The 55,838-nt window shown below is 71.7% G+C and carries 51 protein-coding genes (2 of these 51 only partly in view); 19 read left to right on the top strand and 32 right to left on the bottom strand.

The window, feature by feature from the left end:
* The 3 genes from ABZ815_RS27060 to ABZ815_RS27050 all read right to left on the bottom strand — a co-directional run.
* Window positions 1-1,900 carry the 5' portion of a phosphoenolpyruvate carboxylase gene (locus ABZ815_RS27060; protein WP_357702725.1) on the bottom strand. It extends 677 nt beyond the left edge of the window, so 1,900 of the gene's 2,577 nt are visible here — the first part of the coding sequence; the start codon lies at window positions 1,898-1,900; its stop codon lies beyond the left edge, outside the window.
* Between the two features lie 113 nt (window positions 1,901-2,013).
* Window positions 2,014-3,645: a hypothetical protein gene (locus ABZ815_RS27055; protein ID WP_357702582.1), complete on the bottom strand. Its 1,632-nt coding sequence runs from the start codon at window positions 3,643-3,645 to the stop codon at window positions 2,014-2,016.
* Window positions 3,642-4,448 (bottom strand): ABC transporter ATP-binding protein, encoded by an 807-nt coding sequence (locus ABZ815_RS27050; protein ID WP_357702580.1) that lies wholly within the window; start codon window positions 4,446-4,448, stop codon window positions 3,642-3,644. Before ABZ815_RS27050 ends, ABZ815_RS27055 begins: the two co-directional genes overlap by 4 nt.
* 36 nt (window positions 4,449-4,484) lie before the next feature.
* Here ABZ815_RS27050 and ABZ815_RS27045 point away from each other — a divergent pair, with 36 nt between their 5' ends.
* The 3 genes from ABZ815_RS27045 to ABZ815_RS27035 all read left to right on the top strand — a co-directional run bounded on the left by ABZ815_RS27045 (window position 4,485) and on the right by ABZ815_RS27035 (window position 7,320).
* Window positions 4,485-6,074 carry an acyl-CoA carboxylase subunit beta gene (locus ABZ815_RS27045; protein WP_357702578.1) on the top strand — a complete coding sequence of 530 codons (1,590 nt, stop codon included), beginning with the start codon at window positions 4,485-4,487 and terminating at the stop codon, window positions 6,072-6,074.
* Window positions 6,071-6,271, top strand: coding sequence for an acyl-CoA carboxylase subunit epsilon (locus ABZ815_RS27040; RefSeq protein ID WP_357702576.1), 201 nt, complete (start codon window positions 6,071-6,073; stop codon window positions 6,269-6,271). Before ABZ815_RS27045 ends, ABZ815_RS27040 begins: the two co-directional genes overlap by 4 nt.
* 107 nt (window positions 6,272-6,378) lie before the next feature.
* The gene (locus ABZ815_RS27035; protein ID WP_352321648.1) at window positions 6,379-7,320 is read left to right on the top strand and encodes an NYN domain-containing protein; all 942 of its coding nucleotides are present in this window, start codon (window positions 6,379-6,381) and stop codon (window positions 7,318-7,320) included.
* Here ABZ815_RS27035 and ABZ815_RS27030 read toward each other — a convergent pair.
* Window positions 7,278-8,276, bottom strand: a complete 999-nt coding sequence (locus tag ABZ815_RS27030) for a DUF5937 family protein (protein WP_357702574.1) — start codon at window positions 8,274-8,276, stop codon at window positions 7,278-7,280. The genes ABZ815_RS27035 and ABZ815_RS27030 overlap by 43 nt on opposite strands.
* Window positions 8,277-8,351: 75 nt before the next feature.
* On the opposite strand from ABZ815_RS27030, the gene ABZ815_RS27025 reads away from it, so the two are divergent.
* From ABZ815_RS27025 to ABZ815_RS27005, 5 genes are all read left to right on the top strand, one after another.
* Window positions 8,352-9,593 (top strand): MFS transporter, encoded by a 1,242-nt coding sequence (locus ABZ815_RS27025; protein WP_357702572.1) that lies wholly within the window; start codon window positions 8,352-8,354, stop codon window positions 9,591-9,593.
* A gap of 77 nt (window positions 9,594-9,670) precedes the next feature.
* Entirely contained in the window at window positions 9,671-11,074 is a 1,404-nt protein-coding gene (locus ABZ815_RS27020; RefSeq protein WP_357702571.1) for a DNA-3-methyladenine glycosylase 2 family protein, read from the top strand.
* Window positions 11,071-11,577 carry a methylated-DNA--[protein]-cysteine S-methyltransferase gene (locus ABZ815_RS27015; RefSeq protein WP_357702569.1) on the top strand — a complete coding sequence of 169 codons (507 nt, stop codon included), beginning with the start codon at window positions 11,071-11,073 and terminating at the stop codon, window positions 11,575-11,577. Before ABZ815_RS27020 ends, ABZ815_RS27015 begins: the two co-directional genes overlap by 4 nt.
* A gap of 124 nt (window positions 11,578-11,701) precedes the next feature.
* The gene (locus tag ABZ815_RS27010; protein WP_357702567.1) at window positions 11,702-12,001 is read left to right on the top strand and encodes a hypothetical protein; all 300 of its coding nucleotides are present in this window, start codon (window positions 11,702-11,704) and stop codon (window positions 11,999-12,001) included.
* 133 nt (window positions 12,002-12,134) lie between these two features.
* Window positions 12,135-12,566 carry a MarR family transcriptional regulator gene (locus ABZ815_RS27005; protein WP_357702565.1) on the top strand — a complete coding sequence of 144 codons (432 nt, stop codon included), beginning with the start codon at window positions 12,135-12,137 and terminating at the stop codon, window positions 12,564-12,566.
* Here the strand turns inward: ABZ815_RS27005 and ABZ815_RS27000 are convergent.
* The 12 genes from ABZ815_RS27000 to ABZ815_RS26945 all read right to left on the bottom strand — a co-directional run bounded on the left by ABZ815_RS27000 (window position 12,563) and on the right by ABZ815_RS26945 (window position 22,792).
* Entirely contained in the window at window positions 12,563-13,504 is a 942-nt protein-coding gene (locus tag ABZ815_RS27000) for a hypothetical protein (RefSeq protein ID WP_357702563.1), read from the bottom strand. The genes ABZ815_RS27005 and ABZ815_RS27000 overlap by 4 nt on opposite strands.
* Entirely contained in the window at window positions 13,501-14,121 is a 621-nt protein-coding gene (locus ABZ815_RS26995; protein ID WP_357702561.1) for a hypothetical protein, read from the bottom strand. The genes ABZ815_RS27000 and ABZ815_RS26995 overlap by 4 nt, the downstream gene beginning before the upstream one ends.
* Window positions 14,118-16,838, bottom strand: coding sequence for a BTAD domain-containing putative transcriptional regulator (locus tag ABZ815_RS26990; protein WP_357702559.1), 2,721 nt, complete (start codon window positions 16,836-16,838; stop codon window positions 14,118-14,120). Before ABZ815_RS26990 ends, ABZ815_RS26995 begins: the two co-directional genes overlap by 4 nt.
* Window positions 16,839-16,908: 70 nt before the next feature.
* Window positions 16,909-17,295, bottom strand: a complete 387-nt coding sequence (locus tag ABZ815_RS26985; RefSeq protein ID WP_357702557.1) for a pilus assembly protein TadG-related protein — start codon at window positions 17,293-17,295, stop codon at window positions 16,909-16,911.
* Window positions 17,296-17,315: 20 nt separating this feature from the next.
* Entirely contained in the window at window positions 17,316-17,711 is a 396-nt protein-coding gene (locus ABZ815_RS26980) for a TadE family protein (RefSeq protein WP_357702555.1), read from the bottom strand.
* Window positions 17,708-18,130, bottom strand: a complete 423-nt coding sequence (locus tag ABZ815_RS26975; RefSeq protein ID WP_357702553.1) for a TadE/TadG family type IV pilus assembly protein — start codon at window positions 18,128-18,130, stop codon at window positions 17,708-17,710. The genes ABZ815_RS26980 and ABZ815_RS26975 overlap by 4 nt, the downstream gene beginning before the upstream one ends.
* Window positions 18,114-18,344 carry a hypothetical protein gene (locus ABZ815_RS26970; protein WP_357702551.1) on the bottom strand — a complete coding sequence of 77 codons (231 nt, stop codon included), beginning with the start codon at window positions 18,342-18,344 and terminating at the stop codon, window positions 18,114-18,116. Before ABZ815_RS26970 ends, ABZ815_RS26975 begins: the two co-directional genes overlap by 17 nt.
* The gene (locus tag ABZ815_RS26965; protein WP_357702549.1) at window positions 18,344-19,264 is read right to left on the bottom strand and encodes a type II secretion system protein; all 921 of its coding nucleotides are present in this window, start codon (window positions 19,262-19,264) and stop codon (window positions 18,344-18,346) included. The genes ABZ815_RS26970 and ABZ815_RS26965 overlap by 1 nt, the downstream gene beginning before the upstream one ends.
* Entirely contained in the window at window positions 19,257-20,105 is an 849-nt protein-coding gene (locus tag ABZ815_RS26960) for a type II secretion system F family protein (protein ID WP_357702547.1), read from the bottom strand. The genes ABZ815_RS26965 and ABZ815_RS26960 overlap by 8 nt, the downstream gene beginning before the upstream one ends.
* Before the next feature lie 2 nt (window positions 20,106-20,107).
* Window positions 20,108-21,403 (bottom strand): ATPase, T2SS/T4P/T4SS family, encoded by a 1,296-nt coding sequence (locus ABZ815_RS26955; protein WP_357702545.1) that lies wholly within the window; start codon window positions 21,401-21,403, stop codon window positions 20,108-20,110.
* The gene (locus ABZ815_RS26950; protein WP_357702543.1) at window positions 21,400-22,116 is read right to left on the bottom strand and encodes a hypothetical protein; all 717 of its coding nucleotides are present in this window, start codon (window positions 22,114-22,116) and stop codon (window positions 21,400-21,402) included. Before ABZ815_RS26950 ends, ABZ815_RS26955 begins: the two co-directional genes overlap by 4 nt.
* A 1-nt stretch (window position 22,117) precedes the next feature.
* On the bottom strand, window positions 22,118-22,792 hold the full coding sequence (locus ABZ815_RS26945) for a hypothetical protein (RefSeq protein WP_357702541.1): 675 nt from the start codon (window positions 22,790-22,792) through the stop codon (window positions 22,118-22,120).
* A 349-nt stretch (window positions 22,793-23,141) separates the two neighbouring features.
* On the opposite strand from ABZ815_RS26945, the gene ABZ815_RS26940 reads away from it, so the two are divergent.
* Window positions 23,142-27,821 (top strand): FtsK/SpoIIIE domain-containing protein, encoded by a 4,680-nt coding sequence (locus ABZ815_RS26940; protein WP_357702539.1) that lies wholly within the window; start codon window positions 23,142-23,144, stop codon window positions 27,819-27,821.
* Between the two features lie 30 nt (window positions 27,822-27,851).
* Here ABZ815_RS26940 and ABZ815_RS26935 read toward each other — a convergent pair whose 3' ends face one another.
* Window positions 27,852-28,415: a helix-turn-helix domain-containing protein gene (locus ABZ815_RS26935; RefSeq protein ID WP_357702537.1), complete on the bottom strand. Its 564-nt coding sequence runs from the start codon at window positions 28,413-28,415 to the stop codon at window positions 27,852-27,854.
* A gap of 79 nt (window positions 28,416-28,494) precedes the next feature.
* On the opposite strand from ABZ815_RS26935, the gene ABZ815_RS26930 reads away from it, so the two are divergent.
* Both ABZ815_RS26930 and eccB read left to right on the top strand, forming a co-directional pair.
* On the top strand, window positions 28,495-30,117 hold the full coding sequence (locus ABZ815_RS26930; protein WP_357702535.1) for a prolyl oligopeptidase family serine peptidase: 1,623 nt from the start codon (window positions 28,495-28,497) through the stop codon (window positions 30,115-30,117).
* A gap of 55 nt (window positions 30,118-30,172) precedes the next feature.
* Window positions 30,173-31,576: a type VII secretion protein EccB gene (eccB, locus tag ABZ815_RS26925; RefSeq protein WP_357702533.1), complete on the top strand. Its 1,404-nt coding sequence runs from the start codon at window positions 30,173-30,175 to the stop codon at window positions 31,574-31,576.
* A 106-nt stretch (window positions 31,577-31,682) separates the two neighbouring features.
* On the opposite strand, the gene ABZ815_RS26920 is transcribed toward eccB, so the two are convergent.
* Together ABZ815_RS26920 and ABZ815_RS26915 are read right to left on the bottom strand one after the other, a co-directional pair.
* Complete coding sequence (locus ABZ815_RS26920) at window positions 31,683-32,420, bottom strand: hypothetical protein (RefSeq protein WP_357702531.1); 738 nt, start codon at window positions 32,418-32,420, stop codon at window positions 31,683-31,685.
* Window positions 32,421-32,433: 13 nt separating this feature from the next.
* Window positions 32,434-33,519 carry a hypothetical protein gene (locus ABZ815_RS26915; protein ID WP_357702529.1) on the bottom strand — a complete coding sequence of 362 codons (1,086 nt, stop codon included), beginning with the start codon at window positions 33,517-33,519 and terminating at the stop codon, window positions 32,434-32,436.
* A 130-nt stretch (window positions 33,520-33,649) separates the two neighbouring features.
* On the opposite strand from ABZ815_RS26915, the gene ABZ815_RS26910 reads away from it, so the two are divergent.
* Entirely contained in the window at window positions 33,650-34,573 is a 924-nt protein-coding gene (locus ABZ815_RS26910; protein WP_357702527.1) for a M23 family metallopeptidase, read from the top strand.
* A 215-nt stretch (window positions 34,574-34,788) separates the two neighbouring features.
* Here ABZ815_RS26910 and ABZ815_RS26905 read toward each other — a convergent pair whose 3' ends face one another.
* From ABZ815_RS26905 to ABZ815_RS26865, 9 genes are all read right to left on the bottom strand, one after another.
* Entirely contained in the window at window positions 34,789-36,069 is a 1,281-nt protein-coding gene (locus ABZ815_RS26905; protein WP_357702525.1) for a hypothetical protein, read from the bottom strand.
* Window positions 36,070-36,076: 7 nt separating this feature from the next.
* Complete coding sequence (locus tag ABZ815_RS26900) at window positions 36,077-36,535, bottom strand: hypothetical protein (protein ID WP_357702523.1); 459 nt, start codon at window positions 36,533-36,535, stop codon at window positions 36,077-36,079.
* Between the two features lie 10 nt (window positions 36,536-36,545).
* Window positions 36,546-37,991 (bottom strand): hypothetical protein, encoded by a 1,446-nt coding sequence (locus ABZ815_RS26895; RefSeq protein ID WP_357702521.1) that lies wholly within the window; start codon window positions 37,989-37,991, stop codon window positions 36,546-36,548.
* 9 nt (window positions 37,992-38,000) lie between these two features.
* Window positions 38,001-38,405 carry a hypothetical protein gene (locus ABZ815_RS26890; RefSeq protein ID WP_357702519.1) on the bottom strand — a complete coding sequence of 135 codons (405 nt, stop codon included), beginning with the start codon at window positions 38,403-38,405 and terminating at the stop codon, window positions 38,001-38,003.
* A gap of 52 nt (window positions 38,406-38,457) precedes the next feature.
* Complete coding sequence (locus tag ABZ815_RS26885) at window positions 38,458-38,772, bottom strand: WXG100 family type VII secretion target (protein ID WP_357702517.1); 315 nt, start codon at window positions 38,770-38,772, stop codon at window positions 38,458-38,460.
* A 13-nt stretch (window positions 38,773-38,785) separates the two neighbouring features.
* Window positions 38,786-39,112 carry a WXG100 family type VII secretion target gene (locus tag ABZ815_RS26880; protein WP_357702515.1) on the bottom strand — a complete coding sequence of 109 codons (327 nt, stop codon included), beginning with the start codon at window positions 39,110-39,112 and terminating at the stop codon, window positions 38,786-38,788.
* Between the two features lie 126 nt (window positions 39,113-39,238).
* Window positions 39,239-39,682, bottom strand: coding sequence for a YbaB/EbfC family DNA-binding protein (locus ABZ815_RS26875; protein WP_357702513.1), 444 nt, complete (start codon window positions 39,680-39,682; stop codon window positions 39,239-39,241).
* A 46-nt stretch (window positions 39,683-39,728) separates the two neighbouring features.
* On the bottom strand, window positions 39,729-40,643 hold the full coding sequence (locus tag ABZ815_RS26870; protein WP_357702511.1) for a hypothetical protein: 915 nt from the start codon (window positions 40,641-40,643) through the stop codon (window positions 39,729-39,731).
* Window positions 40,640-40,954 (bottom strand): hypothetical protein, encoded by a 315-nt coding sequence (locus tag ABZ815_RS26865; protein WP_357702509.1) that lies wholly within the window; start codon window positions 40,952-40,954, stop codon window positions 40,640-40,642. Before ABZ815_RS26865 ends, ABZ815_RS26870 begins: the two co-directional genes overlap by 4 nt.
* A 125-nt stretch (window positions 40,955-41,079) precedes the next feature.
* On the opposite strand from ABZ815_RS26865, the gene ABZ815_RS26860 reads away from it, so the two are divergent.
* Entirely contained in the window at window positions 41,080-41,508 is a 429-nt protein-coding gene (locus ABZ815_RS26860) for a YbaB/EbfC family nucleoid-associated protein (RefSeq protein WP_357702507.1), read from the top strand.
* Window positions 41,509-41,536: 28 nt separating this feature from the next.
* Here ABZ815_RS26860 and eccD read toward each other — a convergent pair whose 3' ends face one another.
* Window positions 41,537-42,973 carry a type VII secretion integral membrane protein EccD gene (eccD, locus tag ABZ815_RS26855; RefSeq protein ID WP_357702506.1) on the bottom strand — a complete coding sequence of 479 codons (1,437 nt, stop codon included), beginning with the start codon at window positions 42,971-42,973 and terminating at the stop codon, window positions 41,537-41,539.
* A 102-nt stretch (window positions 42,974-43,075) separates the two neighbouring features.
* Here eccD and eccCa point away from each other — a divergent pair, with 102 nt between their 5' ends.
* Genes eccCa through ABZ815_RS26840 form a run of 3 tightly spaced genes read left to right on the top strand, consistent with a single transcriptional unit; the run spans window position 43,076 to window position 48,428 of the window.
* On the top strand, window positions 43,076-47,065 hold the full coding sequence (eccCa, locus tag ABZ815_RS26850) for a type VII secretion protein EccCa (RefSeq protein WP_357702504.1): 3,990 nt from the start codon (window positions 43,076-43,078) through the stop codon (window positions 47,063-47,065).
* Window positions 47,065-47,349 (top strand): hypothetical protein, encoded by a 285-nt coding sequence (locus tag ABZ815_RS26845; protein WP_357702502.1) that lies wholly within the window; start codon window positions 47,065-47,067, stop codon window positions 47,347-47,349. The genes eccCa and ABZ815_RS26845 overlap by 1 nt, the downstream gene beginning before the upstream one ends.
* Window positions 47,346-48,428, top strand: coding sequence for a transglycosylase SLT domain-containing protein (locus tag ABZ815_RS26840; protein ID WP_357702500.1), 1,083 nt, complete (start codon window positions 47,346-47,348; stop codon window positions 48,426-48,428). The genes ABZ815_RS26845 and ABZ815_RS26840 overlap by 4 nt, the downstream gene beginning before the upstream one ends.
* Before the next feature lie 3 nt (window positions 48,429-48,431).
* Here the strand turns inward: ABZ815_RS26840 and ABZ815_RS26835 are convergent, their stop codons facing one another.
* The 3 genes from ABZ815_RS26835 to ABZ815_RS26825 form a co-directional block, all read right to left on the bottom strand.
* A complete protein-coding gene (locus ABZ815_RS26835) occupies window positions 48,432-50,735 on the bottom strand; it encodes a protein kinase (RefSeq protein ID WP_357702498.1) in 2,304 nt (767 codons plus the stop codon).
* Between the two features lie 91 nt (window positions 50,736-50,826).
* Window positions 50,827-51,975, bottom strand: coding sequence for a S8 family serine peptidase (locus ABZ815_RS26830; protein WP_357702496.1), 1,149 nt, complete (start codon window positions 51,973-51,975; stop codon window positions 50,827-50,829).
* A 90-nt stretch (window positions 51,976-52,065) separates the two neighbouring features.
* Complete coding sequence (locus ABZ815_RS26825) at window positions 52,066-52,338, bottom strand: WXG100 family type VII secretion target (protein ID WP_357702494.1); 273 nt, start codon at window positions 52,336-52,338, stop codon at window positions 52,066-52,068.
* Window positions 52,339-52,462: 124 nt separating this feature from the next.
* Between ABZ815_RS26825 and ABZ815_RS26820 the strand changes: the two genes are divergently transcribed.
* From ABZ815_RS26820 to ABZ815_RS26810, 3 genes are all read left to right on the top strand, one after another.
* Window positions 52,463-53,182 carry an SDR family oxidoreductase gene (locus ABZ815_RS26820; protein ID WP_357702492.1) on the top strand — a complete coding sequence of 240 codons (720 nt, stop codon included), beginning with the start codon at window positions 52,463-52,465 and terminating at the stop codon, window positions 53,180-53,182.
* A 27-nt stretch (window positions 53,183-53,209) separates the two neighbouring features.
* The gene (locus ABZ815_RS26815) at window positions 53,210-54,961 is read left to right on the top strand and encodes a biotin carboxylase N-terminal domain-containing protein (RefSeq protein WP_357702490.1); all 1,752 of its coding nucleotides are present in this window, start codon (window positions 53,210-53,212) and stop codon (window positions 54,959-54,961) included.
* Window positions 54,962-55,066: 105 nt separating this feature from the next.
* Window positions 55,067-55,838: the 5' portion of a hypothetical protein gene (locus ABZ815_RS26810; protein ID WP_357702488.1), read on the top strand. Its footprint extends 632 nt past the window's final position; only the first 772 of its 1,404 coding nucleotides appear in the window; its start codon is at window positions 55,067-55,069; its stop codon lies beyond the right edge, outside the window.

Genomic DNA, 55,838 nt, shown 5'->3' with positions numbered 1-55,838 from the left:
ACCGCTCGGCGGCGGCCGCCGTACGCGCGCCGACCGTGGGCGAGGAGGCCAGCAGCACGGCGTTGGTGACCTGCTCAAGATGGCGGCGGGCGATGGCGATGTGCCCGTAACGAGCGAAGATGACCTCGCCCTGCTCGGTGACCTTGAAGCGGCCCGCGACCGAGCCCGGCGCCTGCGCCAGCACCGCCCGGTTGGCCGGGCCGCCGCCGCGGCCGAGCGCGCCGCCGCGGCCGTGGAACATGCGCAGCTGCACGTCGTGCTCGTGCGCCCACACGGTCAGCTCCTCCTGCGCCTCGTACAGGCGCAGGGTGGCGGCCGCCGGGCCCAGCTCCTTGGCCGAGTCGGAGTAGCCGAGCATGATCTCCATACGGCGGCCGGTCGTGGCCAGGCGGTCCTGGATCTGCGGGATCTCCAGCATGCCGCTCAGCACGCCCGGCGAGTTCGCCAGGTCCTGGCCGGACTCGAACAGCGGCACCACGTCGAGCACCGGCGCCCGGTCGCCCAGGGCGTGCCCGGCCAGCTCGTAGACGGCCGCGATGTCGTCGGCCGAGCGGGTGAAGGAGACCACGTAGCGGGAGCAGGCCGTGACGCCGAACCGCTCCTGGATCCAGGCGATCACCCGGATCGTGGCCAGCACCTCCTCGGTGCGCTCCGACAGCTCGCCGCCCGCCCTGATCTCCTCCAGGGCCGCCGCGTGCACCTGCGAGTGCTGGCGCACCTCCAGCTCGGCCAGGTGGAAGCCGAACGTCTCGACCTGCCAGACCAGGTGCTGCAACTCCCCGTACGCCTGCCTCGGCGTGCTGAGCGCCAGCGACTCCTGCGCCAGCCGCAGGTCGGTCAGCAGCTCGGCGGGCGAGCGGTAGGCGAGGTCGAGGTCACGGTGGCGGGTGGCGGCGATGCGGGCGGCCACGAACAGCAGCCACTGGCGGTGCGGCTCGCGCGGCGACCGGGTGGCCAGCTCGGAGACCAGCTCGGGATGCGCGTCGACGGCCGCGGCCAGCGCGCCCTTCAGCTCGGCCGAGCAGGGCGAGAACTGGACGGAGGCGGTCAGCGTACGGGCGATGCGGGTGCAGGCCGTCTCCAGGGCGGTCAGCACGTGCTCGGACTGGATCTGGATGGTGTCGCGGGTGACCTTGGCGGTGACGTTGGGATTGCCGTCGCGGTCGCCGCCGATCCAGCTTCCGTACCGGATGAAGGGCCTGGCCAGCGGCGGACGGGTGCCGGTGCCCGCGTCGAGCGCCGCGTCGAGCGAGCGGTAGACCTGGGGCACCATCCGGAACAGCGTCTCGTCGAAGGCGGCCATGGCCGTGCGGACCTCGTCGCGCGGGTCGAGCTTGGTGGAGCGGAGCTGGGCCGTACGCCACAGCAGGTCGATCTCCTCCAGCAGGCGGCGCCTGCTCTCGGCGCGCTCCGAAGCGCCGCGTCCGGGTGTGTTGTACTCGGTGAGCTGGCCGCTGACCCGCTGGATGGCGGTGACGACCGCGCGCCTGCGCGCCTCGGTGGGGTGGGCGGTCAGCACCGGGTGCAGCTCCAGGCCATGAAGCAGCTCGCGCACGCGCTCGTTGCCGAGCTCGTGGACGGCCTGCGCCAGCGACTCCCGCTGCACCCTCCCCTCGGCGTCGCGTTCGCGCAGCGTACGGATGCGGTAGTGCTCCTCGGCCAGGTTCGCCAGGTGGAAGTAGCAGGTGAACGCGCGGGCGACGGCCACCGCCCGCTCGATCTCCCATCCGGCGACCATGTCGGTGATCTCGTCAGCGGATATCTCGCCTCTGCGCGCCGCGATGACGGCTTTGCGCAACCGTTCGACGTCTGCCAGCAGGTCTTCGCCACCCTGTTCGGCGATCACCTCACCGAGCAGCTTGCCGAGCATGCGCACGTCATGGCGCAGCTCGTCAGGCATCTCGGTCACGGCGGCACTACGACGCTCGAGCCCCTGGTCAATCATGCTTCGAAGGGTAGCGAGTCGCTTTCGGCGACCGCATGGCGGTCTCGCCCATTGGACTAGACCACTCACTAGCTGGGCTTGGACACCGCCGCCAGCAACTCGGGGAGCCGGGGGAATCCGATCTTGCCGGCGAGCCGCCGGCCCAGCACCTCGATCAGCAGGCCGTAGAAGGGCGCGAGCGCCGACACCCACAACAACCCGAACAGCAGCGGCACCACGATCGGCAGCGACATCAGCACGATCCCGAGCATCGCCCCGATCGACGACGCGAACGCCTGACCGCCCTGGCCGGGCGCGGCGCCGCTGAAGGCGTTCATCCGCTCGGGCAGCGTGTACGGGATCGTCACGCTGGTCACCGAGCCGACCCCGAGCCCGACGCCGAGCGCGCCCAGCCCCGTCAGGAACGCCGGCACGACGGCCTGCGGACTGCCGGTGAACAGCGCCGCGGCGACCGCCACGAGCAGCAGCAGCGGCGCGGCGACCAGGCAGTTGGCCAGATGGCGGCCCGCCAGGTCGCGGCGCAGGTCCTCCTCGGAGCCGAAGGCCACGGCGTTCATCCACAGGGAACGCCCGTCGATGCCGAACGCGTTGCCCGACTGCAGCGAGATCATCAGCGCGCCCATGCCGGTGATCAGCACCGGCAGCACCGGCCCCGCCTGCCCTTGCGTGCCGTTGTTCAGCGAGAACGCCAGGATGACGGTCACCACGACCGAGGAGAACCAGCCCACGCGGAACCTGGGCTCCCGCCTGATGTACTTCAGCTCCTTGGTCACCACGGCCGCCAGCGGCCCGTCGGGCAGGAACCGGTCGGCGAGCCCCCGCCGCCGGCGTACGGAGGCCGCCTGCGTGGAGGCGTCCGGCGACACCAGTGCCCGGCCCAGCGCCTTGATCCACAACCAGGCCAGCACGACCACGAGCACCGCGACGGCGGCCAGCTCCGCCACGCCGACCAGGCCGCCGTCGGCCATGGCGTGCGCGGCCATGCCCGGCGGCGTCCACCGCAGGACGCCGGCCAGCCGGTGGAGCATCGCGGCGGGGTCGCCGATGCCGCGGTTCATCAACAGGTTGGGCAGCTGCGCCAGCAGCACCACGAACAGGGCGGCCACGGCCAGCACGTCACGACCGCGCCGGCTGCGCAGGGCGCCGGACAGCGAGGTGGTGATCAGCCGCGACGTCACCACGCAGAGCGCGAACTGCAGCAGCACCGCGGGCACGCCCAGCAGCACACCCCCGACGCCCGTGGGCAGCGCGACCAGCGCGCCGGCTGTGATGACCAGCATGGCCAGCGGCCACGCGCCCGTCGCGGACGCGGTGAACAGCCCGACGGCCAGCTCGCGCGTACGCAGCGGGAACAGCGACAACCGCGCCGGGTCGAGCGTGTCGTCCAGCCCGAACGCCAGCAGCGGCACGATCATCCAGCTCACCAGGAAGACCGCGAACGCGACGATCACCAGCTCGGCGGCGACGTCGGAGGGCGCCAGCCTGAGCAGGCTCATCAGCAGGAACCCGACCACGGCCAGGCCGGCCGCGGCGAGCAGGGTGAAGACGAAGCCGAGCTTGCGCTGGACGTCGCCGCGCAGGTTGCCGGCGAGCAGGCGCAGCTTGAGCCGGGCGAAGAGCGCGGCCGTGGCCATCGGCGAGCCGGTGACGGCGGCGGGCTGCCCGCCGGAGGTCGCCGCGGACGGCCCGGGGGCGCTCACGGGGTGTCCTGTGGGGCGGGCGCGGCCGGGCGCTGCTCGCCGGGCTTGGCGCCGAGCCAGCTCAGGCCCGCCTCGCCGTGGGCGCGGGAGCCGCCGACCAGCCGCATGAACGCCTCGTTGAGGCTGGAGCCGCCGCGCACCTGGTCGAGCGGCCCCTGCGCGACGATGTGGCCGCCGCTCATCACCGACACCCAGTCGCACAGCCGCTCGACCAGGTCCATGACGTGGCTGGAGAAGATGACGGTCGAGCCGGAGGCCGTGAAGCGCCGCAGCACCTCGGTGAGGGTGTTGGAGCTGACCGGGTCGACCCCCTCGAACGGCTCGTCGAGGAACAGCACGGACGGGTTGTGCAGCAGCGCTGCGGCCAGCCCGATCTTCTTGCGCATGCCGGTGGAGTAGTCGACGACGAGCTTGTCGGCGGCCCCGGTCAGGTCCATCACGTCGAGCAGCTCGCCCGCGCGCTGCTCGACGTCGGCCTTGGGGATGCCGCGCAGCCGGCCGTTGTAGAGCAGCAGCTCGCGGCCCGACAGCCGCTCGAACAGCCGCAGCCCCTCGGGCAGCACGCCGATGCGCGCCTTGACGGCGACGGGGTCGCGCCAGACGTCGAGCCCGTCGATCGCCGCCTGGCCGCCGTCGGGCCGTAGCAGCCCGGTGATCATGCTCAGCGTGGTCGTCTTGCCTGCCCCGTTGGGACCGACCAGGCCCGCGAAGCTGCCCGCCGGCACCACGAGGTCGACCCCGGCCACCGCGACCTGGGCGCCGTAGCGCTTGTAGAGGCCGTGGGAGCGAACCGCATCCGTCATGGATCCACTCTAGGAGGACGGGCTAGCCTAACGCGCATGAGCGCTGCCGCCGATCCCATGCCGGAGATGCCGGACATCCACACCACCGCAGGCAAGATCGCCGACCTGGAGCGAAGGCTCGACGAGGCCGTGCACGCCGGCTCGTCGTCGGCGGTGGACAAACAGCACGCCAAGGGCAAGATGACCGCGCGCGAGCGGGTGCTCGCGCTGCTCGACGAGGGCTCGTTCGTGGAGTTCGACGAGTTCGCCCGCCACCGGTCCACGATGTTCGGGCTGGAGAAGCGGCGGCCGTACGGCGACGGCGTCATCACCGGCCACGGCACGATCGACGGCCGGCAGGTCTGCGTGTTCTCCCAGGACGTCACGGTCTTCGGCGGCTCGCTCGGCGAGGTGTACGGCGAGAAGATCGTCAAGGTCCTCGACCTGGCGCTGAAGACCGGCTGCCCGATCATCGGCATCAACGAGGGCGGCGGCGCGCGCATCCAGGAGGGCGTGGTCGCGCTCGGCCTCTACGCGGAGATCTTCAAGCGGAACGTGCACGCCTCCGGCGTGATCCCGCAGATCTCGCTCATCATGGGCGCCGCCGCGGGCGGCCACGTCTACTCGCCCGCCCTGACCGACTTCGTCGTGATGGTGGACCAGACGTCCCACATGTTCATCACGGGTCCCGACGTGATCAAGACGGTGACCGGCGAGGAGGTCACGTTCGAGGAGCTGGGCGGGGCCCGCGCGCACAACACCAAGTCGGGCGTGGCCCACTACCAGGCCGCCGACGAGGACGACGCCCTCGACTACGTCAAGGCGCTGCTGTCCTACCTGCCCTCCAACAACCTGGACGAGGCCCCCGCCTTCGCCGCCGCCGACGACCTGGAGCCCGAGCCCGAGCTCGACCTGATCATCCCCGACTCCCCCAACCAGCCGTACGACATGCACCAGGTGATCGAACACGTGCTCGACGACGGGGAGTTCCTGGAGGTCCACGCGCTGTTCGCGCCGAACATCGTGGTCGGTTACGGCCGCGTGGACGGCCAGCCGGTGGGCGTCGTCGCCAACCAACCCATGCATTTCGCCGGATGTTTGGATATCGACGCCTCCGAGAAGGCCGCCAGATTTATTCGAACTTGTGATGCCTTTAATATTCCGATCCTGACTTTTGTTGATGTACCGGGATTCCTTCCCGGGACCGATCAGGAATGGAACGGAATCATCCGCCGCGGCGCCAAGCTCCTGTACGCCTACGCCGAGGCCACGGTCCCGCTGGTCACGGTCATCACCCGCAAGGCGTACGGCGGCGCCTACGACGTCATGGGCTCCAAGCACCTCGGCGCGGACGTCAACCTCGCCTGGCCCACGGCGCAGATCGCGGTCATGGGCGCGCAGGGCGCGGTCAACATCCTCTACCGGCGCGAACTGGCCGCCTCCGACGCCCCCGACGCCGAGCGCGCCCGGCTCGTCACCGAGTACGAGGACACATTGGCCAATCCGTACATCGCGGCCGAACGCGGCTATGTGGACTCGGTGATTCGGCCGTCCGAAACTCGACCCCAAGTTGTCCGGGCACTTCGCGCCCTGCGTAACAAGAGGGCCTCGCTGCCGCCGAAGAAGCATGGGAACATTCCTCTATGAGCGACCACCTGCGTATAGTCCGAGGCGAGGCCACGCCTGAGGAGATCGCGGCCGTGGTGGCCGTGCTCGCCACGCGCAGGAGCGCGTACGCGGAACCTGAGAGACCTCGTAGACAAACATGGCGAAACCCCGCCAGAGGTATGCGTAACCCTGGCCTGCCGGGGAAGGCGGCTTGGCGGATGAGCGCACTACCCTAGATAGATCCCGGGAATCGGGTGTCAAGTTCCCCGGGAGTTGGGACTATCTAGAGAAAGTAGGCGTATATAGTCAGCCGATCAACTAACACCGCGGCCTGGAGGACGACATGGCCATCCCAGACCTCATGCCGCATCCTGTGGCAGCCAAGTACGCCGTCCTAGTGGATGTCGGTTATCTGTACGCTGCGGCAGGTGAGGTGCTGCTCGGCGCGAAGGAACGCAAGGAATATCGGGTGGCCGCCGATGAGCTCATCCAGAGTCTACAGAAACATGCAGAGGAACGTATTTCCGGCGAACTTCTGCGGATCTATTGGTATGACGCAGCCCGCGACCGTGTGCCGACCGTCGATCAGCGGGTCATCGCCCAGCTCCCGTGGGTCAAGGTCCGCCTTGGCAACCTCAACGCCCGCGGCCAGCAGAAGGGCGTCGACGCGCAGATCAGGAGCGACCTGGAGGCACTCGCCCGGCATCACGCGGTGACCGACACGATCCTGCTGGCCGGCGATGAGGACATGGTCCCGGCGGTCGAGGCGGCGCAGGCGTACGGCGTGCGCATCCACCTGTGGGGCGTCGAGCCCCCTTACGGCACCAACCAGGCCGAGCGTCTGGTGTGGGAGTCCGACACGGTGGAAGTGATCTCCGCCGATTTCCTGAGACCCTTTTTCAGTCGCGCTCCGCAGCCGGTTGCGGTCACCCCGCCCGCCGCGGCTCCCTCGCCCGCCCAGGTGTTCGCCGGGCGCGCGCCGGTCAAGCCGCACGCCAAGCCCGGCCAGGTCGCCAAGCTGGGGCCCAGCCGTCCGCGCGTGGAGGACGTCGGCGAGCACGTCGCCCAGAAGTGGATACTCACCCGCGGCCGCGACAACATCCGCGACCTGCTGCCCGGCCCGATCCTGCCGACCGTGATCGACACCGAGCTGCTGATCGAGGCGGAGAAGGAGCTCGGCCACTCGCTGCGGCCCTACCCGGAGGCCCGGGTCTGGCTGCGCGACGGGTTCTGGGCGCGCGTCTACCGGGAGTTCGACCTGGGGGTGGGGGTCTCCTCCAAGTAGAGCAGCGTCTCGGCGACGGCCGTGCGGGCGTAGAGCACGTACCGGCCGGTGCGGTGCGCGGTGCACAGGCCGGCCTTGCGCAGCGCCGTCAGGTGCTGGTTGACGCCGGGCTCGGAGAGCCCGGCGCGCTGGGCCAGGTCGCGCGTGGAGGCCGGCTGGTCGAGCTCGGCCAGCAGCCGGGCGCGCGTCCTGCCGAGCACGGCGGCGAGCGCCTCGGGCGGGTCCACCTCGCGGCGCTCCCAGAGCGTCGCGATGCCGCGCGGCGCGTAGCGCACGGTCGGCTGGTACGGCGGCGTCGTGACCGACAGGACCCGCGGCCAGGCGAACACGCACGGCACCAGCAGCAGCCCGAGCCCCCTCAGTGACCGCCGGCCGGTGACGTACAGGTGTTCCAGCCGCAGGGTGCCGCCGTCCCAGGTGACGGCGTCGTCGAGGTCGGCCAGCATGCGCTGGGCGCCGCCCTCGGCCAGCAGCCGGGCGCGGTACAGGATCTCGCCCTCCAGCAGCGATCGGATCCGCGGCCAGTACGGCGCCATCGCCGCCTCCCAGTAGTCGGCCACCTCCACGGCCAGGCGTTCGAGGCCCTGTTCCGGGTCGTCGTAGAGGGCCTGCACCCGTTTCGTCCAGGGGCCGCCGATCTTGTCCAGGTCCGTGCGGACCCGTGCGACCGCGCCCCGCATCGTGGCGAGTTCCAGCTCCAGGTCCGGCATGGACGTCGAGGGCGGCGTGCAGGTGAAGCCCGCGATCGAGACCGTGGGAATCGGGACCAGGTCGGACAGCAGCCCCCAGTCCACATCCTGGAGGCGGCGGCGCACTTGGTCGGCCCAAGGGCGCAGGAGCGGGTGCGCCGCGGGGTTCTTCACCACGCGCACGCTGGTCACGACCTCGCCGAGCGGCGAGACGGCGAAGCGCGTGTTGGCGATGTCGTGGGCGGTGAACGTCAGGTCCAGGGTCATTGGATTTGCTTGTCACTTAATCGATAGCGGCCTTGAGCGACATTTCAGCATTCTGCCGACATGTCAGCAACCTTGGTGGAAGCTCCACTTCTGCGGCTTCACGCGTTCCGCAACCTGTACGTCGCCGGCACGGTCAGCCAGCTCGGCACCCAGATCGGCTACGTCGCACTCCCGCTGCTCGCCGTGACCGCCCTCGGGGCGGGCGCGGGCGAGGTCGGGCTGCTCTCGGCCCTCGCCACGCTCACGGCCCTCGTGCTCGGGCTGCCCGCCGGGGCATGGGTGGACCGCGTCCGGCGGCGCCGCCTGATGATCGCGATGGACGCCGCGCGGGCCGCGGCGCTGCTGTCGGTGCCGGTGGCGTGGGGGGCCGGCGTGCTGTCCATGGCGCAGCTCTACGTGGTGACGACGCTCGTCGGGGCGGGGACGCTGCTGTTCGACGTGGCGTCCATGAGCATCGTGCCGGGGCTGATCGGACGCGAGCGGCTGACGTCGGCCAACTCGCTGCTCGTGGGCACGGCGGCGGGCATGGACGTCGCCGGGCGCAGCGTCGCCGGGGTGCTCGTCCAGGTCGCCGGCGCGCCGGTGGCCGTGCTGCTGGACGCGCTGAGCTACCTGTGGTCGGCGGCCTGGCTGCGCGGCGTCCCCGAACCGGCCCTCGCCCAGGACGGCCCGGCGGGCGACGCGGAGTCCCTGCGGGCCCGGATCGCGGAGGGCGTACGGTTCATCCTCGGCAACCGGGTGCTGGTCGCGGCGCTGGTCCAGGGCGCGATGGCGAACCTGGCGTTCCCGCTCTGCTCGGTCCTGCTGCCGGTGCTCATCGTGGGGCAGCTCGGCTATCCGGAGTGGGTGCTTGGAGCGTATCTGGCGGTGAGCGGGCTCGGCGTGCTCGCCGGGTCGTCGTCGGCCCATCTGCTCGGCCGGCGCTTCGGCACCGGCCGCGCGGTGTGGCTGGTCAGCCTGGTCACCGCCCCGCCCGCGCTGGTGATCCCGTTCCTGGGGCCCGGGGCGTGGCTGTGGGCCGCGGCTGCGGCGTGGTTCGTGGTGACGTTCCGTACCGGGGTGAACAACGTGCTGCTGGTGAGCCTGCGGCAGCGGGTCACGCCGGACCACCTGCTCGGGCGGATGACGGCCACGATGCGGCTGCTGCTGACGGGGGCGGTCGGCCTCGGCGGGCTGCTGGCCGGGTTGATCGGCGAGCTGTGGGGGGTGCGCGCGTCGCTCTGGACGGGCGCGGTGATCATGGCCGTGAGCTGGCTGCCGATCCACTTCTCAGCCCTTCGCCGGTCGGGTCCGAATACCGCTGGTCAGGCGCTCTGAGCTGGTGACCTGCGTTTTCATGGTCAGGTCCGATTTCCGCCGGTCGGCACCCGCGGCGCGCGCATAGTCTCGGAGGCATGTCACCCCTAGAGCTCGACTTCGACTCCTGTTACCGGGCGGTCTCCGCCAGGGACTCCCGGTTCGACGGGCGCTTCTACACCGCGGTGACGACGACACGCATCTACTGCCGGCCGATCTGCCCGGCGCGTACCCCCTCCTCCAGGAACGTGCGCTTCTACCGGCACGCGGCCTCGGCGGAGGCGGCCGGGTTCCGGCCGTGCAAGCGCTGCCGGCCCGAGCTGTCGCCCGGCGACCCCGGCTGGGACCTGCGCGGCGACCTCGTCGGCCGGGCCCTGCGGCTGATCGACGACGGCGCCGCCGACGAGCGGGGCGTGGCGGGGCTGGCCCGGCGGCTGCACATCACCGAACGCCACCTGCACCGGCTGTTCGTGGCCGAGCTGGGCGTCGGGCCGCTGGCCGTGGCCCGGACGAAGCGGCTCCTGCTGGCCAAGCAGCTTCTGACGGAGACCGGGCTGCCGGTCACCGAGGTGGCGTTCGCGGCCGGGTTCGGAAGCGTGCGGCAGTTCAACGCCACGATGCGGGAGACGTACGGCTTCACGCCCAGCGAGCTGCGCACCACCGCCGGACGTCCGGCCGCGCCGCCCCAGCCCGAGGTCGCCGGGCCGGTGACGCTGAGGTTGCGGCTGCACCGGCGCGAGCCGTACGACGTGGCGGGCGTGTTCGGGTTCCTGACCTCGCGGGCCATCCCCGGCCTTGAGGTCGCGGGCCCGGCGTCGTACTCCAGGGTCGTGCCGGGCGGGACGATCAGCCTCACCCCCCGTCCCGACCACATCGCCCTCGACGTGGCCGTGGCCGACACCCGGCAGCTCGCCCGCGTCGTCGCCCGCTGCCGCCGCCTCCTCGACCTGGACGCCGACCCCGACGCCATCGCCGAGGCGCTCGGCCAGACCTCGCTGGCCCCGCTCGTCCGGGCGCGGCCGGGGCTGCGGGTGCCGGGCACGTTCGACGGGTTCGAGCTGGCCGTACGCGCGGTGGTCGGCCAGCAGATCTCGGTGGCCGGAGCGCGTACGCTGCTCGGCCGCATCGTCGCCAGGACCGGCGGCCCCCTCTTCCCCACCGCGGCCGAACTGCGCGAAGCCGACCTGACGGGCCTCGGCCTGACCAACCGCAGGATCGCGACCCTTTCCGACCTGGCGGGCCGGGTAGCCGACGGCGACATCGACCTCGACGGCGGCCAGGACCCGGCCGAGGCCGTGGCCGAGTTGCTGAAGGTTCCCGGCATCGGCCCGTGGACCGCCAGCTACATCGCCCTGCGCGCCCTGCGCGACCCCGACGCCTGGCCCACGGGCGACCTCGTGCTGAACAAGCGCATGGCCGCCCTGGGCATCCCGCACGACCACATCGAACGGTGGCGGCCCTGGCGGGCCTACGCCGCCCTGCACCTCTGGAGCTCCTCATGATCACCGCTCAGGTCCTGCCGACGCCGATCGGCTCGCTGTCGCTGCTCACCCGCGAGGGCGTCCTCGTCGCGGGCGGCTTCACGGCCGACCCGGCGGAGATGTTCGTCCGCCTCACCCCCGCCCTGCAGGCGGAGGGCCTGGACGTGGTGGACGACCTCGGCGCCCCCGCCGAAGCCGTCCGGGCCTACTTCGACGGCGACCTCGACGCCCTGGACGCCGTCCCGGTCTCCCAGCCCGGCTCCCCCACCCGCAAGCGCCTGCACGAGGCGTTGCGCGAGGTCCGCGCGGGGACGACGGTCTCGTACGCCGAACTGGCCCAGGCCGCCGGCCTTCCGCGCACCGCCGCCCGCGCCGCCGGCTCCGCCTGCGCCCAGAACCTGATCGCCCCGTTCGTCCCCTGCCACCGCGTCCTGCCCAGCACGGGCGGCTACGGCGGGTACTACTACGGCGTCCCGGTGAAGGAGTGGCTCCTCGCCCACGAAAGCGGACAAAAGCCTAACTGAACGTAATCGCTCGACAGCGTTCGGTAATGTGTTCGCATGTCGCCGACCCTGGAACATGAGTTCCTCCTCGAACTCGTCCGGCAACGCCCCGAGTTCCGAGCCGACGCGGGAGTTCACTATGGCTATGGGAACACGCGAGCCTAAGAGCAAGTGGGTCCGCCAGTGGGTCGCCGAGAGCCGGGCCGAGGGCATGGCTGAGGGCATAGCCGAAGGCGAGGCCCGAGGTGAGGCCATGGGCCAGGCAAGAGGAGAAGCCAAGGGGGAGGCCAAGGCGATCCTGCGCATTCTGGCGGCTCGCGGCATCGCGGTGCGGGAGGAGGAGGCCGAGCGGGTCTTCAGGTGCACCGACCTCGACGTTCTCGAATCCTGGATCGACAGGGCTCTCACCGTCGAGGCCGCCGAGGAACTGTTCGACCCGAGCTGATCGCGTCGCTCGGTGGCCCCGACGCCGTAGGGCTGGAGGCATAGAATACTTCTCATACGACGTTAGTAGGCGTAGGCATTATTTGTGCACGCCGACTATCTGTCGGACGCTCGTATGAGGAGGAGGGTGTCACATGCCTCTAGCCGACGACGCCGTGGAGGCGCGCGCCCAGGGGTGGCGTACCCTCGCCGCGCTGCACGCGAAGATCGAGGACAGGCTGGAGAAGGCGCTGGAGAAGGAGCACGGCCTGAGCGTGAGCGAGTACACCGTGCTCGACGTGCTCGCCCGCCAGGACGGCTGGCACATGCGCATGCAGCAGCTCGCCCGTGCCGTCGTCCTCAGCCAGAGCGCCACGACGCGGCTGGTCACCCGCCTGGAGAAGCGCGGCCTGCTCAAGCGCTACCTGTGCGAGGACGACCGGCGCGGCATCTACTCCGAGGTCACCCCCGACGGCCGCGACCTGCTGACCCGGGCCGGCCCGACGCACGACACGGTGCTGAAGGAGGTGCTGGCCGAGGCGGCCGAGCAGCCCGAGCTGGCCCCGTTGGCCGCGGTGATCGCCTAGGGCTTCACGTTGCTCTGGATCTCGCCGACCGGCACGTCCCGGGTCGCGCCCACCTCGACGGGCGCGAACTGGAACGGCACGGCGTCACCGGTCGTCTCCACCGGCCACGACGTGGTCACGGTGAGCCGGTACGCCTCGCGCGGCTGGTCGATCGAGGCCCGCAGGTAACGTACGCCGCAGGTGAAGGAGGCCCCCTTGGCGTACGCGCGTCCGGCGGCCCCGCAGCCCTCCTCGTGCACCTCGGCCCGGTCCTTCGTGGTGCCCGGGTCGATCTTGATGCTCTTCAGCGTGGCCACGACGGTGACGCTCATGACGCCCGGGATCTCCGCGGTCACCGACCTGCGCCGCTCGCCGAGGCCCTCCACCCAGACCCAGGTGGGCAGGTTGACGAAGCTCTTGGCGTCGGGGCTCAGCTTGATCGTGGGCTCGGGCACGGTCAGGGACGCCCTGGCGATCTCGGCCAGCTCCCGGATCGTGATCCCGGCGGGCGGCGTCGTGCCCGGCGGCACGAACACGAACGGGTCGAGCGCCGCGAAGCAGACCTGGCCCTTCGGGTCGGAGGCGTCGTAGGCCGGGCCCCACCAGCGACCGTCCTTGCCGACCTTGTCCTTGAACTGTTTGAGGAACTCCTGGAACTTCTCCTCGGACGCGTCCTTGGTGTACCGGAACCAGTAGTCGCGCACGGACTCCTGCGACTTCAGCATCTCGGCCCCGGTCATGCCGGGCTCGTACCAGCAGGGGCGTTTGAGGACGTATCCGTCGGTGTTGCCGCCCTTGGCGCCGTTGCCGGAGACGACGATCCGGGAGTTGCGCAGCTCGATCCCTCTGGTCCTGCCGTGCTCGATGGGGCTGCCGGCCGTGTCACCCGGGTCGCCCGGGGCGTCGAGGTGCCCCAGCAGCATCAGGGCCGCGGTGGCCAGCGAGATCACGCGGTTCATCGCGCGCATCCTTCCTGGTCGTAGAAGAGTTCCCGGATCCGCCACACGCCGTCGTCGCCGCGGTGCGCGAGGGCCCTCTGCAGGTAGGGGGCGCGCATGATGGAGGGCTGGGGTGAGACGGCCTCGCCGCTGCTCGCGCTGACCACGCGTACCTTCGACTCATCCACGCAGGTGTCGACCTGCGCGCCCTTGTCCAGGACCTTCGTGACGCGCAGGTCGTACAGCCGGGCGACGCCCTTCACTCTTCTGTCCTCCTCGGTGTACCGGCGTACTCCGTCATACGCCTGGCGCACCGCCTGGAGTTCGAGATCCAGATCCTTCAGGTATCGATCGCTTCCCGAGACCATCACCTTGCGGGAGGCGAGGTACCAGTCGGTGATGACGGTCATGAGCGGATCGCGCCGGTCCGGCCAGTCGATGTCCACCCGCAACTTCCCGCCGCCGACCTCGATCGTCTCGACCCCGGGCGCGCCCGCGGAGGGTCGCGCCGAGCCCTCCGTCGCGGTCGCGGGCGCCGGGGCGCTCCCCGACGGGCCCGGCTGCGGCGTGTACGGCCGCGCCGCCTGCCCGCAGCCCGCCACGACCAGGACGAGCGCGATCACCGACATACGTCTCATGCGGACGACTCCCTCACCACGTGGATGCGCCACGAGGGCAGCAGTTCCTCGATCAACGCCTCGGTCTCCGGGGCCATCCCGCCGCCGTACGGGTGGGAGGCGGCCCGGCGGGTCAGGACCTCGACCACGGCCCGCATGCGGACGGCGTCGCCGGTGGCGTGCGTGGCCCGCAGCAGGTCGCGCCAGAGCCCCTCGTCGTCGGTCGCCAGCAGCAACGCCGCGCGTACGGCCGCCACCGCCGCGTCCGGCTCGTCCTGGGCCAGCCGCAGCTCGCACAGCCGGTGGGCCGCGTCGGCCACGCCGGCCGCCACGTCGTACTCCAGGTCGTCGGCCGCCAGCCAGGCGTACCGGCCGGACGGGCGATTGGCCAGGAGCGGGCCGCGTACCAGGCCGAGCGCCTTCTCCAGCAGGACGGTCCGGGCCGTCGCGTCGTGCTGGGAACGGCGGACCAGCTCGCGGAACAGGGCCCAGTCCGTACGGACTTCCGGGCCGAGCCTGAGCCGTCCGGCCTCGTCGACGTGCAGGTGCTCGGGGCCGAGCCAGTCGGCGACGCGGGCGATCGTGGCGTCCCTGACCATGGTCTGCACGCCGCGCGGCCACAGCACGCCGCCGAGGACGACGGGATGCACGCCGCCGGGATGCGTGGCCAGGTAGACCAGCAGCTCGGTGGCCAGCGCCATGCGGCCCTCTTCGAGCGGCGCGAGCCCCACGATCTGGACGGGCCCGAGCATCTTGATCTCGACGGCGGGCGGGTGCAGGCCCTCCAGCGGCTCCGCCTCGGGATACGCCTCGCCGTCGAGCCGTCCGGCGGTGTGGAAGAGGTCGACCAGCGCCTTGTAGTGGCGGCGCGGCAGGAGCTGGGCCTCGACCTCGAAGCCCAGCTCGGCGATGCGCGCCTTGCCGTCGTCGCCGATCTCCAGCGTCCAGGTGGCGTGCGGGACGTCGCCGGCCAGGACGTACCCGGCGGTGTCCCGGCGGGCCAGCAGCGCCAGGCGGCGGGCCTCCTCGTGGGTGGGGGCCACGGCCGACAGCAGGTAGTGGGCGTCGCGCGGGCTGCCGGAGACGCGTCCGGTGAGCACCTCCCTGCGCGGCGCGGCGGTCGCCTCCAGCTCGGGCAGCACCTCGGCCAGGCTGCCGACGGCCCTGATCCGGTCGGGGGCGATCGCGGTCAGCTCCTCGCCGAACCCGACGAGCGTGATGCGCATACGGTCGGACCAGCGGTTGGTGGCCAGCTCGACGGCGAGCGCGGCCAGCGCCGCGGTGGTCTGCGGGCCGCGTACGTTGATCAGGCCCTGCGCGGCCTCCAGGTCGATCAGCACCCGGCCGCCCGTGTCCGTGCCGATCGAGACCAGTCCCGGGTACGGCGCGCCGCCCGCCTGCTCCTCCAGCAGGCGGCCTTCGTGGGCGGGCAGGCGCCACACCTGGCCGCCGTCCTGGGCCGTCCACGGCTCGGGCGGGTCGTCGTCCGGCGGGTGGATCCACAGGTCGAGCGTGCGCGGGGACAGGTGGGCGCCGTAGACGGTGGGCGGGGTGCGGTGCTGGGCGGCCAGCTCGGCACCGAGCAGCCGCAGCCCGATGTCGAGGATGCGCGCGCCGGGCGCGTCGCCGCCCAGCCTGAGCGCGACCTCGGCCTGGGCGGCGTCGTCGCGCGGCCGGACGATCCTGCGCCCGAACACCCTGCGCCACAACTGCTCCCGCCGCCTCCTGGCCAGCAGGGCCAGCAGCCCGGCGGCGGCCAGCGACGCCCCGGCCAGGTAGTCGATCAGGTCGAGGCTCTGGGCCTCCCTGATGGTGATCTCGGGCTGGTCCTGCCGGACGTCGGGCTTGCGGTGCCTGGCCTGGTCCTTCTCGGTCTTGTCGGCCTTGTCGGCGGTCTTCTTCCCGACGTCGTGCCGGGCGTCGGGCTGGGCGCGCGTGTGGGCCACGCCGGGGTGCTCGCGCAGCGTCTGCTCGCGGGACTGGCCGGCGGGGACGATGTGGGCGTTCCTGGCGTCGTCCGGCATGTCGAGCACCCAGCCGGGCCGGATCAGGTCGGCCATGCGCAGGCGGGTGCCGTCCGGTTGCTCCTTGGCCTGGTTGAGTCGGTAAATTTCGGGATATCGGCGGCCGTCTCCCAGGCACTTCTCCGCGATCTCCCACAGGCTCTCGTGGTGACGCCCGTGCGGGGGCTGCACCACGTACACCTTCTTGGTCTTGTGGGTGTCCAGCGTCCGCTCGACGATCGGCGCGGAGTAGGCGACCGCGGTCACCGGCGGCGCGGCGGGCGGGGCGGCCATCCGCGCGATGGGCGCGATCATCGCCCCGGCGGTGAACAGCAGCAGCACCGCGCCGACGAGCTTGTTGGCCAGCGCCTGCGTGCCGCCCGACAGCGGTACGCGGGCGGGCATCCCGACTCTCCGGACACCGGCGTACACCTCGACCAGCACGCACACGAAAAGCTGGAACCAGGCCAGCCAGACCAGCAGCACCAGCACGGCCTGGATCGTGCTCGGCCCGACCTCGGCGGTGAAGAAGCGCAGGTCGAGCATCTCGGCCGTGACCGGCGGCCCGGCGAACATGAGCAGCGCGTACGGCACCCCGCCCACCAGCGCCACCAGCGCCACCAGCGCCGCGAGCCCGGCGACCACGTCGCCGAACGTCCGCCTGGCCGGGACGCGCGCAGGCGGCCGCCTGGGCTGGTGCCGCCCCGGGGGACGCGTCGGCTCTCGCGTCGGCATCGCCGCTCCCTTCTTCCGTCCAGCGTCCTGCCTCGTGCGTTGCCCCGGCCACCGAGTGGCGGGAATCGGTCTACCTGGCTTCAGGGGCGGCCGTGGCCTCGCCGTTCATCTCCGACCCCGGGAACCCGAGGGCTCCGAGGAAGAACGCCTCCCACCGCACCGAGACGCTGACCGTCACCCGCTCCTGCTCGACCGAGCAGGAGCCGCGCGCCACGCCGTCGCCGCCCTGGGCCGCGACGATCTCGTCGGCCCGGGCGCAGACCTGGCCCTCGCCCAGCAGGGTGACCTGCCCATCGGTGCGCAGCCGGTCGACGTCGATCTGGTCCGCGCCCGCCCGCGCGGCCTGCTCGGCGACGTCGGCGGCGCGCAGCCGGGCGTTGATCGCCGCGCCGCCGTCGACCAGCAGCCCGGCCAGGAGGAACACCACGACGGAGAAGAGCACGGTGAACACCGACATGGACCCCCGCTCCCCCTCCTTCACGGCTCCCGCCTGACGAGCTGCTCAAGGGGCACCACGGCGGTGCCCGTCAACCGCTTGGTGCCGCCGAACCCCAGGAACCCGAGGTCGAGTTCGCAGGCCACTTGCGCCTGCACCTGACCGCCCGCCTCCCAGGTGGACCCGTCCAGGTTCACGGTGGTGCCGCCGCACCTGCCCTCCAGGGCGCTCTTCGCGGTGCTCTCCGCCGCGGCGCCCGCGTCGTCGAAGCCGCGCTGCACGGACGCGGCGCGCGCGGCGTCCCTGGCCGCCCCGTTGACCCGCCCCTGCGTCTCCACCAGCACCCCCGCCTCGACCAGGAACATGAGGAACAGCAGGAAGACGGGGGCGAGCATCACCGTCTCCACGGCCATCGAACCGCGCTCGCCCGGCTTCATCGGCAGTCATCACCGCCGTTGTCGGGGCGGAAGCACTCGATCGGCCCGCCCGCGGTCGCCGTGATCGTGAACTTGAGCGGCGGCAGCAGCGGCACGACCTGCACGGCGCTGCCCGTCACCGTGACGAAGCGCTGGTCGGGGTCCTGCTCGGAGGTGGTGGCCGCGGCGTTCTCCAGCAGACGCGGGCCGACGGCCTTGACGATGTCGGTGGCCTTCGCCGTGGCCGCGCCCTGCCAGTCGCCCGAGTCGAACGGCGCCGACCGGGCCACCCGCGCGCCTTCCCTGGCCGCCGCCTCGGCGATCTCACGACCGTGGAACCAGAGCGCGACCTGCACGACGAGGAGCGCGACCGCGAGGACGACCGGCATCAGCAGCGCCAGCTCGATCACGGTCGCGCCCCGCTCACGAGTTTCCGCCACCACCGCCGCCGCCGCCGAACGTGCCCTCGATCTCGCTGGACTTCTGCTCGACCAGGGTCTTGATCAGCGTGGCCAGCCCGAGCGCGACGCCCGCGATGATGGCCGTGATGATCACCCACTCGACGGCGGAGGCGCCCCTGCTGGGCGCGGTGCGGGCACGCTGGATCCGCACCCCGAGGTAGGCGGTGAGATAGACGATCCAGGGATGGTTCATCAGGCCCCCAACATCTTCATTGCGGCGGGAAAACTGAGGAAGATCACGAAACCGGCGCACAGGAGGAGCTGGGCCACGAGCATCGACTGCGAACGTTCGCCCGCCCGTCCCTCGATCTCGGCCAGTTCGCGCCGGCGCAGGGTGGCGGCCCTGGCGGTGAGCGAGGCGCGTACCTTGGCGCCGTCGTCGGCCACCAGGCCGAGCGCGGCCGACAGGTCGCGCAGCTCGTCGACGTTGATCTCCTCGCCGAGCTGGCCGAGCGCCTGCCACGGGGTGATGCCGACGATCCGGGCGCCGCCCAGCGCGTCGCGGATGCGGCCCATCGCCCAGTTGGGCTGCTCGCCGCTGACCGAGACGGCCATCATCAGCGCCTCGGGCACGCCGCGCCCGCCCGCCAGGTTCATCGAGACCAGATCGAGGAAGGCGCCCACGACGTGCCGGAAGTCGCGTCGCATGGCCGCGGCCTCCTTGCGGATCTGCAGGTCGGGCAGGAAGAAGAAGAGCAGCGCCACGAGCACGGCCGACCAGAACGGGACCGTGAACGACACGCCCCACCCCATGAGCGCCAGCCAGCCGAGCAGGATCGGGAAGGCCAGCAGGCCGCTCGCGGCGAGCAGCACCTTGGTGGCCAGGAACGCCTCGAACGAGCGTCCGAGCAGGGCCAGGTCGGACTTGACCGAGCGGGCCTCCCAGCCGCGGGCGCCGTAGAGGCGGGCCAGGCGGGCGCCGAGACCGCGGCGGAAGGCGCTGACCTCCTCCTCGGGCAGCAGGAGCTGGATGCGCGGGGCGTCGGCGTCCTCGCGCACGGCGTCGAGCGCCAGCAGCCGCGCCACCAGCCCTGGACGGGCCGGGAACAGCGCGCGCAGCAGTACGAACAGGCCGAGGCCGAGCACCGCTCCGGCCAGCACGCCCTCAACCATGGCCGCCTCCTCCCATGAGCAGCCGGGTCGGCTTGTCGAACCTGGCCAGCCGCCGCATCCACGCGAAGCCGGCGCCGAACAGGCCGCCGACGACCACGAGCACGGCCTGGCCGAGGGTGGAGCCGTACTCGCTGACGTAGGCGGGGTTGAACAGGATGAGCAGCCCGGCGAAGACCAGCGCGGTGATCACCACAATCTGCACGCTGCGCCTGGTCGAGCGGCGTTCGGCCTCGACGCGGCGGCGCATGTCGAGCTCTTCGCGGGCCGAGACGGCGAGCGCGCCGAGCACGTCGCGCAGACCGGGGCCGCGCAGCCGGGAGTTGAGGATGAGCGCGGCGATCACCAGGTCGGCCGAGGGGTCGTCGAGCTCGTCGGCGAAGCGGGACAGCGCCTCCGGCAGCGCCATCCTGGTGTGCAGGCGGTCGACCATGGCCCGCAGGTGGGGCCGGAGCGAGGGCGCGGCGGCCCTGATGGAGGACGGGATCGCCTGCTCCAGCCCGGCCGCCCCGGCGATGGTGTCACGCAGCGACTCGGTCCAGGCGGCCAGCCCCTCCAGGCGGCGCATGGCGGCGCGTTCCTCGGCCGCGCCGCCGGACAGCCCGCGCCAGGCGAACACGAGCAGCACCGCGCCCACCGCCAGGACCGGCCAGCCTGTGATCACCAGGACCAGGCCGGCGGCCACCACGGCGACGGCGGTGCGGGTGGTGAGCATCTTGACGAGCGGACGTTTCGGCTGGGACGGGCGGCGGCGCAGGCCGTACAGGGCCAGGAAGAACAGGAAGAGGCCGCCGCCGGCGGCCGCTCCGGCCAGCATCGCGAACGGGTCGAGGTCGAAGGCCATCCTCACCAGCCTCCCGGGTTGTAGCCGTGGGCGATGAGCTCCTCCAGGCACGAGACCGGCGCGTGCGGCACGGCCGTGCCGTCGGGGCCCGGCGCGAACACCTCGCTCGACAGCACGCGGCCGTCGCAGCCGTTGACCTCGCGGATGCTGGAGACGTAGCGGCGCAGGGTGCCGCCGACGTGGTAGTCGTTGCGCTTCTCGATGAAGACGACGAAGTCGATCGCGCCCGCGATGAGCATGTGGGTGGCGTCGATGGGGAGGCGCTCGCCGGCCTGGAGGGCGTAGGTGGCGATGCGGTTGAAGACCTCCATGCTGGAGTTGGCGTGGATCGTCGACAGTGAGCCGTCGTTGCCCTGGGTCATCGCGTTGAGCATGGTGACGATCTCGTCGCCCAGCACCTCGCCGACGATGACGCGGCTGGGGTTCATCCGCAGCGAGCGCCTGACCAGCTCGGCCATGGAGATCTCGCCCTGGCCCTCGGAGTTGGGCAGGCGCTGCTCGAAGGCGACCACGTTGGGGTGGAGCTCGGAGAACTGGTCGAGGCCAAGCTCCAGGGCGCGTTCGACGGTGATCAGGCGCTCGGTGGCCGGGATCTCGTTGGCCAGCGCCCGCAGCAGGGTGGTCTTGCCGGCGTTGGTGGACCCGGCGATCATGAGGTTCTTGCGGGCGGCGACGGCCGCCGTCAGGAACCTCCCGACCTCCGGGCTGATCGTGCCGTTGCCGGTCAGGTCGGACAGGAAGACCTTGCCGAGGCGGGACCGGCGGATCGACACGGCCGGGCGCACGGTGACGTCCATCACCGCGCTCAGCCGGGAGCCGTCGGGCAGCCGCAGGTCGAGCTGGGGATTGGCGGTGTCGAACGGTCTGCTGGACAGCCCCGAGTACGCCGCCAGGATCTGGATCAGCTCGACCAGCTCGTCGTCGGACTCGGCGACCGGGTCGTGCATGATCTCCTGGCCGTCGGCGTAGCTGACGAACACGCGGTCGCAGCCGTTGATGTCGATGTTCTCGACCTCGGGGTCGTCGAGCAGCGGCTGGAGGCGGCCGACGCCGAACAGCGCGGCGTGGATGCCGGCCGCCAGGCCCTCCTCCTCCTCGATGGTGGGCGGCGTGCGGCCGAGGCCGATCTCGTTGCGCGCGTGCTCCTCCAGCACCTGCGAGATCAGCGCCCTGGCGAACTGCCGCTCGTCCTCGCCGGACATCGGCGGGACGCCGCTCGCCTGGTCGATCCGGCGCTGGTGGGCCAGCCGGTCGCCGACCTCCTGGCGGAAGCGTTTGACGAGCGTGTGGTCGATCATCGGTGGCTCACCAGCCTCGCGGCCAGGTCGCGGGCCGTACGGATCAGCAGGGACCGGTCGAGCCGGCCGCCCCACTGGCCGCGCAGCAGCTCCGCGCCCTTGGAATCGTGGGCCAGCCCGTGGACGAACTGGACGATGGGGCCGACGATCCGGCGCACGTCCTCGATGGAGGCCCGGTAGTTGCGCGGGTCGGCGATCACGACGACGCCGTGCGCCTTGGTGATCTGGAGGCGTTCGCGCAGGTGGGCGACGTGGTCGAGGGTGGCTCTGGTGAGCAGGAGCACCTGCTCGGCCTCGGCCAGGAGGTCGGCGATCTGGGGGTGGGAGCCCAGCCGGCCGCAGTCGGCGATCACGTCGGCGTCGGGGATGGCGGCCAGCGACCTGCCCAGCGGGCCCCAGAGCCAGGTGAGCCCGGCCGCCTGCTCGCCGTGCGTCAGCCCGGCCAGCACGTCGAGCCCGCCGATGATCTTCTGCGTGTGCTGGTGGATCTGGGCGGGTTCGAGGCCCCTGCGGGCGGTCGCGCCGAGTGTGAGCAGGCCCTTGCCCGGGTTGAGCACGCCGCCGTCGGCGGCCGGCAGCCGGTAGGCGAGGTCGCCTCCGGCCGGGTCGCACTCGGCCAGCAGCACGGGCCGCGGCCACACCGCCGCGAGGGCCGTGGCCGCGGTGGTCACGCCGGGCGCGCCCTTGTCGGCGGCCAGAACGATCAGCGCCACGTCAGCGCGCTCCCGGAAGCTCGGCCACCGCGATCTCTCCGCTGGAGGCGTAGGCGAGTATTTGTGGCGAGTCGGACGAATCAACGATCACGGTGATCTGCCCGGAATTACCGCCGGTTCTGCTCTTGTCGCCCGTGCTGAACACGAGCGCGCTCTCGGCGAGCACGCGGCTTTGCCCCTGAGCCGTACGGTTCGGCACGTACACCACCTGGACGCGGTCGCCCTGTTCAATTCCGGCGGGCATTTGGCCGGGTTTGAGGGACAGGCCGACGGTGGCCTTCCCCGGGCCGAGCTCGTCGCTGGCCTTGCTGCCCATCCGGTTGGTCAGCAGGGTGCCCGGCAGGATCGTGACCGCCGCGAAGCTCTTGGTCACCTCGCCCCGACGGGACCAGGGGACGTAGTCGACGCCCGTGTCCGAGGCGATCTTCACCTCTTCGAGCATGCCGTCCACGAACTTCTGGCCTGCGCCGACCTGCTGGGTGATCCTGATGGCGGAGACGCGGTCGCCACTGCGCAGGACGAGCAGCGTGGTGGCCAGCGCGCCGCCGAGAATGAGCAGGACGGCCAGCGCGGCGAGGGCCGGCTTGCGTTCGCGTGGGGGCACGGGGAGCTTGCGCGAGGCCGGGCCGGACAACCCCGCCGCGTTGTCGGCGACAGGTTTTTCACTGGTCCTCATGGGTGGGGGGCTCCCATTGTGAAATGCGGAATTCACGCCCATTATGTGGGGCGCCCGGGTGAGGCGTGGGCGGAATGCGAGGACCCATGCTTGTTTCGCAGGTGGCGTGATGTCAACCCGGAACAATCGATGCCTATTATCTCTACCAAGTTGACGAATACCGATTTATCGGCATGGTAGTCACAATTTTGTCTTCGGTCACGCTGGTCCCAGGTTTATCAGAATTGCTCCTGTGTGGGCGGGCGAGTTATCCACAGGAACGCGTTCTCATGCCGTTGGCGTCAACCAGGACGCCTACTCTCGCTTCTGGCGCTACCTTGGCGCCCGAGGTCGAGCGAGGAGACGGCACATGCGGATCATGCTCACCGTGCTCGGCGAGCAGGGCGACCGTGACGTGGTGATCGACGGCGACGACGGCGCCACGGTGGCCGGGGTGACCGAGGCGCTGAGCGGGCGCACGTCCATGGCGAAGGTCGTCCACCTGCCGAGGACACGCGCGCCCTACGGCCTGTCGCCCGAGGCCGAGGCCGAGGCCGAGGTGCGGGGCCGGGTCGAGACGCGCATCCCCCGTCCGCGCGTCCCCGACCGGCTCGACGCCCCCGCCGGCGTGCCCGGTGACTCCGGCGCCCTGCTCTGGCGCGACGGGCGTCCCCTTGATCCGCGTGCCGTGGCGGCGGCCGTCCTGCGCGACGGTGACAAGGTCACGCTCGACCCGCGCCTGGCCCGCGCCACCGTCGTCGAGGAGCCCGGCGGAGTGGCCGAGGTCCGCGTGATCGGCGGCCCGGCGGCGGGCACTGTCCACCGCCTGGGGCTGGGCGTGCACGTCATCGGGTCCGACCCGACGTGCGCGATGGCGGTCGCCGACCCCCTCCTGGCCGCCGAGGCCGTCGCCGTGCGCGTGACGCCCGACGCGATCACCGTCGAGCGGGCGTCCAGACAGGGCCCCGGGCAGACCTCCAGGCTCAAGCTCAAGGGGCGGTGGGCCGAGGAGGTCGCCGAGCTGACCGCGCGGGTCGCCGAGCGGGAGGCGGCCGAGCTCGCCGCCGAACAGGGCGAGACTCCCGAGCTCGACGGCAGGGCGCTCGCCGAGCCCGCCGAGTGGCCCGACCAGGCGGTCCTGACCTGCGGATCGTCGGTGTTCGTGCTGACCTCGATCGAGCCGAAGGACGCCCACCTCGCCCCCAGGAGCGAGGGCGGCCTCGCCTACAACCGGCCGCCCAGGCTGCGCCGTCCGGAGCCCGCGCGCAAGTTCGTCAAGCCCAAGGAGCCGACCAGGGCCGAGGGCATGCGGCTGCAGTTGCTGGCCGCCCTCCTGCCCGCCGTGCTCGGCGTGACGCTGGCCTTCGCCCTGCGCGCCCCCTACTACCTGCTCGTCGCCCTGATGACGCCGATCATCATGATCGGCCAGTGGGTCAGCGACCGCCGCCACGGCAGGAAGAAGCACAAGCAGGCGCTCAAGGAGTTCGGCGAACGGGTCCGGGCCTACGACGAGGAGGTCGAGCAGGCCAGGGTCGCCGACGAGGCCGCGCGCCGGTCCGACGCGCCCGACCCGGCCCAGGTCCTGCTCACCGCCACCGGGCCGCGCAGGCGGCTGTGGGAGCGCAGGATCCACGACGCCGACTCGTTGCGGCTGCGCGTCGGCCTCGCCGACCTGCCCGCCAACCTCGACCTGTCGGAGGAGCAGGGCGGCCCCATCGACCCGCCGCTCTGCCGGGCCGTGCCGGTCGCGCTGGCCATGCGCCGGCTCGGCGTCGCGGGCGTCACCGGCCCCCGTGAGGCCGCGACCAGCCTGGCCGGCTGGCTGATCGCCCAGGCCGCCACCCTGCACAGCCCGCGCGACCTGGCCATCGTGGTCGTGTCCGCGCGCGCCGACGGCGAACGCCGCTGGGGCTGGACACGCTGGCTGCCGCACTGCGCCCCGCGTTCCGGCGACGACTGCGTGGCCCTGGTCGGCACCGACCCGGAGTCGGCCGCCCGCCGCGTCGCCGAGCTGGCCGCGCTCATCGACGAACGCCAGAACACCGCCATCCCCGAGTTCGGCAAGATCCCCACAGGCTGGGACGATCTGGGCGGTCCCGAGAAGCCCAGCTTCTCCTCCTACGACGTGCGTCCCCATGACGTGCTGGTGATCCTCGACGGCGCCCAGATCCTGCGCGGCCTGCCCAACATGCCCCAGGTCCTGCGGCAGGGCCCCCGTACCGGGGTGTTCACCCTGGCCATCGACGACGACCAGCGGCTGCTGCCCGAGGAGTGCCAGACGGTGGCGGCGTGCGGCTCCGACGGCCTCGTCCGCCTGCTCGGCGGGGGTCTCGACGTGATCGGGCCGGTGCTGGGCGACCTGGTCTCGTCCGCCTGGTGCGACCGGCTGGCCAGGGCCCTGTCCCCGATCCGTGACGTGAGCAGGGACGATCCGGCGGGCAACCTGCCCGGAGCCGTGCGCCTGCTCGACCTGATGGGCATGCCCGAGCCCGCCGGCAAGGAGCTGGCGAGCCGGTGGCGGGCCCACGGCACGACCCAGGCGCTGATCGGCGTCGGCCCCGACGGCCCGTTCTCGGTCGACCTCAAGTTCGACGGCCCCCACGGGCTGATCGCCGGCACCACCGGCGCGGGCAAGTCCGAGCTGCTGCAGACCCTGATCTGCTCGCTGGCGGTGGCCAACCGGCCCGACCAGCTCACGTTCGTGCTGATCGACTACAAGGGCGGGGCCGCCTTCAAGGAGTGCGTACGCCTGCCGCACACGGTCGGCATGGTCAGCGACCTCGACGGGCACCTGACCCAGCGGGCTCTCGACTCGCTGGCGGCCGAGATCCGGCGCAGGGAGCACCTGCTGCTGGCGGCGGGCGCGAAGGACATCGACGACTACGCCGGCGAGGCGCCCCTGCCGCGCCTGGTGCTGATCATCGACGAGTTCGCCGCGCTGGTGGCCGAGCTGCCCGACTTCGTGGCCGGCCTGGTGGACATCGCGCGGCGCGGCCGTTCGCTGGGCATCCACCTGATCCTGGCCACCCAGCGGCCGGCCGGCGTGGTCACGGCCGACATCCAGGCCAACACGTCGCTGCGGATCGCGCTGCGGGTGACCGAGCCGGCCGAGTCCACCGACGTCATCGACCTTCCCGACGCGGCCGCGATCTCCAAGTCCACCCCTGGGCGGTGTTACGTGCGGTCGGGGGCGGGGGCGGCGGTCGCCGTCCAGACGGCCCGGGTCGGCGGGCGCAGCCCCGCCCGCACGCCGTCCGCCGGTGGCCCGGCCCGGCGCGTGCGCGTGCTGGAGGTCGACTGGCGTTCGCTCGGCAGGGCCCTGCCGCCGCCTCCGGAGCCGGAGGAGGAGTCGGCGGGCACCGACCTCGGGCTGGTGGCCGACGCGCTCATCGAGGCCGGCCGGTTGGCGGGCGTCCCGGCCCAGCCGAGCCCGTGGCTGGACCCTCTGCCCACCCAGCTGGTCCTCGACCTGCCCCCCACCGGCCCGCCGCCGCTCGGCGAGCCCATGTCACCGGAAGGCGCGGCCGAGGGGTTCTCCGAGGTGGGGGCGTTGGCGTTCGGGGTGACCGATCGTCCGTGGCGGCAGGATCGGTGCCCGCTGGCGCTCGACCTGGCCAACGGGGGCCATCTGCTGATCGCGGGCGCCCCCCGCAGCGGCCGTTCGACGGCGTTGCGCACGATCGCGGGCGCGATCGCGGCCCGGACGTCGCCCGCCGACGTGCACGTCCATGCCATCGACTGCGGCTCGGGCGCGCTGCTGCCCGTCATGGCGATGCCTCACTGCGGGGCCGTCGTCACCCGCGACCAGATCGAACGGGTCGAGCGCCTGCTCGGCCGCCTGCGCGCCGAGGTGGGCCGCCGCCAGCAGCTCCTGGCCGAGGCGGGCCACGCCTCGCTGGCCGAATACCGCCAGGCCGGGCACCGCCTGCCCTGGCTGGTGCTCATGCTCGACCGCTGGGAGGGCTTCGTCGCCGCGTTCGAGAGCTACGACTACGGGCGTCTGATCGAAGCCCTGCTCCAGCTCCTGCGCGAGGGCCCGGCGGTGGGGTTGCGGGCGGTGGTCACCAGCGACCGGTCGGGCCTGCTCGGCCAGGTCTCGACGGTCTTCGACGACCGCCTTCTCCTGCGTCTGGCCGACCCGTCCGACTACGGCTTGGCCGGTTTCCCGCTCAAGGGCCTGCCCGCGTCCATGCCTCCGGGACGCGCCCTGTCGCTGGGCGAGCACGGCATCACCGAACACCACATCGCCCTCCTGTCCGCCGATCCCGCGGGCCCGGCCCAGGTCGCCGCCCTCCAGGCCCTGGCCCGCTCCGCGAGCCCGCAGTCCGCGGGGCTCGACGGCCGAGGCCGGGAGGGCGAGCGGCCGCTGCGCGTCGACGCGCTCCCGATGCGGATCACCGCCTCCCAGACGATGGACCTCGATCCCGCGTTCACGCCGCCGTCACCGCTGTGGGCGCTGGTCGGCGCGGGTGGGGACGCGCTCACCCCGCTCGGTTTCGACCTGCTGGCCCACGGACCGGGCGCGGTGGTCGCGGGGCCGTCGCGTTCGGGGCGGTCGTCCGTGCTGGTCACGGCCGCGCGGTCGCTCGTCGCCGCGGGCACGCCGGTCATCGCCGTCGCGCCCAGGCGGAGCCCGCTGCGCGAGCTGGCGGACGCCGTGGCCGTGCTCGACGGGAACGCCACGAACCTGCCCGAACTGGTCGCAGACCTGAGCCAGTACGTCGTGGTGGTGGACGACGCCGAGCTGGTCAACCCGGACTCACCGCTGGGAACCGCCTTGGAGGAGGTCCTGCGCTCCGGCCGGGACGGCGATCACGGCCTGCTGATCGCCGGTGCCACCGGTGATCTGGCGGTCGTCTACCGCGGGTTCGTGGCCGAGACCCGCAAGTCCCGTACGGGGGTGCTCCTGTCGGTCCAGGGCCCGACCGACGGCGACCTGTTCGGCATCCGGCTGCCCCGCGGGGCCGGCGGCGGTCCTCCGGGGCGCGGCCTCCTGGTCACCACCGGCAACGTCACCCCTGTCCAGACGGCCCTCCCCGACACCTCCTGACCACTGCCCACTTCCGGGCCGCGCCGGGGGTCAGTCCTCGTCCGCCGGGAGGGTGTACATGCGGACGTACAGCGGGCGGGCGTCGGGTGGGGCTTCGTCCGCCGGGTGGCTGTATTTCAGGAGCAGGGCCACGTAGGCGTCGTGGAACTCCCTCAGCTCGTCCTTGGTCATGCGGGCGAGCCCTCGGGAGCCCTTGACCCAGTCGGGGTCGGCCTGGAAGGCGGCGGGGAGGCGGTCCAGCAGGGCGCGGTCCTCCTCCAGCCCGATCCTGTGGAACTCGATCAGGACGGCCTGCTCCTCCGGCCCGAGTTCGCCCGGATCGGGGAGGCGGATGTCCCTGGGGAGCTGGGCGCGGCGCCACCAGCGTTCGCGGCCGGAGGAGCGTTCGGGGATCTCCTCGATGAAGCCGTACTTCTCCAGTTGGCGCAGGTGGTAGCTGGTGGTGCCGGTCTTCGCGCCGAGCAGTTCGCCGAGGGTGGTGGAGGTGGCGGGGCCGTGGATGTTCAGGTGGGTCAGCATGCGGCGGCGCATGGGATGGGCCAGTGCCTTGAGCCGGTCGGGGTCGTGGAGCACCAGGGGCTCGTCATCCTTCATGAGGAGCAGGCTAGTCCTTGAGAACGATATCTGCAGACATCTCTTTGCCGAGAACTCTCTGCAGACTAACGTCGGCGGTATGCGGAGAATTCTTACGGCCGCCGCCGCGGTCTTCCTCAGTGCCGTCGCCGGTGTCCTGTTATGGCTGAACACGCCCGGACTGGCTCGGGCCGCCGCCGTTGACCTCGTCCCCAAGGCCGGGACGGCCGTCGCCGGGCGGACCGTGGGAGCCGGATCGGTCCTGGTCGATCGTGCGGGGCCGGCGGTGCCCGGTGACCTGGCGGTCCACGACGTGAGCTTTCGCGGCAGCGGTGGGCTGGAGCTGCGCGGCAGCGTGATCAGCCCGTCCGGCAGCGGCGCGACGTCCCCGCCCCAGGGCACGGGCGGGCAGGCGGGTCGGAGCGGCACCGGCACGGGCGGGCGGGCCGGGGTCGTGCTCGTGCATGGCGCGGGGACGGGCACGCCCCGGGAGAAGCTGCTGGGCGAGGCCGTCGCCTTCGCCCGGCAGGGCCTGTCGGTCCTGGTCTACGACAAGCGCTCGGAGGGGTACTCGCTGTTCCAGCGGTCGTACGAGCAGCTCTCCGAGGACGCACTCGGCGCGGTCGCGACCCTGCGGAAGGAACCGGGGGTCGATCCCGGCAAGGTCGGCATCTGGGGGCTCAGCGAAGGCGGGTGGGTCGCGCCGCTGGCCGCCTCGAAGTCCAAGGAGATCGCGTTCGTGGTGGTGGTCGGGGCCAACGCGCTGCAGCCGTTGCGGCAGCAGACGTGGGCCGTGGCGGCCGGGTTGCGCAAGGCGGGGGTCGCCGGGTCGCTGGTCGATCAGGCCGAGCCGAAGCTGTACCGGGCGATCGCGGACGGCGGCATGTTCCCGGAGCCCTACTACGACTCCGTGGCGGTCCTGGCCCGCCTGCGGCAGCCGGTGCTGGCGATCTGGGGGGTGCACGACCTGCTGACCCCGCCCCGGGAGACGCCGCCCGTGTTCCGCGCGGCGTCGGAGAAGGGGGGCAACAGGCGGTATACGTTCCGGTTCTTCGAGGGGGCCGATCACGCGGCGCACCTGACCCCGGACGGCGGCGTCACGCGGTCGCCCGAGCTCGCTCCCGGCTACGCCGAGCTGGTGGGGAGCTGGGTGGCGAAGGCGGTCTCGGGGCGGGCTCCGGTCGCGGAGGTGTCGGGGCCGGCGCCCGTCCAGGCGAGCGACTCCGTCGGGGTGCCGCCTCCCGCGTGGTGGGAGTCGGCCTTCACGCAGTCGGTGGCGCTGGCGCTGTTCCTCGTGGGGTTCGCCGGGTATCCGCTGGTCGCCGTGGTCCGCAGGATCCGGAGGCGCGGCGGCGACCCGGCGCACGGCACACCTGGGCAGAGACGCGGCGTGGGGTACGGCGCACCTGGGAGGGGTCTGGGGGCGGCTCGGGTGGTCAGTGCCGGTGGGCCGGCGGCGGCGCTCGGCGGGTTCGCGTACCTGTTCTACCTGATCTCGACCGGCGGGAAACTGGCCGCGCCGGGGCCGATGATCCTCGGCAGGCCGCTCCTCTGGCTGGCGCTCCAGGCCCTGGCGGTGGCCACCGTCGTGGCGACGGTGCTCGCCGCGCGCAGGTGGCGGCAGGAGCGCGCGACCGGCGAGCGGGTACGCCTGGGCCTGCTCGTCGCGGCGGGCGTGGCCTTCGTTCCGTGGGCGTTCTATTGGGGTTTGCTGCTTCCGTAGGGGTTCATGACACAAGAGCGTTCTATGCTGATCCCTGCGATACGGGAGAGGTGAGATGCAGACCCGGAAGGACCTCTACCAGGCTCATCGGCTGATGCAGCAGCGCCTGGGCATGGCGTTGCTGCAGGCTGAGCCCGATGTGCCGGAGACGCCCATGCGGCGGCACAACGTGGCGATGTTCTGCGGCGTGCTCGTCGGCGTGCTCATCGCGGCGGTGTTCGGGATCTGGGGGCTGCTCAAGCCGGGCGGGGCGACGAACCTGACCGAGGCCGGGCAGCTCCTGGTCGAGGAGGAGACAGGCGCCACCTACGTCTACAGCCAGGAGCAGGCGCGGCTGCTGCCGACCGCCAACTACGTCTCGGCGCTGCTGCTGCTCGACGCGACCGACTTCAAGGTGCGCAACGTCTCCGCCGCCTCGCTGGCGACGCTGCCACGCGGGCCGCTGGTGGGCATCGCGGGGGCGCCGGACAGCCTTCCCGCCCGCGAGAAGCTGATCAAGGGCCCGTGGTCGGCCTGCGTGACCGAGCCGACCCAGGCGGGGGTGCGGGGACCGTACGTCACGCTGGTGGGCGGCCAGGACGTCGGCGGCACACCCGTGGGCGGCGACGCGCTGGTCGTCACGGACGGCCAGCAGGGCTGGGTGATCTGGAACGACCACCGTATGAAGGTGTCCGACACCGGCGTGCGCGCGCTCAACGCGCATCCCAGAAAAGTGCCCTCGACCTGGATCAACGCCATTCCCCCCGGCCCCGACCTCATGCCGCCGGGGATCACCGGCCTGGGCCGGCGCGCCGTCGCCCCCGCGGGCGGGAAGGGCGCGGTCGGTCAGGTCTACACCGTGAAGGGCATGGGCGGGGCCCCCGACCGCTGGTACGTGCTGCTCGCCGACGGGCTCGCCCCCGTCAACCTCACCCAGGCCACGCTGCTGCTCGCCGACCCCAGGACCAAGACCGCGTACGGCAGGCGCGCCGCCGTCCCGATCGAGATCGACGCGGCCACCGCGAACGGCAGGACCTCCCGCCAGAACCTCACGGTCGGCGGCCTGCCGACGAGCCTGCCGAAGACGATCACCTCCGCCGCGGCGCTGTGCGCGGTGTACGCCGACACCCAGAACGGCTCGGCGCAGGCGAAGATCACGGTCGGCGCGACGATGGCCATCCCCGTGCCCACCGCCCGGGGCGACCAGGAGCACTTCGACCAGGTGCTGCTGCCCGCCGGAGGGGCCGCGCTGGGCGGCCTGCTGCCGGGTGACGGCCAGAAGGCGTTCGTCCAGACCTACTTCCTGCTCACCGACCAGGGCAGGAAGTTCCCGCTGCAGTCCGGGGACCAGATCAACAAGCTGGGGTACGGCGCCGAGGACGTCGCGCCGGTCCCCTACAACCTCGTCCACCTGATCCCGGAGGGCCCGGCGCTCGACCCGACGGCGGCGCGCTCGCCGGTACAGGTGACGGCCCAGTAAGACGGCCCAGTAAGCACACCCCGGCCCGGCGGCGCGCACAGGCGGCCGGGCACTCCGGCCGGGCGCCCGGCGGCGCGCATGGGCCGCCGGGCGGGATGAGCAGGGGCTAGATGAGGCCGCCGCCCAGGTTCATGCTCGGCATTCCGCCGTTCTTCCGCTGAAGAGTGCCGACACTGTCGCTCCCCCTGTCGACGTACTCCAGGTCGCTGGGGGCGAAGTCGGCCTTGGGACGGCCCTTGTCGATGGACTGGGTCATCATGGCGCACATGCCGTTCACGGTGGCCAGGATGCCGGCGAGCATCGCGGCGGACTTGACGTTCTTGCCGACGACGCCTCTGAGGATCTGGCCGAGCGCGATCAGCATGCCGTTGATCTGTCCCCGCAGCACCACCGCGGCGAAGACGGGGACGATGAAGGTCATCCACTTCGCCACGGCGAGGGCCGTCGTGATGGTGGCCGCCAGGCAGGCGACGTAGACGGCGTAGTGGTAGAGCGTGCCGATCGTGTCCATGCCGCCGGAGACGCTCTTGAAGTAGGTCGACGACGCCTCCACCTGCTTGGCGAAGGCGTGCGCGGAGTCCTTGAACACCTCCCAGGCCGGCCCCGTCCAGTACTCCTTGGTGGCGATCTCCTCGGAGAGCTTGGCGACGTCCCTGGCCACGGCCTCGAAGTCCATCGAGGCCCAGTCCTTGGCCGCCTTCATCAGGGTTTCGGGGTGCGAGACGAGGGAGATGACCAACATCGCGACGTTCCTGGCCACCGGATACTCGAAGAGCACCGCCGCGTTCGCGCTCGTCACACCGGCCGCGGCGAGGATGAGATAACGATCCGCTTCGTATGCCATGTCGTTTCCCTTCTCACTCGCCGAGGACCGGCGGTGCGATGTCCATGTCGTCGAGCCAGTCGTTCTCGTCGCCGCGTACGTACTCCGCCTTGTCCCGATCGCGGTTCTGCTCGTTGCCGGCCGCGCCGCCCGACATGGGCATGAAGGGCATGCCCGACATGCCGCCCGCGCCCGCGCCGGCGCCGCGCAGGCCGCCCGCGCCGGCGCCTGCCCCCGCCGTGGTCCCGCCGCCCGCGGAGCCGCTTCCGTAGCCGCCGGACGTGGGGTAGTCGGTCGGGATACCGGTCATGTTGCCGGTGCTGGGGATGGCGGAGTTCAAACCGGTGGGGTCGAACCCGGACAGCTTGGTCGCCGAGGGGTCCGGGACGGTGTTCTTGAGGTCCGGGACGCCGGTGTTGTGGTTGAGCTGGTCCTCGATGGACGGCGTCTTGGGGAGGTTCGCGTTCACCGCGTTGGGGTCGGGCAGGTTGGAGTTGGGCAGGTTGGAGTTCGGGAGGTTCTGGTCGGGCAGCTTGTTGTCCGGCAGCTTCTGGTCAGGAAGCTTCTGGTCGGGGAACTTGTCGTCCGGCAGCTTCTGGTCGGGGAACTTCTGGTCGGGCAGCTTGTTGTCCGGCAACTTGTCGTCCGGAAGCTTGTTGTCCGGCATGTCCATCTTCGGCATACCGCCACCGCCACCCAGATTGGTGTCGATGGGGCCGGGACCGCCCGGACCGCCGGGGCCGCCGGGACCGTCGTCGCCGATCTCGTTGATCAGGCCGTCGTTGTCCTTGTCGGCCTTCTCGTAGTTCTTCTCGAGCTTCTCCAGCGCGGTCTTGTAGTCCTTCAGGACGGTCCTCGCCATGGCGACCGTGCCGCTCGCGCCATCCTTGATCTGCTCGTGGGCGTACGAGAGGCCGAGACCGACAATGCCGAACCCGGGGGATTCGATGGTGATCCCCTTCGTGTTCGTCTCGATCTTGCCCATGTTGGGTTCCTGGTCGGCGATGTCGCTGCCCAGCTTGCTGATCTTCTTGTCGGTGAACCGGATCGTGACGCCGCCGCCGAGGGCACTCGCCGAGGATTGCCCCAGGTTAGGGGCGGAGTTCTCCCCTGCGCCCATCTGACCCTCCCTGTCCGAAAACTGCGTTTTGCACAGTCCTGGCTACAATATCGACAAATATCGACTTTTAGCGTGAACACTTTGCGAATGATCTAGACTCGCCGTCGATCAGGATGGCAGCCTTTCCCATATGCGGATCAAGACCCTGATTGTGGGCGTGTGCGGCATCGCCGCGCTGCCCTTCGCCGGCACGAGCGCCGCCAGCGCCAGCGCTGCCGTCGTCCACCAGCTTCCTTTCCCGTGCGGTGAGACCTGGACCGGCGACAGCAACGACAGCAGCGCGCACACCGCCGGCTACGAGATCGACTTCAACGGCAGGTACAACGACGGAAACGCCGACCTCGGCCGTACCGTGGTGGCCTCGGCGGCCGGCAAGGTGATCATGTCGGAGTACCGGACCACCGACGGCTTCGGCAACGTGGTCAAGATCCGGCACGCCGACGGCAGCGTCTCGTTGTACGCCCACATGAAGTCGCGGGCGGTCTCCGCGGGCGCGAACGTCGCCCAGGGCCAGCAGATCGGTCAGGTCGGCAACACCTCGGCCAAGTACAAGGGCATCATCGCCCACCTGCACTACGAGCAGCGCACGTCGTCCGGCTCGATCGTGGCGGCCAAGTTCAACGGCTCCACCTTCGGCTACAGCCACCAGACGCTGACGTCGAAGAACTGCGGCGGCGGCGGCGGCACGCCCGCCCCCGGCAACCCGGGCAAGCCCACCGGCGGCGGCAGCGGCAACCCGTACTCGGCCGAGCAGGTCTGCGGCGCCGGCTTCAAGCAGATCGACTCCGCGCCGCTCGGCAGCCAGGGTCGCGTCGTGCTGCTGTACTCGGCCTCCACTGGCCAGAACTGCGTCACCACGCTGCGCAACAGCGGCTCCGGCAAGGCGGCCGTGCGGGCCTACCTGGAGGTCAAGGGCAAGGCCCGGACCACCGACGCGGGCAGCTACCAGTACTACGCCGGTCCGGTCCGGGCCAAGGCGTCGCGTACCTGCGTCAAGTGGGGCGGCGCGGTCGGTTCGGCCGCGTACGACAGCCCCTTCGAGCACTGCGGCTGACGCGACCGCACGTCCGTGATCGGGGTGGCGCCTCCGGGCGCCACCCCGATCAGCGCGGGCGGCCCGGTCACGAGGGCTGAGCCGGAAACGTGGTGCGGTGGCTCCGGGGGCCGGAGCCGGGCACGCACGCAGAGCAAGCCGGTCGCCGGGTGCGGGCCGGAGGTGTGGTGCGGTGGCTCCGGGGGGTGGAGCCGGGTGAGGGGGCAGGGTGGGCCTCAGGCGAGGGTGCTCGGCGTGGTGCCTTCCGGGCCGCCCCACACGTCGTCGTCCTCGGCGAGCCAGGTCGTGTTCTCGTCGGTGTGCTTCTCGCCGCCCTCGCCGCCGCGAGCGGGCGCGCCGCCCATCATGCCCGGGGCGACGAAGCCCGAGCCGCCGTTCACACCGCGCATGGCGGCGGCGTTGACCGCGACGCCCCCCTGCCCCGTCCCCATGCCGCCCGCGCCGGACCCCGTTCCCGAGCCGTAGGGCGAGCCGCCGGTCGTGGACGTGGACGTGGGGTAGCCGCTGTTGTTCATGCCGGACAACGACGGGTCGTACCCGGCCAGCTTGGTGGTCCCGTCGTTCGACCCCGGGGGCAGGGAGGTGGACAGGTTGGGCGACGTCCCGTTGGGCGCGGAGCCCAGCGAGGAGCCGTTCAGAGCCGAGGAGTCGGCGCCACCGTACGGGTTGTCCCCGCCGTCGTAGCCCGGGACGCCGCCGACGTTCGCGCCGGAGCCGCTGGTGCCGTCGGGGTACTGAACCGTCGGATAGGTCCCCGTTCCGCCGTCGCCGGGCAGCTTGCCGTCGACGTACCCGGGCCCGCCGGGCACCGCGTTCGGGCCGAACGAGGCCGTGGGGTACTTGTCCGGGAGGCCGTCGCCGTTCAGGTCCGGACCGGGCACGCCACCGCCGCCGTTGTTGAAGTCCGGCAGCTCGGGGACGCTCGGGTCGGGCAGCGCGGTCTGGATCTCGGCGGGCAGCTGCTTGTAGTGCTCGACGATGCGCTCGTTGACCTTCTTGAGGTGCTCGACGGCCCGCTTGTCCCCCCGGTAGAGCCGGTAGAACGGCACCCGTCCGGCCCAGTCCACGTCGCGGTCCGTGCGCGAGTCGTGGTCCATCGACTCGACCACGTTGGCCTGCGCCCAGTGCAGCGTCTCGCCGTACCCCTGGAGGGGCCGGCCCATCTCGCCGAGCTTCCTGGCCAGCTCGCGCACGCTGGCGTGCAGCGTCTGGAGCTGCTTCTGCGTCTCGACGGCGGCCGGGCCCGTGTAGTTCTTGGCCAGCTCGGCCGCCTTGGTCTTCAGATCGCCGGCGAACCCGTTCAGCAACGCCTCGGCGTGCGAGTAGTAGAGACCGGCCAGCTTCACCGAACCCGGGTCGGTGGCGTCGATCCAGTCCCTGACCTTCGAGAGCGTGTCGGTGAACATGCTGCCCATGAACGACACGTCCGGGGTGGAGGTGTCGACGGGACCGGTGTTGTAGACGAGCTTGAACGTCTGCTTCCTGGGCTCGGCCATGGCTGTCTCAGACCTCCCGCCGCGCGGCGGCTTCCTCGGTCGCCTGCTCGGCGCCGTCCGACGCCTTGGAGATGTCGAGCAGCGCCTCGACCGTGCTGCCGGCCTGCTCGACCATGGAGGCGTACAGGCCGCTGGCGGAACCCTGCTCGCCGATCAGCTGGGAATAGGCCGAGTTGACCGCCAGCGCGAAGTGCATGGCGGCGGGCCACTCGCCCATCTGGTTCTGACTGAGCGCGCAGTACCGCTGGAGGTCGGGCAGCGCGCCGGCCCCCTCGGGCAACTGCGGCTCGGGGGCCTTGGCCCCCGGCGCGGTCAGGAACTCCGTGACCGGTGGACGCGTGGGCGTCTTGAGCTTCTTGAGCAGCTCGTTCACCTCGCCGGCGATGCGCTTGATCTCCGTGCGGTTGGTCAAGTTGTCCTTGTCCCCGTCGAGCCCGGGCCAGTTGGGGTCCAGTTCGAGCGCCATGGCCGCCTCCCTAACCGATCACCGGTGAGATGGAGCCCTCGTGGTGGCTCCACACGTCGTTGTCCTCCTTCAGGAGGGTCGAGGTCTCGACCTGTCCCTGCTCGGCGCCCTGCCCGCCGCCGCCGGTGAAGGGCATGAACGGCATGCCGCCGCCCGCCGCGCCCGCCCGTGCCGCCGCCGCCGCGGGCGCGCTCCCCTGGGTGTACGACCCGGGGCCGCCGATCACCGCGGGCGTCCCCGAGGCCGGTGAGGGGTAGGTCGGCTGGGTCACGAACGACTGGTTCGGGGGCGTGGGGTTGGTGGGCGTGATGGTCGGGTGGTAACCGGCCGTCTCGGTGGCGCGCGGGTCGCGGGCGTCCACGTCCTGCGGCTGGGTGGCGCGGTCGCCGGTGGTGTTGTTGTCGAGCACGGGGGGCGTGGTGCCGTCGCCGGTCGAGGACGAGCCGCCGGTGCCGGATCCGGTGCCCTGACCGCCCGAGGGGTCGGTGCCCGGGGTGTCCGTCCCGGGGGTGTCCGGACGGTCCGTGCCGGGGGTGTCGCCGCCGGGGGTCTGGTCCCCGGGGCGGGGGTCGGTGCCGCCGTTACCGCCGTTGCCGCCGTTGCCGCCGTCCTGGCCGCCGTTACCGCCGCTGCCCGATCCGCCCGATCCGCCTGACCCACCGGAACCGCCGGTTCCGCCGTGGGCGCCGCCGCCGCTCCCGGAGCCGTTCGAGCCGCCGCCGGAGTCGCCGGAACCGCCGCCGTTCCAGTACGTGCCCTTCGTGTACGGCGTGTGCTGGTCGAGCGGCATGTCCCGTTCGGGGGCCGGCGTCTCGGCCGGCTTCACCTCGGGCAGCTCGACGACGACGCTGGCCGGGATGCGGAAGTCGTACAGGTCGACGATGTGGTTGTTGAGCTTCTCCAGCGCCCGCCGGGCCACGTCGGCCTGCATCTCGGTAGGCGACTTGGTGAGGCCGGGCTTGGGCTCCGGGTAGTTGTGCGACGTCTGGGGCCCGAGCACCGGCGGCGTGTACGACGGCGACGGCGTCGAGGTCGGAGCCTTCGGCGGCGGGCCCGCCGAGGGCTTCGGGGTGGCCGTCTGCGCGTTCTTGGCGGCCTCGACCTCCTCGATGGCCGTCGGCAGGTAGTCACGCCCGTACAGGATCAGCGCCTCGGACATCTTGTCCATGGCCTCGGCGATCTCCTGGCCGGAGGCGTTGAGCAGCTGCAGCGCCCGCTGCGCCTGCGCGGACGTGTCCGACCGCCACGCGCCGGACAGATCCTTGCCGATCTGGGGCAGCGCCTCGGCCACCCCACGGATGATCTTGGCCACCTGCTTGTAGGACAGCCCCCGGTCGTGCACCTCCATGGCGGAGGTGGCCTTGAGCCATCCTTCGATCTGTTCCCGCGACGCGGTGACGGGCCCGGTCGTCGGACGCCGGGACTCGTCACGGATGTCGACCTTGCGCTCAGCCAACGCTGCTGCTCACTCTCGGCCCGGGTTGGTCTTGGCGTAGCTGTCGGCGCTGTCCCTGATCGCCTTGACCAGTTTCTGGCAGCACTCGACGTAGTCCTGGTACAGACCGGCGAGCAACGCGCCGCGGCCCTCCAGCGACACCTGGCCGCCGGGGTCCGCGCCGGTGCTGCCCACGCTGTGCGCGAGGGCGCTGGCCGCCGGCCACCGCCCTATGTGCTCCTCGCCCAGCGTGAAGTACCTGGTGAGGGTCTCCACGGAGCCGGTGACGCCGTTCCTGTTGCCGCCGGCGCCCTGGGTGAGCGCCAGAGCGATCTCCAGGTCGTCGGCTATGGCGCGCATCCTGCCCACGTCGTAGTAGAGCTCGGCGTCGGTGTCGTCGAGCCCAGGCCACGGTTCGGGTTCGAGCCCGGCCATGATCCTCCCCTCACAAGGCTCGGCCACCGCGTGGGTGGCCGACACGAAAACGTCAGCCGTCGTACCAGATGGACTTGTTGCGGTTCTCGGCCGCGCGGTAGTTCTCGTTGGCGATCTGGACGGCCTTCTGCAGCTCGTCCAGCTGCCCGCGCATCTGGGCGGCGGCGGCCTGCCACTTCGTCTCGTGCTGCCGGAAGAACGTCTCGGCGCCGTCCGGGCCCTCCCAGTGACCGGCCAGGTCGTTCTTCAGCCGGGTCATCAGGTCGTCGGTGGCCTTCTCGAAGGACCCGAGGATCTTGATGAAGTCGCCCTGGGCGAGCTCCATGTGCCCGAAGTTGACTTTGGTGAAGTCCAGCTCAGCTGACATCGCGGTCCCCTCCCTACTTGATGTCGACGTTGATCAGGGACTCGACACGGCCCATACCGGCCTGGACGTCCTGGTCGGCCGCGGAGTAGACGACCGCGTTGACGCCCATCTTGTCGGCGATGCCCTCCAGGTCGGTCCGTACGGCCCGCATGGAGTTGTCCCAGTTGGTCATGGCGTTCTTGAACCTGGCCGCCGCAGGGCCGAGCCAGCCGGTGTTGAGAAGACCGTTGGAGGTCGTCTCAACCGCCGTCCTCAGACCCTCGATGTACTGGGCGGTGTCCACCACGTGGCCAGAGGCCACCTTGATCTGGCTCGGGCTTGCCCCAAAGAATTCGGACACTCGTCACCTCCATAACGATCATTTCGGTCGCTTACCCATATAAGCACCAAAGCCCCCATGAGTAACAGCGGACTCAGTGGCCTAGATGTAACAACTTCTCGACATGCCAGCAAACGCCCTGGTCAATCACAGGTCCAGTTCGCGGCGGATTCTGTCGAACTCTTGCATGGTGCTCTCGAAGGCCCGTTCGTAGCTGGCCTCCGCCTTGCGGATCTGACGCAGCGCCTGGTCGGGGTTCTCCAGCATCCGCATCGGGTTGCCGCTCTCGCCGAACATCTGGGTCAGGAGCGCGTCGGCCTGCCGCTGGAGGTCGACGGTCGCCAGATCGACGGCCACCTTGATCCTCTCCGACAGCTCGACCGCGCTCAGCCGCATCGCCTTCGGCTGGATGTCCAGCGTGCGCAGGCCCTCCTGGCCGTACTCGACGAGGACCAGGTGTCCGTCGTCCTCGCCCCGGCCCACCAGGGCGGACATGGCCTTCTGCAGCTCCTCGGACTTGCTGAGCTGCTCGTCCATGTTGTTCAGGAGCCGGTCCATGTCGATGTCACCGAGGTCCCCGAAATCCGCCATCGACTCCATCCCTCCCCTAGGGCATATCCCGGCGATCTAACCACAATCACGGCTTTGTGGTACTCACCTCAGGGACGACCCAGTCGAAGCCCTGGTACCCGGCGGGCAACTGCCCGGGCGCGGCGGGCTCCTGGAAGGAGGGCAGGTTCTTGGCGTCGATCGTGGCCCGGCCGAAGTCGACGGCGGCCGCGCCCCCCGGCAGCACGAAGCCGAACTGGTGCTGCTTCCTGATCAGCGTCCCGAGCACCTGCATGCCGCCTCTGAGCAGCTGCGCCAGCATCCCGGTCATGATCGCGGCGGCGCTGATCAGCGCCGAGCCGACGAGGTGCTCCAGGATCATCCCGGCCGCCGCGACCTGCGGGACCGGCGCCAGTTTCATCCGCACGGCCGTGAGCAGCAGCGTGATCCCGGTCACGACCGTCGAGCCGATCTGCATCCAGTAGTTGCGCACGCCGGCGGCCACCTCGTCCAGCACGCCGCCGATCTCGCCGAACGAGTTGCGCAGCGCGCCGATCTCCTGGTGGAACAGCGCCTGCACGCGGCCGAACTCCGTCTGGTCGGCGGCGATCCAGCCGGTCCTGGACGTGGCCAGGATCTGCGGCATGAGGTTCTTCACGCCGTCGTCGAGGCGGGCGCTGATGCCGTACTTCCAGACGTTGGCCGCCTCGGCCATGGCGAACTCGTCGGCCGCGCCCACCGCCACGATGGCGGTCACGGCCACCAGGTACGGCGAGAACCGGCCCGCGCGCTTCAGCAGGTTCAGCACCCGCGTGCTGAGCGACTCCGCCGAGCCGGCGCCCACCGGGCCGAGCTTGCCGGTGGCGGGGTTGAGCGGGATCGACGGCGAGCGCGGCGGGCCGACCGAGCCGCCCTTGTTGACCGCCTTCAGCAGGGACGAACCGCCGCCGCCGCGCGAGGCGCCCCTGCCCTTGTTGATGGCGTCGAGATAGGGGTCGCTCATGCGCGGTACTGGATGATGCTGGCGTCCTCTGCCGCCCGCCAGTTGCGCTCGCACACGGTCAGCGCGCCGGACCAGCCGTCCAGGGCGCCCTCGGCCTCCCCCATCAGGCCGTCGGCACGGTCCATGACGGCCTCGTACGTGCTGCCGATGATCATGTTGCCCAGGATGCCGAAGCCCAGGCCGTCCACGGCCGTGAGCGGGATCAGGCCTTTGACGAAACCGACGATCCCCGTCTTCAGCTCGGACTCCACCCGTTGGCGCGTCTTGCCGATGGTCGTCGAGGTGATATGGATTTCCCGATTCGTTGCCACGACGTCCGATTGTTGCGGCGGTTTGCCCCTATTTCAGTACCCATAGCGCGGTTTTCGTGATCACTTCAGGGGACGGAAAACCACCGCTCCCCGTTCGTTAACCTACGGGCGGTGGCGTGCAGGCCATGGACCCCATCGACTTCAACCCCGACGACCTCGACCGCGTGATCAGCGAGAGCGAACGCTCGGTCCGCAACCTGGCCGGCATGCTGGACGAGCTCAGCCTGGTCACCGGCCAGGGCGAGAGCCGCAGCGGCGCGGTCACCGCGCGCGTGGACGCCGACGGCCGCCTGGAGGAGCTGAGGCTGGCGCCCAGGGCGAGCCGCCTGGAGCTGGACGAGCTGACCGAGGAGATCGTCCAGGCCGTCCGAACCGCCCAGGACGACCAGTCGCGCAGGCTCAGGGACGTGATCCCGCCCGCGTCGTTCGGCGGTCTGTCGGCCGAGGCAGTCACCCGGCAGTTCCAGGACCTCCAGGACGGCCTCTCGCGGGAGCTGAACGACCGCTTCGACGCCCTGGAGGCCATCCGCCGCCGCGTCCTGTCGGACGACTGAGCCCCGGCGCCCTCCCAGGCCGGTACGGCTAACCGGCCAGGCCGCGCACCCAGGCGTAGACCTCCAGCACCCCGAGCGCCAACGGCACCAGCGCGACGATCAGCGCCCACTCCGTGATGTCGGCGGCCCTCCCCCAGAACGGCGAGGGCCTGCCGCCGGGCAGCCACACGCCCATGCCGACGACCACCATGGCGGCCCACAGCAGCCCGAGCACCACGGCCACGGAGGCCACGCCGCCCATGCCGATCCCGACGGACACGGCCACCGCGCCGAGCGCGGTCAGCCCGACCAGCAGCAGCCACAACCGCTGCCCGACGCCCTGGAACACCCGGGCCCGCATGATCTGCGTGAACGCCAGCACCAGGGACATGGCCACCGAGACCCACCGGCCGTCCGCGACGAACAGCGCGTGCGCCCCGGCCCCGACCAGCGCGACGCCCACGATCATGCCGGTCGCGTACCGCCGCGCCGCGCCCGTGCGCTCCAGCACCGAGGCGCTGTCGAGCCGCTGGTTGTCGCCGCGCAGTTCCTCGGCGTTGGTGGGCATGGACGGCAGCGGCACGCGGGCCAGCCGGAACGACAGCACGGGCACCAGCGGGCTGAACGCCATCACGACGGCCGCGCCGACGGCCGCCACACCTGCGGGCGACGCCCCGGTCACCATGATCACGGCCGCGCAGATCGCGCCGACCATCGAGGCGATGGCCGTGCCGAGGAAGCCCGGCACGCCGTCGGCGATCGCGGTGCCGCCGAGCGTGGCCACCAGCGCGGTGCAGGCCAGCGCCCCGAGGAGCTGCGGCGCGCCGACGGTGGCCAATCCGCCGCCGGCGGCGGGGGCGAGCAGCCCGGCCAGGAACGCGTACGGCAGCGCGGCGTACCCGATCAGCGCGCCCGAGCCCGAGTCGCCGACCGCCCGCGAGATCGCCATCCCCACGCCGATGATCAGCAGCGCGAGCGCCCCGGCCACGATCGCGGTCACCATGGGGGTGAGCCCGCCGAACGCCAGCGCCACCGCGCCGGCGACGAGCAGCCCGCAGGCCGCGCCGCCGCCCATCCCGCGGGTCAGGTCGGCCGACCACTTGCCCTTGCCCTCGCGCACGCCGGTGGCGACCACGTCGGCCACGTCGTCGAACCTGGCCGGCGGCAGTGCGACCGCGCGCGGGCGCAGGTAGAGGATCTCGCCGTCCAGCACGCCCAGCGCGCCGAGGCTCTGGCCCAGGTCGAAGGGGGGACCGCCGAGGCGCTGGAGCGTCCAGCCGGGCGCGGTCGCGATGTCGCCGCCCAGCTCGCCCATCGCCCTGAGCAGCCCGGGAAGCACGTGCGGCAGCGGGATGTCGGCGGGCAGCGCCAGGTCGGCCTTCCTGCGCGGCCCTACAACTGTCACGTGGCACAGCGGCGGGAGCGGAGCGGGCACCTGGTGCAACGCGCCCTGCTGTGGAGGCGGGATCTCGGCCAACGATGTCACAAACACAACATAGCGAGACAGTGTTAACTCAGACCTCAACTCGGACGTAAGGCACATCTGGTAAGAAGGTTCTTCCGAGCACCAGAAGGGCCTGTCACTAGGGTGAGCATCGTCGTAGTACGGCGCCCGGAGCGCCGCCCCAGCCCGAAGGCTCCGCGCGGGGAGATCCTGCTGGAGTCTCCACCGGAGATCCCCGAGGTCCAGTCACAAGGCATGATGGCGGTGCTGACGTACCTGCCGATGGTGGCGGGCGCGGCGGCGATGGGTCTGATGTTCACCGCCGGCGGCACCAACGCCAACCCCATCATGTACGTGGCCAGCGGCCTGTTCGCGTTCTCGATGGTCGGCATGACGGTCGGTCAGATGGGCCGCCAGGCGGGCGAGCGCAAACAGCGGCTCAACGGCGCCCGGCGCGACTACTTCCGCTACCTGGCGCAGATCCGCAAGAAGGTGCGCAAGGCCGCCATCCAGCAGCGCGAGGCCCTGGAGTGGAGCGGCCCGTCCCCCGACACGCTCTGGTGGACCGCGATGGGCCCGCGCCTGTGGGAGCGCCGCCCCCGCGACGAGGACTTCAGCACGGTACGGCTCGGCACCGGCATCCAGAAGCTGGCCGTCCAGCTCATCCCCCCGGACTCCAAGCCGGTCGAGGACCTGGACGCCCTGTCGGCCGGCGCGCTGCGCCGCTTCATCCGCACCCACTCGACCGTCGAACGCCTCCCGGTCGCCGTCGCGCTGCACTCCTTCGCCCGCATCAAGCTGGACGGCGACCCCGCCCTGGTCCGCGACCTGGTCCGGGCCATGATCGCGCAGATGGCCGTCTTCCACTCCCCCGACGACATGCGGATCATGGTGTGCGCGAGCAAGGAGTGGATGAGCCACTGGGAATGGGTCAAGTGGCTGCCGCACGCGCTGCACCCCGAGGAGACCGACGGCGCCGGCCAGGTCAGGCTCATGGCCGAGAACCTGTCCCAGCTCGACCGCCTGGTGGGCGGCGAGCTGAAGGAACGGGCCCGGTTCAAGCCGGGCGCCTCGCCGGACGCGCTGCCGTACCACGTGCTCATCCTGGACGGCGGCCACGTGCCGCAGGACTCGCAGCTCGGCGCGGACGCCATCGACGGCGTGACCGTGATCGACCTGACGAACTCGGCCGGCACCGTCGAGGAACGCAGCACGCTGCGGCTGCGCATCGACGCCGCCGGCTTCCACATGGTCAAGCTGGACCACGCGGGCCGCGAGAACACCAACCGGCTCGGCGACCCCGACTCGCTGGACTACCTGCGCGCCGAGGGGCTGGCCCGCCAGCTCGCGCCGCTGCGCGCGTCCTCGGCCAAGGGCGGCGACGCCCAGGACGTGCTGGCGGTCAACACGACCCTGACCGAGCTGCTCGGCGTCGGCGACCCGACCCGGCTGGAGCCGTCGGTGACCTGGCGGCCGCGCGCGGGCCGCAACCGGCTGCGGGTGCCGATCGGGCTCGGCGCCGACGGCCGGCTGGTCGAGCTGGACATCAAGGAGTCGGCGCAGGGCGGCATGGGCCCGCACGGCCTGGTCATCGGCGCGACCGGCTCGGGCAAGAGCGAGCTGCTGCGCACGCTGGTGCTCGGGCTCGCGGTCACGCACTCCTCGGAGATCCTCAACTTCGTGCTCGTCGACTTCAAGGGCGGCGCGACCTTCCTCGGCCTGGACGGCCTCTCGCACGTCTCCGCGGTCATCACGAACCTGGAGGACGAGCTGCCGCTCGTGGACCGCATGCACGACGCCCTGCACGGCGAGATGGTGCGCCGCCAGGAGCTGCTGCGCGCGGCCGGCAACTACGCCTCCCTGCGCGACTACGAAAAGGCCCGCGAGCAGGGCGCCAACCTGCGCCCGCTGCCCACGCTGTTCGTCATCCTGGACGAGTTCAGCGAGCTGCTGACGGCCAAGCCCGAGTTCATCGACCTGTTCGTGATGATCGGCCGGCTCGGGCGTTCGCTCGGCGTGCACCTGCTGCTGGCCTCACAGCGGCTGGAGGAGGGACGGCTGCGCGGCCTCGACACGCACCTTTCGTACCGGATCGGCCTGCGGACGTTCTCGGCCATGGAGAGCCGGGTCGTGCTGGGCGTGGCCGACGCGTACGAGCTGCCGTCCGCGCCGGGCAACGGGTACCTGAAGTTCGACACCACCGGCATGACCCGCTTCAAGGCCGCGTACGTGTCGGGCCCCCACCATGTCGACCTGCGGCACGTCGCCACCCACGACGGCTCGGTGACGGTCAGGGAGATCGTCGAGTACGGCCCCGACTTCGTGCCCGTCCCGATGGTCGACGAGCAGCCCGAGGACCCCGCGGCGCAGGAGGAGAGCAACAAGGCGCAGCAGAGCCTCCTGGACATCGTCGTCGGCCGCCTGGTGGGCCAGGGGCCGGCCGCGCACCGCATCTGGCTGCCGCCGCTGGCCGAGCCGCCCACGCTGGCGCACCTGCTGCCGCCGCTGTCGGTCACGCCCGAGCTGGGGCTGTCCACCGCCGGCTGGCCGGGACGCGGCCGGCTGCAGGCCGTCGTGGGGCTCATCGACCGGCCGTTCGAGCAGCGGCGGGACCCGTACTGGCTGGACCTGTCCGGCGCGGCCGGGCACGTGGGCGTGGCGGGCGGCCCGCAGAGCGGCAAGAGCACGATCCTGCGCACGCTGATCACCAGCATGGCGCTCACGCACACGCCCGCCGAGGTGCAGTTCTACTGCCTGGACTTCGGCGGCGGCGCGCTGTCCTCACTGGAGGGGCTGCCGCACGTCGGCGGCGTGGCCTCCAGGCTCGACGCCGACCGGGTGCGCCGCACGGTCGCCGAGATCGCCTCGATCCTGCGCGACCGGGAACGCGAGTTCACCGAGAACGGCGTCGACTCCATGGGCACCTACCGCAAGCGGGTGGCCGACGGCTCCCTCCAGGGCGACGGCTGGGGCGACATCTTCCTCGTCGTGGACGGCTGGCTGACGATCCGGCAGGACTTCGAGACCCTGGAACCGGTCATCACCGACCTGGCGGCGCGCGGCCTCGGCTACGGCATCCACGTGGTGGCGGCCACCGGCAAGTGGTCGGAGTTCCGGCCGGGCATCCGTGACCTGTTCGGCACGCGGGTGGAGCTCAAGCTCGGCGACGCCTACGAGTCCGAGATCAACAGGAAGAAGTCCCTGGCCGTGCCGGAAGGCGTGCCCGGACGCGGCCTGACCAAGGACGGCCTGCACTTCCTCGGCGCCCTGCCCAGGATCGACGGCGTGCAGGACTCCGACGACCTGGCCACCGGGCTCCAGGGCCTGGTGCAGGCGATCGGCGACTCCTGGCAGGGGCCGCCCGCCAAGCAGGTCAGGCTGCTGCCGTCGGTGCTGCCCGCCGCGTCGCTGCCGGGTGTGGAGGAGACCGGCAAGGAGCGGATCGCGATCGGCGTGGACGAGGCCGCGCTCGCGCCCGTGCTGATCGACTTCGACGCCGACCCGCACTTCATCGTGGTCGGCGACACCGAGAGCGGCAAGTCCAACATGCTCAAGGTGATCGCCGAGAACGTCGTCGCCCGGCACACGCCGCGCGAGGCCATGATGATCGTGATCGACTACCGCCGGTCGCTGCTGGACACGGCGGTCAGCGAGAACCGCATCGGCTACGCCGCCTCCAGCGCCGCCGCGCTCGAACTGGTCAACGACGCCCGCAACGCCCTGCTCAAGCGCCTGCCGCCGGCGAACCTCACGCCCGAGCAGCTGCGCGCCCGCGACTGGTGGAAGGGTTCCGACCTGTACATCGTGGTCGACGACTACGACCTGGTGGCCACGTCCAACAACCCGCTGCTGCCGCTGGTCGAGCTGCTGCCGCAGGCCCGGGACATCGGGCTGCACCTGATCATGTCGCGGGCTATGGGCGGCCTGGGCCGGGCCATGTTCGACCCGGTGATCCAGCGCATCAAGGACATGGCCAGCCCCGCGGTGATCCTGTCCGGCAGCAGGGACGAGGGCTTCCTGTTCGGCAACGTACGCGCCCAGCCGCAGCCTCCGGGACGCGGCTTCGTGGTGGACAGAAGGTTCGGCTCGCGGCTGGCGCAGACGGCGTTCTGGCCGCCCCCGGAGGAGGAGTGATGGCAGGACTCGACATCCACTTCGACGCCCTGGACGACTGCCGCATCGCGGCCCATGCCGTGGCGAACAAGTTCGGCGACCTGGCCGACGACTTCCCCGCCACGGCCGTCGACTCCTCGATCTTCGGCAAGCTGGCCGACTCCTCCGCCCTCGCGACCGCCGTGGGCCGGGTGGAGGGCGTCGCCGACAGCGAGTGCGGCAAGGCCAAGAGCCTCGTCCAGAGCGTCGAGCGGGCCCTGGACCTGGTGGAGAGCAACGTGCGGAAGGCGAACGACCCGTCATGAGCGCACCGGAGGCGATCAACAGCCTGCCCGGCGGTCCCGCTCTGGCCGCGCTGGCCGAGCAGGTGACCGGCAACCCGAGCTCGATCCGGGGCATCGCCGCGCGCTGGCGTACGGCCGCGGGCGAGGTGCTCGCCGGAGCGGGCGAGCTCGGCAGCGCCGTCACCACCGTGGACCTGGCCTGGGAGGGCGCCTCGGCGGACGCGTTCGTCCGTTACATGTGGGACTACGGCAGGGCCGGCCAGGGCCTGCACGACGCGTTCGACGCCTGCGCGGACGCGCTCGACGCCGCCGCCGCCGCGCTGGAGAGCTCACAGCGCCAGGTGGACGGCATCTGCGACCGCCTGCTCACCCGCGTGCAGACCTACAAGGACGCCAACCCCGACGCCAAGCCGGAGGACCTGAACGCCGAGATCGGCCGCCTGGTGCGCGAGGAGACCGAGAACGCCGGGCAGCCGGTCAAGGACGCCAAGACCGCCGTCTCCGACGCCAAGAAGGCCATCGACAGCGCGCTGGCCGAGCGCAAGATGACCTTCGCCAAGATCAAGGCGGCGGGCGAGCAGGAGGGCGAGCACAGGTTCGTGCCGGACGCCGATCACCGGCTGGACTGGCGGCGTACCCAGAGCTACACCTCGCCCTATTCGGGCAGCGGCGGCAGCCCCATCATCGGCGGCTACGGCTCCAGCGGCCCGCCGCCCGCCGCGGGCGGCGGGCCGGCGCCCTCGGGCAAGGTGAAGGAGTGGATCGAGGAGGCCGTCGCCATCCTCAAGGCGAACGGCTACCCGGCAGACAAGATGAACGTCAACGACATCTGGATGATCATCCAGCACGAGTCCGGCGGGAACCCGCACGCGATCAACCTGTGGGACTCCAACGCCGCGGCCGGGCACCCCTCCAAGGGGCTCATGCAGACGATCGACCCGACCTTCAACGCCCACGCCATGGACGGCCACCGGAACATCTACAACCCGGTGGACAACATCATCGCCGGCGTGCGCTACTCGATCGATCGCTACGGCAGTGTGTCCGCGGTGCCGGGGGTCGTCGGGACGAAGACCGGATCCGGCTACCGCGGATACTGAGCCCTAGCCGCAGTTGGCCCAGTCGGCGCCGCCCCTGACGGAGCCCGCGCTGCCCGAGTACCGCACGCACTTGCCCTTGGCCGGAAGCTTGACCGGGCCCGCGTAGTACTCGTAGTTGCCGCTGTCGGTGCTGCTCGGGCCGCCCTGAACCTCCAGGGTCGCGCTGACGGGGCTCGCCTTGCCGACGTCGGCGCCGGACTTGAGGGTGACCACGCAGTTCTGGCCCGTGCTGCTGTTGTAGAGCTGGTACGTCGTGCCGCCGCTGAACGGGCTCGACCGCTGGACCACGAAACCGGACCCGCACACCTGCGTCGCCGTGTAGGGGTTCGGCTTGGCCGGGGGCTCGGAGGTCTTGGTGGGCTCCGGCGCCTGGGTGGGCTTCTGGGTGGTGGGCTCAGGAGCCTGGGTGGGCGTCTCGGTCGGCTTCTGCGTCTCGGTCGGCGTCGGCGTCGGGGTCGGAGTCGGAGTCGGCGTGGGCGTCGGGGTGGGCGTCTCCGTCGGCTTCTGCGTCGGCTTCTCCGTGGGCTTCTCCGTCGGCTTCTGGGTCGGCTCCTCGGTGGGCTTCTCCGTCGGCTTCTGGGTGGGCGTCTCGGACGGGGTCGGCGTGACCGTCCTGGTGACCGTGGCCGTCGGCTCGGGCTCCTTGTCGGTCTTCTTCGCCTGCGCGGTCGGCTGGGCCGTCGGCTGCTGGTACGTCGGGACCACCATCTGCTGGGTCACCGTCGGCGTCGGCACCGAGGTCAGCACCGGCACCTGGCGGGTGTCCGTGGAGTCGTCGTCGTCCGGCAGCACCAGCGGGCCCACGCCGTCGTCGTCCGGGGACGGCGTGGTCGCCCAGGGGGCGGTGACCTCGGGCTGGGGCTGCGTGGGCGCGGCGGTCATGGCCTGCTGGGCGGCTGCCGCGCCCGAGCTGGGCGAGGCGGAGGCCGCCGCGGCGGCGGGCTCGAAGGTGACGTTGGAGGAGTAGCGGCTCGCGCCCCACAGGCCGAGGGCCGACAGCAGCACGACCGCCATCACGCCGGCCGCCAGGCCGATCGGGAACGGCTTGCGTGCCGGGGCGGCGCCGGCCGCGCCCGCCGCGACGGGCCGGCCCGGCTCCACGGGCGGGTTCTGCGGTCCGGGCGGCGGTCCCCACGCGGCCTGCACGGGCACCGGCGGGTACTGCACCGGCACCCCCTGCACCGGCTCCTCGTGCGCGGGAAGGTGCTGCATCGGACCGGCCTGCATCGGGTCCTGCCCCATCGGGACGGGAGGCAGTGCGCCGGGCGGGATCGGGCCCTGCTGCATCGGGTCGTGCGGGAACGCGCCCGGCGGGATCGCGCCCTCCGGCAGGAATCCCGGGGGTGCGGGCTGCGGGGGCACCGGGCCGTACGGAGCCGGCACGCCCTCGATGGCCAGGGGCAGCACCGGAGGCCGGCCCGGCACGGGCGGCTGCCCCGGCACCGGAGGCTGACCCGGCATCGGGTACTGGCCGTCGATCAGGGTGACCAGGGCCGCCGGGTCGGACGGCAACTGGACGGGCACGCCGTCGATCGGCGCGGCCGGCATGGGGGCCTTGTCGTCCCCCAGCAGCCGCAGCAGCGCCGTGTACGTCGTGGGCCGTCCGGACACGTCCTTGGACAGCGCCGCGAGCACGGTCTGCCGCAGCGGGTCCGGCAGCCCGTCCACCACGGGCTCGTCCGTGAGGACGGCGTGCGCGTCCTGGCCGAACGGCGCGGAGCCGGTGGCCGCGAACACCACGGTCGCCGCCCAGGCGAAGACGTCGGCGTAGGGCCCGTACTGGAGGCCGTTGAGCTGTTCGGGGGCGCGGTAGCCGATCTCGCCGGCCGGGTCGCCGATCTCGATGTCGGTGACGCGCAGACCCTCGCCGGTGAGGATCACGTTGTTCGGGGTGAGCCCGCGGTGCGCGAACCCGGCCAGGTGCACCGCGGTGAGCGCGGTGAGCATGCCGACCGCCACGCGTTCGAGCGCGTCACCGGTCAGCGGGCCGTCCTCGGCGACGGTCTCGGCCAGCGAACGTCCTTCGACGTGCTCACGTACGACGTAGAGCCGGCCGTCCTGGACGCCGGCGTCGAGCGTACGGGCCACGTACGAGCTGGACACGCGGGCGACGTCCTTGAGCCGGGTCACGAAGTCCGGGTCGGTCGCCGGGTCGACGGTCAGCGTCTTGATCGCGACCGGATCGGCGTCCTCGGACTCCTTGCCCAGATGGACGGCGCCACGCGGGCCCTGCCCCAACTGGCTCACAATGTCGTGGTCGCCGAAGCGCTCCGGTACAGGCGCCTGGGGGGAGTCCTTCTCCACCATGACCGTCCTTTCAGGAGTCTGTCATGATCGAGAGACATTTAACCAAATAAGCCCCATAAGCATCAGCAGTTTCGGTCGCTCGTTCTTACAGTTAACCGTCAATTCGCCCAAGATCCGGCGGCGAGCCGGGCCGCCAGCGCCGCCTGCGTCCCATGGGCACGACCACCCAGGCCGCCATCACGAGCCCGGCCAGCGACAATCCGCCCACCGCGACCACCGTCGCGACCTCCATCGACCGCTGGTCCGGCGGCACGGCCTTGCGCACCACGGTCGCGGGCAGCGGCGGCGGCACCGGCGGCGCCACGGCCACCTGCTCCGACGGCAGGACCGCCGTCACCGCGAGCAGCGGGTTCACCATCCCGGCGCCGGTGCCCGTCCCCGACGCGCCGTCGGCGGTCATCGTGATGCGCCTGCGCACCTGGAGCTGCGTCAGCCCGGGATGGCGGGACCGGACGAGCGCGACCACGCCCGCCACGTAGGGAGCGGCGTAGCTGGTGCCCTTCAGGGCGGACTGGTAGCCCTTGAGCGGCCAGGTCGAGCTGATCCCCTCCCCCGGGCCGAGCACGGCGACCGCGTTGGGGTTGGAGAACGTCGAACGCCCGCCGTCCGGGGTCGCCGAGCCCACCGACAGCACCCCGTCGTAGGCGGCGGGATAGGAGGGGGCCGACGTGCCGTCCTCCTTGGTCAGGTTGCCGGCGGCGGCGACGATCACCACGTCCCGCTCCAGCGCGTAGGCGACGGCCGCCCTCAGGTCGGCCGTGTCGGGGGCGTCGATCGAGAGGTTGATGACGGTGGCGCGCTCGTCCACGGCCGTCTTGATGGCCTTGGCCAGCAGGCCCACGTCGCCTCTGTCGCCGTTGACCTGCTTGATCGACAGCAGCCTGACCCCGGGGGCGACGCCGTGGAAGGGCACGTCCTTGCGCGGCTGGCCGGCGATGATCCCGGCGACCGCCGTGCCGTGGCCGACGCAGTCGCGAAAGCCCGTGTTGGTGAGGTCGGCCTTGCCGCTCAGGCGGATCTGCGGGTGCGTCTCGTCCACGCCGCTGTCGATGACGGCGACCGTGACGCCCCGGCCCGTGGTCAGCGGCCACACCCGCTGCACGTTGAGCCGCCGCTGCGCCCAGCTCTCGGCGATCGCCATGGTGGCCTTCTTGGGCGTGCACCGCTCGGGCGCGGCCTGCGCCGGCGCCGCCGCGAACTGCAGGGCGAGCACGCTCGCCGCCAAGGCGCGACCAATCATGAAGAGAGAGCGTAGCCTGCCCGATCCGGGAGGAACGCTCCCCTCAGGACGGAAGAAGCCCCGGCGCCCGGCCAGGGCCCCCGTCCGTGCTCATTGCGTGGCGGACTCGATGTTCTGCCGGTACGTGTTGATCACCCGCGAAGCCTCCCGCAGCTCCTCGGTCATGCGCGTGAAGGCCGTGCGGTACTGGTTCCAGGCCTCGCCGAACCGCTTGGCCCCGTCACCCGTCCACGCGGTGCCGACCTTGGCCGCCTCCCGGTCGAGCGCCGCCGACACGGTCTGGAGCGCCTCGGCCTGCTGGGTGAACTGGCTCGCCATCTGCTGCATTTCAATGGGGTTGCCGCCGAGCATACTCTGGCTCATGCATACCTCCTGGGGACTGGTGAAAGCGCCCTCACCTTAAAGCGGGCCACCGCCCATCGCCCCCGTTATGCCGAGCGGCTATGGTCGTCCAGAGGATTATTCGGATCAAAGGAGTGATCCATTCATGCGCGAGGTCGTGGTGACGGGTGGCGGCACCGGGATCGGCTATGCCGTCGCCGAGGCGTTCGTCTCCCTCGGCGACCATGTCACGATCACCGGCCGGCGCGAGCAGGTGCTGAAGGCGGCGGCCGGGCGGCTGGGGGCGGCGTACGTGCCGTTCGACGCCGCGAGCCCCGCCGCCGTGCAGGGCGCGCTCGACAGCCTGCCCGCGCACGTCGACGTCCTGGTCAACAACGCCGGGGGCAACACCAACCTGGAACGCGGGCAGTCCGGCGACCTGGCGGACGTCGCCGAGGCGTGGTGGGCCAACCTCAACGCCAACCTGCTGTCCGCCGTCCTGGTCACGACCGCGCTCACGCCGCGCATGGGCGAGGGCGGCCGGATCATCTCCATCGGCTCGATCGCCGCGCGCGGCACCGGGTCCGGCTCGTACGGGGCCGCGAAGGCCGCCGTCGAGTCCTGGACCGCCGACCTGGCCGCCGAGCTGGGCCCCCGGGGCGTCACCGCCAACGTGGTGGCTCCCGGGCTGGTGATGGAGACCGAGTTCTTCCGCGGCAGGCTCACGGAGGAGAGCGTCAAGGCCCGCGTGCAGAAAACGCGCAACGGCCGCCCTGGCACCCCCTCTGACGTGGCCGATACCGTTCTCTTTCTGGCATCCGCGGGAGCCGGGCACATGACGGGGCAGGTGCTGCATCTCAACGGCGGCGCGTACCTCGGCCGCTGAGCACTCACGAGGAAGGGACGAAGGTCGGTGCGGAAGGTTCTGATCGCCAATCGCGGCGAGATCGCCGTACGGGTGGCCCGCGCGTGCACGGACGCGGGGATCGGCAGCGTGGCCGTCTACGCCGACCAAGACATCGACGCCCTGCACGTCAGGGCGGCCGACGAGGCGTACGCGCTGGGCGGGCAGTCCCCCTCCGAGACCTACCTCGACATCGCCAAGCTGCTCGACGTCGCCGCGCGCTCCGGCGCCGACGCCGTGCATCCCGGCTACGGCTTCCTGGCCGAGAACGCCGCCTTCGCCCAGGCCGTCATCGACGCCGGCCTGATCTGGATCGGCCCGCCCCCGGCCGCCATCGCCGCGCTGGGCGACAAGGTGCAGGCCAGGCACATCGCGCAGAAGGTCGGCGCGCCGCTGGTGGCCGGCACCAAGGACCCGGTCTCCGGCGCGGAGGAGGTCGTGGCGTTCGCCGAGCAGCACGGCCTGCCGATCGCGATCAAGGCCGCGTACGGCGGCGGCGGGCGCGGCATCAAGGTCGCGCGCAGGCTGGAGGAGGTCGCCGAGCTGTACGAGTCCGCCGTCCGCGAGGCGGTGGCCGCCTTCGGCCGGGGCGAGTGCTTCGTCGAGCGCTACCTCGACCGCCCCCGGCACGTCGAGACCCAGTGCCTGGCCGACCGCGAGGGCAACGTGGTCGTGGTCAGCACCCGCGACTGCTCGCTCCAGCGCCGCCACCAGAAGCTGGTCGAGGAGGCCCCCGCGCCGTTCCTGTCGCCGGAGCAGATCGACCTCCTCTACACCAGCTCCAAGGCCATCCTGAAGGAGGCGGGCTACGTCGGCGCCGGCACCTGCGAGTTCCTCGTCGGCCAGGACGGCACGATCTCCTTCCTGGAGGTCAACACCCGCCTCCAGGTCGAGCACCCGGTGAGCGAGGAGGTCGCGGGCGTCGACCTGGTGCGCGAGATGTTCAGGATCGCCGACGGCGAGCTCCTGGGCTACGACGACCCGGCCCTGCGCGGCCACTCGATCGAGTTCCGCATCAACGCCGAGGACGCCGGGCGCAACTTCCTGCCCGCCCCCGGCACGCTGACCGCCATGCGCACCCCGTCCGGGCCCGGCGTGCGCCTCGACTCGGGCTACGAGGCCGGGATGACGGTGCCGCAGACGTTCGACTCGCTGGTGGCCAAGCTGATCGTGACCGGCCGCACCCGCCGCGAGGCCCTCGACCGGGCCCGGCGGGCGCTGGCCGAGTTCGAGATCGACGGCATGCCGACCGTGCTGCCCTTCCACCGGGCGGTCGTGACCGATCCGGCGTTCACGTCCGAGCCGTTCGCCGTGCACACCCGGTGGATCGAGACCGAGTGGGACAACCCGGTCGAGCCGTACGCGGGCGAGGTCGCCGCGGCTCCGTCCGCCCCGGCGGTGCGCGAGACGGTGACGGTCGAGGTCGGCGGCAAGCGCCTTGAGGTGGTGCTCCCGGCCGGGCTCGGCATCGCGGGCCCCGCGCCCGCCGCGGGCAAGGCGCCGCGTCGCGCCGGCGGCGCGCGGAAGCACGCCTCCGCGGGCGGCGACGCGCTGGTCAGCCCGATGCAGGGCACGATCGTCAAGGTCGTGGCGAACGACGGCGACGTGGTCGGCGAGGGCGACACGGTCGTGGTGCTGGAGGCCATGAAGATGGAGCAGCCGCTGACCGCCCACAAGTCGGGCACGGTCACGGGCCTGTCGGCCGCCGTCGGCCAGACCGTCACCTCGGGCGCCACGATCTGCGAGATCAAGGACGCCTGAGCCCGCTCCCCCGTGCTTCCGCGCCGTCGCGGGCAGGTAACGTGCCCAGTGAGGAACTTTGCCGACCGCCCGTTCGTCCTCATGGGCGAAGGAGGCTTGCTGCCAATGACCCATTCGCTGCGCCGAGCAGGGGCCGCGATCGCGGCTCTGATCGCCGGGCTGTTCGTCGTTCTTGCGCTGTCCCCTGCCGCCAACGCGGCGGCGCCACCTGACGCACAGACTGTGGTGCAAAACTGGAAGAAGGCCCCGCTCTACGTGGTGTCGGGCTCCCCCTTGAGCTCCAGCCAGCAGAGTGACATCAACGACGCGCTGAAGGACGCCGACAGCAAGATCTACGCTGTCGCGCTGCCCGACGGCACCTTTGACAACTCCACCGTCGGGCCGTACCTGTCGTCGCTGGGCAAGGCGCTGGTGGAAGCCGGGCGTCCCAAAGTGACGGTGGTGGTGTTCGACGGCGAGACGATGTTCGCCGGGTCCAACGCCCTGCGGAACAACCTCGCCGGCCAGCTGGTCAAGCTCTCGGTGAACGCCAACTCGGGCGACATCGTCGCGGGCGTGAAGGACTTCACGAACCGGGTCGACGCGGCGGGCAAGAACGACCGCAGCGGCGCCCTGAGCACCAGCAGCCAGGCCAACCCCGGCGCCGGCGGCCAGTTCGCGCTGGTGGCCCTGCTCGGCCTGCTGGTGGTCGGCGGTGGCGGCTACTTCCTGTACTCCAAGAACAAGAAGAAGAAGCGCGCCATCCAGGAGGCCAAGGACCTCGCCGCGGTCAAGCAGACCGTGGAGGAGGACGTCACCAAGCTGGGCGAGGAGATCACCGAGCTCGACACCGACGTCACCCTCGCCGGCCAGGGCGGCGGCCACATCACCGAGTGGC

It is taken from the genome of Nonomuraea sp. NPDC047529 (assembly GCF_040642995.1).
Lineage (GTDB): Bacteria > Actinomycetota > Actinomycetes > Streptosporangiales > Streptosporangiaceae > Nonomuraea.
Note: the sequence above shows the minus strand (reverse complement) of the source record. Positions and strands in the feature narration are given on the sequence as shown.

What these genes read in the sequence shown, in the direction of transcription:
- ABZ815_RS27050 (WP_357702580.1), bottom strand. Translation starts at nt 4,448, where the DNA reads ATGACGGATGCGGTTCGCTCCCACGGCCTCTACAAGCGCTACGGCGCC.
- ABZ815_RS27045 (WP_357702578.1), top strand. Translation starts at nt 4,485, where the DNA reads ATGAGCGCTGCCGCCGATCCCATGCCGGAGATGCCGGACATCCACACC.
- ABZ815_RS27040 (WP_357702576.1), top strand. Translation starts at nt 6,071, where the DNA reads ATGAGCGACCACCTGCGTATAGTCCGAGGCGAGGCCACGCCTGAGGAG.
- ABZ815_RS27035 (WP_352321648.1), top strand. Translation starts at nt 6,379, where the DNA reads ATGGCCATCCCAGACCTCATGCCGCATCCTGTGGCAGCCAAGTACGCC.
- ABZ815_RS27030 (WP_357702574.1), bottom strand. Translation starts at nt 8,276, where the DNA reads ATGACCCTGGACCTGACGTTCACCGCCCACGACATCGCCAACACGCGC.
- ABZ815_RS27020 (WP_357702571.1), top strand. Translation starts at nt 9,671, where the DNA reads ATGTCACCCCTAGAGCTCGACTTCGACTCCTGTTACCGGGCGGTCTCC.
- ABZ815_RS27015 (WP_357702569.1), top strand. Translation starts at nt 11,071, where the DNA reads ATGATCACCGCTCAGGTCCTGCCGACGCCGATCGGCTCGCTGTCGCTG.
- ABZ815_RS27010 (WP_357702567.1), top strand. Translation starts at nt 11,702, where the DNA reads ATGGGAACACGCGAGCCTAAGAGCAAGTGGGTCCGCCAGTGGGTCGCC.
- ABZ815_RS27005 (WP_357702565.1), top strand. Translation starts at nt 12,135, where the DNA reads ATGCCTCTAGCCGACGACGCCGTGGAGGCGCGCGCCCAGGGGTGGCGT.
- ABZ815_RS27000 (WP_357702563.1), bottom strand. Translation starts at nt 13,504, where the DNA reads ATGAACCGCGTGATCTCGCTGGCCACCGCGGCCCTGATGCTGCTGGGG.
- ABZ815_RS26995 (WP_357702561.1), bottom strand. Translation starts at nt 14,121, where the DNA reads ATGAGACGTATGTCGGTGATCGCGCTCGTCCTGGTCGTGGCGGGCTGC.
- ABZ815_RS26990 (WP_357702559.1), bottom strand. Translation starts at nt 16,838, where the DNA reads ATGCCGACGCGAGAGCCGACGCGTCCCCCGGGGCGGCACCAGCCCAGG.
- ABZ815_RS26985 (WP_357702557.1), bottom strand. Translation starts at nt 17,295, where the DNA reads ATGTCGGTGTTCACCGTGCTCTTCTCCGTCGTGGTGTTCCTCCTGGCC.
- ABZ815_RS26980 (WP_357702555.1), bottom strand. Translation starts at nt 17,711, where the DNA reads ATGAAGCCGGGCGAGCGCGGTTCGATGGCCGTGGAGACGGTGATGCTC.
- ABZ815_RS26970 (WP_357702551.1), bottom strand. Translation starts at nt 18,344, where the DNA reads ATGAACCATCCCTGGATCGTCTATCTCACCGCCTACCTCGGGGTGCGG.
- ABZ815_RS26965 (WP_357702549.1), bottom strand. Translation starts at nt 19,264, where the DNA reads ATGGTTGAGGGCGTGCTGGCCGGAGCGGTGCTCGGCCTCGGCCTGTTC.
- ABZ815_RS26960 (WP_357702547.1), bottom strand. Translation starts at nt 20,105, where the DNA reads ATGGCCTTCGACCTCGACCCGTTCGCGATGCTGGCCGGAGCGGCCGCC.
- ABZ815_RS26955 (WP_357702545.1), bottom strand. Translation starts at nt 21,403, where the DNA reads ATGATCGACCACACGCTCGTCAAACGCTTCCGCCAGGAGGTCGGCGAC.
- ABZ815_RS26945 (WP_357702541.1), bottom strand. Translation starts at nt 22,792, where the DNA reads ATGAGGACCAGTGAAAAACCTGTCGCCGACAACGCGGCGGGGTTGTCC.
- ABZ815_RS26940 (WP_357702539.1), top strand. Translation starts at nt 23,142, where the DNA reads ATGCGGATCATGCTCACCGTGCTCGGCGAGCAGGGCGACCGTGACGTG.
- ABZ815_RS26935 (WP_357702537.1), bottom strand. Translation starts at nt 28,415, where the DNA reads ATGAAGGATGACGAGCCCCTGGTGCTCCACGACCCCGACCGGCTCAAG.
- ABZ815_RS26930 (WP_357702535.1), top strand. Translation starts at nt 28,495, where the DNA reads ATGCGGAGAATTCTTACGGCCGCCGCCGCGGTCTTCCTCAGTGCCGTC.
- eccB (WP_357702533.1), top strand. Translation starts at nt 30,173, where the DNA reads ATGCAGACCCGGAAGGACCTCTACCAGGCTCATCGGCTGATGCAGCAG.
- ABZ815_RS26920 (WP_357702531.1), bottom strand. Translation starts at nt 32,420, where the DNA reads ATGGCATACGAAGCGGATCGTTATCTCATCCTCGCCGCGGCCGGTGTG.
- ABZ815_RS26915 (WP_357702529.1), bottom strand. Translation starts at nt 33,519, where the DNA reads ATGGGCGCAGGGGAGAACTCCGCCCCTAACCTGGGGCAATCCTCGGCG.
- ABZ815_RS26910 (WP_357702527.1), top strand. Translation starts at nt 33,650, where the DNA reads ATGCGGATCAAGACCCTGATTGTGGGCGTGTGCGGCATCGCCGCGCTG.
- ABZ815_RS26905 (WP_357702525.1), bottom strand. Translation starts at nt 36,069, where the DNA reads ATGGCCGAGCCCAGGAAGCAGACGTTCAAGCTCGTCTACAACACCGGT.
- ABZ815_RS26900 (WP_357702523.1), bottom strand. Translation starts at nt 36,535, where the DNA reads ATGGCGCTCGAACTGGACCCCAACTGGCCCGGGCTCGACGGGGACAAG.
- ABZ815_RS26890 (WP_357702519.1), bottom strand. Translation starts at nt 38,405, where the DNA reads ATGGCCGGGCTCGAACCCGAACCGTGGCCTGGGCTCGACGACACCGAC.
- ABZ815_RS26885 (WP_357702517.1), bottom strand. Translation starts at nt 38,772, where the DNA reads ATGTCAGCTGAGCTGGACTTCACCAAAGTCAACTTCGGGCACATGGAG.
- ABZ815_RS26875 (WP_357702513.1), bottom strand. Translation starts at nt 39,682, where the DNA reads ATGGCGGATTTCGGGGACCTCGGTGACATCGACATGGACCGGCTCCTG.
- ABZ815_RS26870 (WP_357702511.1), bottom strand. Translation starts at nt 40,643, where the DNA reads ATGAGCGACCCCTATCTCGACGCCATCAACAAGGGCAGGGGCGCCTCG.
- ABZ815_RS26860 (WP_357702507.1), top strand. Translation starts at nt 41,080, where the DNA reads ATGGACCCCATCGACTTCAACCCCGACGACCTCGACCGCGTGATCAGC.
- ABZ815_RS26845 (WP_357702502.1), top strand. Translation starts at nt 47,065, where the DNA reads ATGGCAGGACTCGACATCCACTTCGACGCCCTGGACGACTGCCGCATC.
- ABZ815_RS26840 (WP_357702500.1), top strand. Translation starts at nt 47,346, where the DNA reads ATGAGCGCACCGGAGGCGATCAACAGCCTGCCCGGCGGTCCCGCTCTG.
- ABZ815_RS26835 (WP_357702498.1), bottom strand. Translation starts at nt 50,735, where the DNA reads ATGGTGGAGAAGGACTCCCCCCAGGCGCCTGTACCGGAGCGCTTCGGC.
- ABZ815_RS26830 (WP_357702496.1), bottom strand. Translation starts at nt 51,975, where the DNA reads ATGATTGGTCGCGCCTTGGCGGCGAGCGTGCTCGCCCTGCAGTTCGCG.
- ABZ815_RS26825 (WP_357702494.1), bottom strand. Translation starts at nt 52,338, where the DNA reads ATGAGCCAGAGTATGCTCGGCGGCAACCCCATTGAAATGCAGCAGATG.
- ABZ815_RS26820 (WP_357702492.1), top strand. Translation starts at nt 52,463, where the DNA reads ATGCGCGAGGTCGTGGTGACGGGTGGCGGCACCGGGATCGGCTATGCC.